We start from the raw sequence: 57,671 nt of genomic DNA, 5'->3' as shown, positions 1-57,671 counted from the left end.
CTCGTTTAATGTCGGCTTAAGCTATTAGCGGTACACTAACCGGGTAACTGTCAGATACGGTAACCGCCGCATCCTGGAGAACGTGACCCCGGGCGCAACCGGCATGCAACAGGACATAAAATGGATGTATTACGAGAGATTATTCATGCGCTTTGGCAGCAGGACTTCATCGCCCTCGCCGATCCCAGCGTGATTTGGGTGGTTTACGCCGTACTTTTCACCACCTTGTTTTTGGAAAACGGACTGCTGCCCGCCTCCTTCCTCCCCGGTGATAGCCTGCTGTTGCTGTCGGGCGCGCTGATCGCCAAAGGCGTGATGGGCTTTGCCCCCACCCTCTTGATTCTGACCGCCGCCGCCGGCCTCGGCTGCTGGCTGAGCTATATCCAGGGCCGCTGGCTGGGCCACACCAGACTGGTGAAAGGCTGGCTGCTGCAACTGCCGGCCCAATACCATCAGCGCGCGCATAACCTGTTCAACCGCCACGGGCTGACGGCGCTGCTGATCGGCCGCTTCCTCGGCTTCGTGCGCACGCTGCTGCCGACCATGGCCGGCATTTCCGGGCTCAACAGCTCCCGCTTCCAGGTTTTCAACTGGCTGAGCGCAGCGATCTGGGTCTGCGCGCTGGTCGGCCTCGGCTACGCTTTCAGCCAAATTCCGCTGGTGAAACGCCACGAAAGCCAGGTGATGACCGGCCTGATGCTGCTGCCGCTGCTGCTGCTGTTCGTCGGCCTGCTCGGCGCCATGCTGGTGGTCTGGCGTAAAAAACGCGCTTCCTCTTCCTGATCCCGGCGCGCTACAGCGCTTTCTCGACCAACGCCAGGCGAGGCGGCAACTTGCTCACCAGCGTATCCACCGCCAGCCGCACCTTCAGCGGCAGGTGAGGCGTGTTCGGCCACACCGCATGCGCTTCAAAGGCGGCGCCGGGCCGATCGCGCAGCAGGCGCACCAGCGCCCCGCTCAACAGCTGTTCACGCACCAGCCAACACGGCAGCCAGGCGATGCCGAACCCGGCCGTCGCCGCATCCGCAATCGCCTGCAAATCGTCCATCTGCAATCGGTTATTCGGCATCACTTCCTGCGGCTCGCCGTTCTCGTCCAGCACCCGCCAGCTGCGCCGCGCGCCGGTGCGCATATAGGTCACCGCCTCGTGCTGGGCCAGTTGCTCAATGCTGTGCGGTTCGCCGCACCGCTGCAGATAGGCCGGCGAGGCGCACAACGTCATGCGGTGATCGCCGATCCGCCGCGCCACCAGCCCATTGCTGTTGGCCAGCGTGCCGTTGCGGATCGCCATATCGAAGCCGTCCTCAATCAGATCCACCACCCGATCGCTGAACGACAGCTCCAGCTCCAGGCCGGGATGCTCACGCGTCAGCTCGGTCAGCAGCGGCGCGATGCACATGCGGCCAAACAACACCGGCATCGATACCCGCAGCCGGCCACTGACCTGCCGCTTGCCCGACTCCAGCAGCGTTTCCGCGCCGCGGATCTCCTCCAGCGCCCGCAGGCAACGCTCATAGAACAACGCGCCATCGTCGGTCAGGCTCTGGCTGCGGGTGGTGCGATGAAACAGCCGCACGCCCAGCCGCTGTTCCAGCCGGGCGATCGTTTTCCCCACCGCCGAGCGCGACAGGTGCAGCCGACTGGCCGCCAACGCAAAACTGCCCGCCTCCACGGCGGTGACGAATACCGAAATGCCGCTCAATCGATCGCTCATGGTTTGTCGCTCTAAAAGAAACAATCTGCGGAAATCTTATCGCCACTGGCGAACCTTCATCAACGATATTATCGACAGGTCGTTAATCGCAGACTTTGGAGAACATCATGACCGACACGATGCAACGCTGGACGATGGACGCCCTGGGGCGTGAACACCTGCAGCTGACCACCGACGCGATCCCGCAGCCGGGGCCGCGCGAGATCAGAGTGAAAGTGAAGGCGGTAGCGCTCAACTACCGCGACAAAATGATGATTGAAAGCGGCATGGGGCTGACGCTGCCGCAGTCGTTCACCCCCGCCTCGGACATGGCCGGCGAGGTCGACGCCGTCGGACCCGGCGTCAGCCGTTTCCAACCCGGCGCCCGGGTCATCTCTACCTTTAGCCCCGGCTGGATCGACGGCCGGAAAAAACCGTACGGCAATGCGCGCCAGGCGCCTTACCACACCCTTGGCGGCTTCTATCAGGGCGTGCTGGCGGAATACGTGATTTTGCATGAAGACTGGTTGGTGGCGGCGCCGGCGTCGCTGGACGACGTGCAGGCCAGCACCCTGCCTTGCGCCGGGCTGACCGCCTGGTTCGCGCTGGTGGAACAGGGCAAACTGCATGCCGGCGAGACGGTGCTGGTGCAAGGCACCGGCGGCGTGGCGCTGTTCGCGCTGCAGATCGCCAAAGCCCACGGCGCGGAGGTCTATGTCACCTCCGGCAGCGATGAAAAGCTGGCGCGAGCCCTGGCATTGGGCGCCAATCATGGCATCAACCGGCTGGACGGCGATTGGGTGGAGGCGATTTATGCGCTGACGCAGGATCGCGGCATCGACCATGTGATCGATACCGTCGGCGGCCCGAATTTGGGCAACTCGGTGCGCGCCGTGGCGGTGGGCGGCCGCATCTCAGTGATCGGCGTCCTGGCGGGCGCCGAGATCTCCGCCCCCGCCGGCCTGCTGCTGCTGAAATCGGCGGAGATCCAGGGCATCGGCGTCGGCCACCGCCGCGCGCTGGAAGATCTGGTGCGCGCCGTGGACGCCGTCAACCTGCAGCCGGTGATCGACCAGGTATACCGGCTCGATCAACTGCCGCAGGCGTTGGATCACCTCGATCGCGGCCCGTTCGGCAAGATCGTGCTAACCCCATAGCCCACTGCCCGGCGGCGGCTCACCCCTCCAGCATCAGCGGATTGGCGTCGCGCAGCCGGGCGACTTCATCCCCCGGCGTGACGCCAAACAGGCGTTTGAATTCACGGCTGAACTGCGACGCGCTCTCGTAGCCGACGCGGATCGCCGCGGTGCTGGCCTTCAGGCCGTCATGCACCATCAGCAAACGCGCCTTGTGCAGCCGGTACGACTTCACGTACTGCAGCGGCGAGGTGTTGGTCACCGCCTTGAAGTTATGGTGAAACGCCGACACGCTCATGTTGACCTCGCCGGCCAACTGCTCGACGTTGAGGCTCTCGGCATACTGATTTTCTATGCGCCGCAGCGCCTTGGCGATCTGACTGAAATGGGTATGACGGTTGACCAGCTCCTGCAGCGACGCGCCGCAGGCGCCGCGCAGCACGTAGTAGAGGATCTCGCGCACGATCTGCGGCCCCAACACCCGAGCGTCGAGCGGCTTGGCCATCACGTCCAGCAGACGTTCGGTGGCGCACAACAGCTCTTCCGTCAGCTCGGCCAGGTTTACGCCGTTGCTCTCCGCGCGCGGCTGCATCAGGTAGTCGTCGTCGCCGATGTCGATCAGCAAGTCCTGCAGCATTTGGGTATCGATATTGACCGCCAACCCAACCAGCGGCAGCTCCGGGCTGGCGAAGGTTTCGCACTCGAACGGCAGCGGCACCGTCATCAGCAGGTAGTTGCGCGGATCATACTGGAACACCTTGTTGCCGCAATAGCCGACCTTGTGCCCCTGAAAGATGATGACGATCCCCGGTTCGTACATCACCGGCTGGCGCGGGCAGTGGCGATCGACATACAGGATCTTCACCCGCGGCACCGGTGACGGCGTATAGCCGTTGCCGGTGGCGATAGCCATAGCCTGGCGCGCCATGCGGCTGCGCAGCGCATCGATTTCAGTCACGGAAACACCCTCTTACAGTCAGAACGATTCGGCATAAATCATAATTTAAAACTCTCTATTTCTACAATCACCTGTAGAAATAGGCAAGAACCAAACAGGAATGTGCATTGTGCGTTACCGCCAGGTTGCTGACAATACGGGCCAGAAACCTTTGCGCCGCTTTGGCGCCCGCCTGACAGAAAGAGAGAAATCAACCATGCAAAACTTCATTCTGCATACCCCAACCAAAATCCTGTTCGGCAAGCAGCAAATCGCCGAAGTGGCCGGCCAGATCCCGGCGGACGCGCGCATTCTGATCACCTACGGTGGCGGCAGCGTGAAGAAAAACGGCGTGCTCGACCAGGTGTATAGCGCACTGGCCGGCCGCGACGTACGGGAATTCTCCGGCATCGAACCTAACCCGACCTACGAAACCCTGATGAAAGCGGTCGAGGTGGTGAAAGCGGAAAACATCGATTTCCTGCTGGCGGTCGGCGGCGGTTCGGTGGTTGACGGCACCAAGTTCATCGCCGCCGCGGCCCGTTATACGGCCGACAGCGATGCCTGGCATATTCTGCAGACCGTCGGCAGCCACATCACTGACGCGGTGCCGATGGGCTGCGTGCTGACGCTGCCGGCCACCGGTTCAGAATCCAACAGCGGCGCGGTGATCACCCGGAAGAGCAGCGGCGACAAGCAGCACTTCTTCTCGCCGCTGGTGCAGCCGCGTTTCGCCGTGCTGGATCCGGTGGTGACCTACTCGCTGCCGCCGCGCCAGGTAGCCAACGGCGTGGTCGACGCCTTCGTACACACCCTGGAACAGTATCTGACCTACCCGGTCGACGCCAAGGTACAGGATCGCTTCGCCGAAGGCCTGCTGTTGACCCTGCTGGAAGACGGCCCGCGCGCGCTGGCCGAGCCGGAGAACTATGCGGTGCGCGCCAACGTGATGTGGAGCGCCACCATGGCGCTGAACGGCCTGATCGGCGCCGGCGTGCCGCAGGACTGGGCGACCCACATGCTGGGTCATGAGCTGACCGCCATGCACGACCTCGACCACGCGCAAACGCTGGCCATCGTGCTGCCGGCGCTGCTGCACGAGAAGAAAGCGCAGAAACGCGAAAAGCTGCTGCAGTACGCTGAACGCGTCTGGGGCCTGCGCGAAGGCAGCGAAGACAGCCGCATCGACGACGCGATCGCCGCCACCCGCGCCTTCTTCGAGCAGATGGGCGTGCCGACCCGCATGGCGGATTATCAGCTCGACGGCAGCAGCATTCCCGCGCTGCTCGACAAGCTGCAGCAGCACGGCATGACCGCCCTGGGCGAGCATCAGGATATCACCCTGGACGTCAGCCGCCGCATTTATGAAGCGGCGCGTTAATCGCAAAACGGCGATTTTTTGCTAGGCTTTAGTCTTCGCCAGCCATTTTTCGCCGCATTCTGCGCTCGGCCGATCGCCGGGCGCAGTCGGGCGCCTCAGCGCGCCGCCGCTCGTTTCGCACCCTTCGTCTTACCGCTCATTCGCAGGGAGAGCGGGGAGAAAATCGCCCTCCCGCCACCGCTGAAATTAGGCTGGCAAACCCGGCAACCGCCCATTTTGCCAACTAGAATTTATCTATAGCCGTTTCGGTGCCGCAGGCGCCGCAATCCGTACACAAGGAGATGCGCATGACAACGCAACAACCCATCATCAAACTCCACGATGGTAATCTGATGCCGCAGTTGGGTCTCGGCGTTTGGCAGGCGAGTATTGAAGAGACCACCCGCGCGGTCAGCAAAGCGCTGGAGATCAGTTACCGCTCCATCGACACCGCCGCGATCTACAAGAACGAGGAAGGCGTCGGCGCCGCGCTGCAGTCCAGCGCGCTGCCGCGCAGCGACCTGTTCATCACCACCAAGCTGTGGAACGACGATCAGGGCGATCCGCTGGCGGCGCTGGAAACCAGTCTGGAAAAGCTCAAGCTGGACTACGTGGATCTGTATCTGATCCACTGGCCGCGCCCGCAGCAGGATCAATACGTCTCCGCCTGGCGCGAGCTGATCAAACTACGCGAACAAGGCCTGGTGAAAAGCATCGGCGTGTGCAACTTCCATACGCCGCACCTGCAGCGTCTGTTGGATGAAACCAACGTGGCGCCGGTCGTCAACCAGATCGAGCTGCACCCGTTGCTGCAACAGCGCCAGCTGCGCGCCTGGAACGCCACGCACCATATCGCCACCGAATCCTGGAGCCCGCTGGCGCAGGGTGGTGAAGGGGTATTCGACCAGCCGCTGATCAAGGCGCTGGCCGAGAAATACGAGAAGACTCCGGCGCAGATCGTGGTGCGCTGGCACCTGGACAGCGGCCTTATCGTGATCCCGAAATCGGTCACGCCGTCGCGCATCCGCGAAAACTTCGAGGTGTTTGATTTCAAACTCGATAAGGACGAACTGGGCGAGATCGCCAAGCTGGACGTCGGCAACCGCCTGGGGCCGGATCCGGATACCCTGTAACCCCCCTCAAGCCCTCTCCCGCCGGAGGGGGCTTTTCCTTCCCGCACATTGCTCCTTTGCGCCGCCTGACGTTATGATGACGACGCCGGAGGCTCCGGCCACCGGTTAACGCCGTTAAAAAAAACAGACAAGCACGGAGCACCATGAAATTCTCTTTCTCACACGGGTCACGGCTGGGCATGCTTTGCATCATGCTGGTGCTGGCGGGTTGCGCCGGCAAGAAACAGCGCGTCAGCTACGATCGCCACGCCTTCGATAGCGCCATTCAAGACGCCGCCAGCGAATACGGCGTGGACGCCAAGCTGATCACCGCCATGATCCAGGTGGAGTCCGGCTTCAACCCTTCCGCAGTGAGCAGATCCAATGCGATCGGCCTGATGCAGCTGAAAGCCGATACCGCCGGCTGCGATGCCTATCGCTACAAAGGCAAACGCGGCTGCCCGGACGACGATGACCTGCGGGATCCCGACACCAATATCGATCTTGGCGCCGCCTATCTGGCCACCTTGCAAAAACAACAGCTTAAAGGGATCGCCAATCCCGTCACGCTGCGCTACGCCACCATCATCGCCTACGTCAACGGCACCGGGGCGCTGCTGCGCACCTTCTCCAGCAACCGCCAGCAGGCGATCGCGATGATTAACAACCTGTCGCCGGAAGCCTTTAACTGGCACGTGCGCAAATACCATCCCGCCCCGCAGGCGCCGCGCCATTTGATGAAAGTGGAAGCCGCTTACGAACGGTTGTAATTAGCCAAAGTAAAAAGGAGAACCCGAGGGTTCTCCTTTTTGTTTGCGCGCGGGCCTCGTCGTTACGGCTTGGCCTTGCGAATCGGTTTGCGCGGTGGCCGGTTGGACGGCGTGCGCTGCCGATTGATGTCGGTATGCTTGGTCAACGCCGGTCGGGTGTGGCGCTGCAGCCGTTTCGCTTCGCGCTGCTCGTCGATGCTCGGCGCCGGCACCAGACACTCGCGGCGGCTGCCGATCAGGTGCTTCAGCCCCATCTCTTCCAGCGCGGCGCGGATCAGCGCCCAGTTGGCCGGATCGTGGTAACGCAGCAGCGCCTTATGCAGGCGACGCTGGCGCTCGCCGCGCGGCACCACCACGTCTTCACTCTTGTACCCCACCTTGCTCAGCGGGTTTTTGCCGCTGTAATACATGGTGGTGGAGTTGGCCATCGGCGAAGGATAGAAGTTCTGCACCTGATCGAGGCGGAAACGGTTCTTCTTCAGCCACAGCGCCAGGTTCACCATGTCTTCATCGCGGGTGCCCGGGTGCGAAGAGATGAAGTACGGGATCAGGTACTGCTCTTTGCCCGCCTGCTTCGAATAGTGATCAAACAGCTGTTTGAAGCGATCGTAGCTGCCCATGCCCGGTTTCATCATTTTCGACAGCGGGCCTTCTTCGGTGTGCTCCGGCGCGATCTTCAGGTAGCCGCCGACGTGGTGGGTCGCCAGTTCCTTGATATAGCGCGGATCTTCCACCGCCAGATCGTAACGTACCCCGGAGGCGATCAGGATCTTCTTGATGCCCTCCAGCGAACGCGCGCGGCGGTAAAGCTTGATGGTCGGCTCGTGGTTGGTATCCATATAAGTGCAGATCTCCGGATACACGCACGAGGCGCGGCGGCAGGTCTGCTCGGCGCGCGGGTTGGTGCAGCGCAGCATATACATGTTGGCGGTCGGGCCGCCCAGATCGGAGATCACGCCGGTAAAGCCCGGCACTTTGTCGCGGATCTCTTCGATTTCGCGAACGATCGAATCTTCCGAACGGCTCTGGATGATGCGCCCTTCGTGCTCGGTGATCGAACAGAACGAACAGCCGCCGTAGCAACCGCGCATGATGTTCACCGAGAAGCGGATCATGTCGTAGGCAGGAATGCGCTCCTGACCGTAGGACGGGTGCGGCACGCGCTGGTAAGGCAGGGCGAAGACGCTGTCCATCTCCGGCGTGGTCAGCGGGATCGCCGGCGGGTTGATCCACACGTAGCGATCGCCGTGTTTTTGCATCAGCGCGCGGGCGCAGCCGGGGTTGGTTTCATGGTGCAAAATGCGCGAGGTGTGCGCATACAGCACCTTGTCGCCCTTCACTTTCTCGAAGGACGGCAGCAGCACGTAGGTCTTCTCCCACGGCTTCGGCTTGGCGGCGCGCACCGTGACAGGCTTGGCTTCCGGCTCCTTCGGTTTGGCGCCGTCGGCGCACGGCAGATCCTCGCCGTACGGGTTCGGGATAGGTTCGATGCGGCCCGGCTTGTCGAGGCGGGTGGAATCCACGCCGCTCCAGCCCGGCAGCGCTTCTTTACGCATCACCGCGGTATTGCGAATATCGTGGATATCACCGATCTTCTCGCCGGCGGCCAGACGGTGCGCCACTTCCACCAGCGGGCGTTCGCCGTTGCCGTAGATCAGCATGTCGGCTTTGGAGTCCACCAGCACCGAGCGGCGCACGGTATCCGACCAATAGTCGTAGTGGGCGATGCGACGCAGGCTGGCTTCGATGCCGCCCAGCACGATCGGCACGTCTTTATAGGCTTCTTTGCAGCGCTGGCTGTAGACCAGGGTGGCGCGATCCGGGCGCTTGCCACCGACGTTGCCGGCGGTGTAGGCGTCATCGTGGCGCAGTTTGCGATCGGCGGTATAGCGGTTGATCATCGAATCCATGTTGCCGGCGGTGATGCCGAAGAACAGATTCGGTTTCCCCAACCGCATGAAGTCTTCTTTGTTGCTCCAGTCCGGCTGCGCGATGATGCCGACGCGGAAGCCCTGCGCTTCCAGCATGCGGCCGATGATCGCCATGCCGAAGCTCGGGTGATCGACATAGGCGTCGCCGCTGATAATGATCACGTCGCAGCTGTCCCAGCCCAGTTGATCCATCTCTGCTCGCGACATCGGTAAAAACGGCGCGGTGCCATAACATTCCGCCCAATAAGGCTTATAAGAAAACAGTTCACGATCGGGTTGGATCAGGCTGGTGGTGCTCATTCTGCTGCTCTTTTTACAGGTTAATTAATCGCCGGGCGGCGATTATACGCACTAGTGGCAAAAAGAGCATGGTTATTTCGCTAACCATTCACCTCGAATTCATAAACGTCGCTGCGGCACAAGATATCGCTGAACTCCAGCGCCTCGCCCCGGGCGTTGCGGCTGGTTTGGAGGATGTGCAACAACGGCGCGCCGCACGGTACGTTGAGCAGCTCGGCGACCTCGCCGCTGCAGGACACCGCCTTCAACAAAAAGTGTTTATCTTCAGGCACGATGCCGCGCGATTGCCATAACGCATACAGCGAATGCTCCAGCTGCGCCGGTTCAGGCAGGAAGCGCAGCGGAATATAGGTGGTTTCCAGCGAGACCGGGCTGCCGTTCAGCAAGCGTAAACGCCGCAGTTTGACCACCTCATCCCCTTCCGCGATCCCCAGCGCGGCCGCGGCCTTGGCCGGCGCGCCGACCCTCGCGCGCAGCAGCCATCGGTTGCTGACGCTGCTGCCGTGACGCAGCGCCTGAGCGGTAAAACCGCTGTCCTTATCGAGGGAATAGCCGATACGCATCGCCACGCGGGTGCCAACGCCCTGCTGCCGCGAAATCAGCCCCTTCTCCTCCAGCAGTTTCATCGCCTTGCTGACGGTGACGCGCGACAGCGCCAAACCTTCCGCCATGTGCCGTTCCGGCGGCAGAAATGCCTCCGCCGCCAGCACCTGCTGCCTGATCGCGGTTTCTATCGCCGTCGCCAGCTGAATATAGCGCGGCGCCGCCGCCCCCTGCGCCAGATGTTCACGCAGCCAGGCCATAAAATCCGTCATTCGCCCGCCCTCTTGTTCCGCCCTATGCCCAAACTTCACTTTCTCCTATCGCCGATCTGGCGATAAAGCCTCTCACCATAACTAAAATATTGCTAATGTTTTCAGAGGGACATCACAATTTTTATTCAATGGACTTTCATTGGATCTAGATCGCGCGTAATCTGTGCTTATTGATGTTGAAACATCAATGGCACCAACACCAGGGATCCACCTTTAAAACAACTAAAAATCCGCTGCCGACCAGACAGGACGCACCTGATGGTCAGGCAGCGGGCATACGCTGTCCGCATCCCGTTCGCTGAAGCGGATGGACGACCCTTTGGGATGAATTGCCCGCTTCTCGCCGTACCCGATGGGTCACGTTGCCCAAGACGCCACTACAAATGACAAATAATAAGCAACGGTGCTAATGGATAGCTTGCTCACGGCTCATCATCCCCTCGCGCGATCCCCCTTGCGCCGGGTGAAACGGACTGATGCCTGCAAATAAAAACGTTCTCTCTCTTCCAAACTCCGCTGCAGACCCACTCTTTGTCTACACTCATTGGCGCCGTGCGGTCGGCAAGCCTCATCCGAGGCGGCGGCCGCAGCGCCAACAAAATCGCTTTTCAGTTAACTGCGGCGGCCCTCAAGGCCCTGCGCAACAGGGATCAATTGCTATGACCGATATCAATCGCAATGAAGCATGGAAGGTAGAGAGCACCGGTATCGACCGGGTGCCGGATGCGGAACAGACCGGGCGGCCCATCGAGCTGTTTTGGATCTGGTCTGCAGCCAATATCGGCATTCTCGGCGTGGTGTATGGCGCCATCATCGTCGGCTTCGGCTTATCCTTCCTGCAATCGGTGCTCGCCGCCTTGTTCGGCGTCGCCAGCTTCGTGCTGGTTGGCCTCACCAGCTTCGCCGGCAAGCGCGGGCGCACCTCTACGCTGACGCTGTCGCGAGTGATTTTCGGGCTGAAGGGCAACGTGGCGCCTACCCTGTTCAGTTGGATCAATCTGATGGGCTGGGAAGCGGTCAACGTGATCACCGGCACCCTGACGCTGGCGGCGCTGTTCGAGGCCTTCGGGCTGGGAGCCAGCCATCTGCTGACTGCGCTCAGCCTGTTGCTGTTCGCCGGGCTCACTATCGTCGTCAGCCTGCTGGGGCAGAATACCGTAGTCTGGATGCAAAGCTGGTTCAGCCGCATCTTCGGCACCATGACGCTGATCGTGGTGCTCTATATCCTGTTCAACACCGAGTGGAGCCAGGTACTGGCGCTGCCTTCCGGCAGCTGGCTGACCGGCTTCCTGCCGGCGGTCTCGGTGATCGCCGCCGGTACCGGCATCAGTTGGGCGATCGCCGGCGCCGATTACAGCCGCTATCAAAGCCCGAATTCGTCGAGCAAAAGCATTTTCGCCGCGGTGATGGGCGGCGCCTGTTTGCCGCTGATGCTGCTGATGCTGGCCGGCATTCTGCTTTCCGTGCAGCTGCCCGATCTGGCCAACGCCGCCAATCCCATCGCGCTGATAGGCTCAGTGCTGCCCGCCTGGATGGCGATCCCTTATCTGCTGGCCGCCACCGCCGGCATCGTCACCATCGCGGTGCTCAGCCTGTATTCCGCCAGCCTTAACCTGCTGACCATCGGCGTGCAGGTCAAACAGTGGTTGGCGGTATCGATCGACGCCGTGGTGGTGCTGGGTATCGCCCTGTATGTGCTGTTCATCTCCGGCGATTTTATGGGGCCGTTCATCTCCTTCCTGGTGTTCTGCGGGGTGTTCCTGGCAGCCTGGGAGGCGATTTTCCTGCTCGATTACCTGTGCCTGCGCCGCCGCCACGGGTATGATGGCAACGCTTTGTACGGCCTGCATGGCCAGAACCGCGGCGTGCGCAAAGCCCCGCTGTTCTGCTGGTTCCTCGGCGCCCTGTGCGGCCTGCTGGTCACCAAAACCGGTTTTATCGACGGCCCGCTGGCTAAAGGCTTGTTTGCCGACTCCAGCCTGGGGCTGTTTGTGTCGTTTGCGGTTAGTCTGATCGCTTACGGTCTGTACCTGACCCAACGCAGAGAACATCAATGAATGAGTGGGAAGCTGTAACGCCTGTCCTGGTGATAGGGGGCGCGGTCGGCGATCTGGTGATGGCGCTGCCGCGCCTGCCGACCAGCGGCGAAGATATCGAAGCCCAGCCGCAGGCGCGGCAAATCGGCGGTTGCGCGTTCAACGTGGCGCGCGCGCTGACGCGCCTTGAAGTGCCGGTGATCAACGGTATGCCGGTCGGCAACGGCGAATGGGGCGCGGCGATCGAAGCCGCCATGGGCGAACTGGGGCTGGAGGTGCTGTTGCGCCACGGCCAGATGGACAATGGCTGGTGCCTGGCGCTGGTGGAGCCGAACGGCGAACGCACCTTCATCACGGTTTCCGGTTGCGAAAGCCAATGGAATAAAGCGCAGCTGGCCACGCTGCCGTTGACGGAACACACCCTGATCTACGCCAGCGGCTACGAGCTGGCGGGCGAAAACGGCGAAGCGCTGCGCGAGTGGCTGACGCGCATGCCGTTCGACCAACCGCGTCTGATCGATCCCGGCCCGCGCATCGCCCAGCTCAGCGAAGATTTCCTCGCCATGCTCAGCGACAGCCACACCCTGCTGACGCTCAACCGCGACGAAGTGGCCGCGCTGTGCGGCGCCGGCGACGCCGTGGATGCCGCGCAGCGCTATGCCGCCGCCCGTAACCTGACGCTGATCTGCCGCCTGGATCGCGACGGCGCCTGGATCTGCGACGGCCGCACGCCGCCGCTGCACGTTCCCGCCTATCCGGTGGACGTCATCGATACCATCGGCGCGGGCGATGCCCACTGCGCCGGTTTGCTGGCGGGGCTGTCCGCCGGCTGGCCGCTGCCGCGGGCGGTCGATCTGGCCAACCGGGTCGCCGCCTGCGTGGTGGCCAGCCTCGGCGCCGCCAATCCGCCGGACCGGCATCAACTGCAACAATGCTTCCCGCAGGCCTGACGTTTCAGGGCGCCACCATCCAGCGCCCTCAGCCTTACTGCGCCGCCGCCGCACTCTCCTGCGGCGAGTGGCGATAGTTGAAGCTCAACGCGAACACAATCCCCAGCACCAGCGTATACAGCGCAAACACCAGCCAGATGCTCTGCCAGTCTTTCACGCCGTCATGGCTGAAGAAATCCACCACTTCGCCGCTGGCGAGCGCCCCCACATAGGCGCCCAGACCGTTGACCATGGTCATGAACAGCCCCTGCGCGCTGGCGCGGATGCGGTGATCGGCCTCCTTCTCGACGAAAATGGCGCCGGAGATATTAAAGAAGTCGAACGCGCAACCGTAAACGATCATCGACAACAGCAGCAGCACGAAACCAAAACCGACCGGCGTGCCGTACGCCAGGAACAGGAAACGCAGCGTCCAGGCCGCCATGCTGATCAGCATCACCTGCTTGATGCCGTAACGGCGCAGGAAAAAGGGAATGGTGAGGATAAAGAACACTTCAGAGATCTGCGACAGCGACAGCAGCACCGCCGGATACCGGACGCTGAGGCTGTCCTGATACAGCGGATTGAGCGACAGATCGTGCAGGAACGGGTTGCCGAAGGTGTTGGTTATCTGCAGCGCCGCGCCGAGCAACATGGCGAACAGGAAAAACAGCGCCATGCGCCGCTGGCGAAACAGCACCAGCGCATCCAGCCCCAGCACGCTCACCCAGCGCTTCGACTCGGCCGCGCGGTTGGTCGGGCAGCGCGGCAGCGTCAGCGAATAGGCGGACAGCAGCAGCGACGCCGCAGAAGCCAGGTACAGCTGCAGATTACTGAGCTCGATTTGGCTGAAACCGACCAGCCACATTGCCAGGATGAATCCCACGGTGCCGTACACCCGCACCGGCGGAAAGTCCTTTACCGTGTCAAAGCCGTGCTTCTCCAGGCAAAAATAGGAAATGGCGTTGGAGAGTGCAATGGTCGGCATATAGACCATCGCGTTGAACAGCATCACCCAGAACATCAGCATCGGTTGCTCAACCTGCGCCGCACAGTACAGCGCCAACGCCCCGAGCAGGTGGCAAAGCGCATACAGGTAGTTGGCCCTCATCCAACGGTCGGCGATGATGCCCGCCAGGCCCGGCATGATCAGCGCCGCGATCCCCTTGGCGCTGTAAACCATTCCCACCTGCATGCCGCTGAAATGCAGCGTGTTGATCATATAGGAGCCCAGCGTCACCAGCCAGGCACCCCAGATAAAGAACTGCAGTAAAATCATCACCTTCAATCGTGTTTTTATCGCCATCGCCATCACCTTGTTATTATGCTTTCAACGATGTTTGGTGCGGCGGGCCCCCTGCAGCCCGCCGCCGGTTTGCTTACGGTGTCACAGCGTTTTGAACAGCTCACGGATCAGGCGCATGAAATCGTCCGCCGCCAGCGCCGCGCAGCTGAGCGTTTGTTCGTGAGAAAGAGGCGTATCCGACAGCCCTTCGGCGTAGTTGGTCATCGCGGACACCACCAGCACCTTGAGGCCGCAGTGGCGCGCCGTCAGGACTTCCGGCACGATCGACATGCCCACGACGTCGCAGCCGAGGGTCTGCATCATGCGGATCTCCGCCGGCGTTTCGAAGTTCGGCCCGGTGTAAGCGGCGAACACCCCTTCCGCCAGCGGGATGCCCGCGCTTTCGGCCACCGCCGCCAGCTGGGCGCGCAGATCGCGATCGTAGGCGTTCGCCAGGCTGAAGAAGCGCGGCCCGAAGCGCTCGTCGTTGGCGCCGACCAGCGGCGATTCCGGCATGAAATTGATATGATCGGTAATGGCCACCAGGCTGCCCGGCGCCACCGAGCGGCGCAGCGAACCGGCGGCGTTGGTCGCCAACAGGAATTCGCAGCCCAGCAGTTTGAAGGTGCGTACCGCGGTGGTCATCACCTGCATACCGCGCCCTTCATAGAAATGACCGCGCCCTTTCATGCACAATACCGGTACGCCCTCCAGCTTGCCGGCGACCAGTTGCCCGGCGTGGCCGGCGACGCCGCTCACCGGGAAGCCCGGCAGCGCCGCGTAATCGAGGGTGACGGTTTCGGTCATCACCTCCGCCAGAGCGCCGAGCCCGGAGCCGAGAATCAAGGCCGCTTTCGGCTGAAAACCGGGCAGACGTGCGCGGACAACATCGGCGCAGATAAAAGCATCTTCTTGATTAAACATCGTATTCTCTCTTTAAGCGGGGGACAATAAGCCCCATAGTAGAGAGCGAGGCGCGGCCGAGACCAATACATTCTTGGCGGCCGATTTATTCCATTTATCTATAAGTTGCGCTGCGTCACAGGAGGCGATACCCCGGATGAACCCGCCCCATGCCCTGCCCGATCCCGGTCGGATTAACTTCCGCCTGCTGCACTATTTCCGCGTGGTGGCGGAAGAGATGAATTTCACTCAGGCGGCGCGGCGGTTGAATATGTCACAGCCGCCGCTCAGCAAGCACATCAAAGAGCTGGAGAGCCAGCTCGGCGTGGTGCTGTTCAAACGCACCACCCGCTCCATGACGCTGACGCCGGCCGGCCGCACACTGCTGCGCAACGTCGAGCGGCTGCTGGATCAGGCCGACAGCGCGCTGCATCAGGTGCAACAAATGGGGCGCGGCGAAGGCGGCCACATGGTGGTCGGCATGGTCGGCACCTCGGCCTGGGGCGGCTTGATTGCGGCGCTGCGGCGGTTCAGCGAGCAGAGCGTCGGCGCTACCTGGTCGTTGAATGAGCTGACGCCCAGCCAGCAAATCGCCGCGCTGCAAAAGCGGCATATCGATATCGGGGTATGGCGAGAGGCGCAGCAGCAGACGCTGCCGGGATTGAGCTGCCAACGGCTGGCGCGCGAAAGCATCGCCGTGGTGCTGCCGCTCGATCATCCGCTGGCGCAGCAGGAGAATATCCCACTGGCGGCGCTGCAAAACGACAGCTTCATCGTGCTGCCGCCGCATGAGGCCAGCCTGGGGCTGTATCTGCACAATCTGTGTCTGCAGCAGGGATTTTTGCCGGACGTCGCTTATCAGGTCAATGAACCGCAAACCCTGCTGGCGCTGGTGGCGGAAGGCTGCGGCATTACGCTGCTGCCGGACAGCTACGGCCGCATTCCGTGGCCCGGCGTGCGGTTTTGCTCGCTGCAGCAGGCGCCCCCGGCGGATCTGTATGCGGTATACCGTACCGACAGCGTCACGCCGGTGGTGCAGGCTTTTTTGGCGATGCTGCGGGCGCCCTAAGCGGCCCGCAGAGCGGGTTACATCGTCGGCTGCACCATCAGCTGGCCGGCGGTGCCGCGATCGGCCATCTCCAGCGTCTGGCTGTAATACAGGAACGGGAAGTGTTCGGAGGTGGATTGGTTGAAATACACCAGCAGCTCGACGTCGCCATCGACCCAGACGGTGTCCTTCCAGCCGCGATCTTCCGCCATCGGCTGCGCGCCGTTGACGCGTTTGATCAGGAACTGCACGCCCTGAATATGGAATGACTGCGGCGTATCCGCATGAATGTTCCAGCGTTCCCAGGTACCTTGCTGCGCCTGTACGTCGATGCGGTTCATGTCCCAAATTGCGCCGTTGATGCCGACGCCGCCGTCGCCCAGGCGGAAATCGCGGGTGCGGCTGGCGCTGCCGTCCAACAGCTGATCCGCCAGCAGGCGCATCGGCAGGTTGTCGGTCACCAGCGGCAGCAGGCCGGTCGGGCGCAGCGTCAGCACCTGTGTGGACACCAGAATGCTCGACGGCTCGAACAGGCCGCGCAGGCGATCCATGATGCCCGCCGCTTCACCGGCGGTGATGGTCACCTCGTCGCCCTTCGACATGTCGATCAGCACTTCCCGGCGTTCGCCCGGCGCCAGCGACAACTGCTGCACCGCGACCGGCGCGGGCAGGAAGCCCTGATCGCTGGCGATCACGTTGAATGGGCGCCCGTCGCTGAGCTGCAGGGTATAGCGGCGCGCGTTGGAGGCGTTGAGCAGGCGCAAACGCACCCAGCCGCGCGACACCTCGACATACGGGTTTTGCACGCCGTTGACCAACAGCGTATCGCCGACGAAGCCGCCCTGCGACGGCGCATCGTATTGCGGCGTGCCGAAGTTATCGAAGCGCTTGTCCTGAATGATCAGCGGGAAATCGTCGACGCCGTAGTGGTTGGGCAGCGGCAGCGCTTTGCTGACGGCATCCTCCACCAGCCACAGCCCGGCCAGCCCGTTGTACACGTGTGGCGCCATGCGGTTTGGCGTGTTGGCGTGGTACCAGCAGGTAGCCGCCGCCTGACGAATGGGCAGCACCGGCGACCAGTCGACGTTGGGCGACATCATGCGCGGCGCGCCGCCCATCAGCGTGCCCGGCACCTGCAGACCGCTGATGGTCATCGCCACCGGCTCCTGCAGGCGGTTGCTGTAGATCAGTTTGACGTCGTCGCCGCTGTAAACCCGCACCGTCGGCCCCAGGTACATGCCGTTGATGCCCCACACCGCCGCTTTGCGGTTATCCATAAACGCCCAGTGGGCGCGCTGCAAGGTCAGGAACAGCGGCTGACCGCGGCGAGACTCCAGCAGCGGGGGAATGGGTAATGGGGTCTGCGTTCCGCTCGCCTCAGCCCTCAGCGGCACGGCGCCCGCGCACAGCGCCAGGCCCGATGCCTGTAAAAACTGACGTCGACTGAGTGACATATTTTCTCCATGAAAAGCAATAACTAAACCGTGTGCAAAACCCAAACGCCCGCCAATCAAGATTAGCAGGCGCTCAGGCGTTAACGGCGCTGAACGCCAATTAAAAAACTCTTCTTTGAAGCCGGTAGACTCTTATTTTTTGGCGGCGTTGCGCTGGGCGACTTCGGCGTCCAATTCGGCGATTTTCGCCTCCATCAGCTCGCGGCAATGGGCCGCCAGCTCGCGCACGTTTTCTTTGCCGTATTTGCTGGTATCCACCGGCGCCAACATCTCGACGATCACATGGCCGTTATTCCAACGATTAAGATTTATATTACCGCTGGTGGTGGATACGCAGATAGGCACAATCGGCACGCCGGCGGCGATGGCCGCGTGGAACGCGCCGGTTTTAAACGGCATCAGCCCACGGCCGCGGCTGCGGGTTCCTTCCGGGAACATCCAGATCGAAATGTCTTTCTTCTTGAACTGCTCCGCCACCTGGGCGATGGTGCCGTGCGCCTTGGCGCGATTATCACGATCTATCAGCAGATTACCGGTCAGCCAATACAGCGGGCCGAAAAACGGGATCCACACCAGACTTTTTTTACCGACCGTCACGGTGCGCGGCTGCACGATATTAGAGGCCGTCACCATGTCGTAGTTATTTTGGTGGTTGGCGATATAGATGCAGTTGCCGTTGTTGGCCGCATCGGCCGGCACGCGGGTTTCAACCTTGATGCCGAACAGCGTCGACAGACGGCCGAAAAGATGGCCGAAGGTCGCCACATGGCGAGGATTACGCGGACTGAACAAGCAATAAACCGAACCGAAAATACACACCAGAATACAGAAAAGAGTGGCAAGAACGGCACGCAAAATCAATAACATAACAACCTCATTAGCACACTGCCAACGCAGTTTACTTCGCTGCGCAGATTCCTTTACTCATTATTTGCCGACCAGGCGGAAAGCACGCCTATGTCGCCTGCATTTCTCGCTATTTTCCCGCCAGGCGGCAGTACGCACAATAATTTTATGCGCAGAAATGTTAACTATTTGGAAAATAAACGCCAGCAAAAATAAATAAGGCGGCCACAGCATGCTGCGACCGCCCGTTAACGCTGGTGCCAACGCTTACTCTTCGCTGTCGCCACCCGACGCCCGCACCGGCGCATCCACTTCGACGCGATCGATGCGCTGCAGGCCGCGCGGCAGTTGGGTGCCCTTGCGGCCGCGTTCCGCACGGAACTTCTGCAGATCTTCCGGACGCAGCGTCAGCTTGCGTTTGCCGACGTGCAGCGTGACGGACGCCTGCGGCGGCAGCACGAACAGCCAGGCCAGCTTGTCTTCACCGGCGGCGGCCTGCGCCGCCGGAATGGAGACGATCTTGTTGCCCTTGCCCTTCGACAGCTGCGGCAGATCGGCGACCGGGAACATCAGCATGCGCCCGGCGGCGGTGATCGACAGCAGCATATCGTCTGCGCCATGGATCTCCATCGGCGGCAGCGCTCTGGCGTTGTCCGGCAGCGTGATCATCACCTTGCCGGCGCGGTTGCGCGCCACCAGGTCGTTAAAGGTGCAGACGAAACCGTAACCGGCGTCGGACGCCATCAGCAGCTTCTGATCGTCGGCCGCCATCAGCACCTGCTCGATGGTGGCGCCCGGCGGCGGCGTCAGCTTGCCGGTCAGCGGCTCGCCCTGCCCGCGCGCCGAAGGCAACGTCATCGGATCGAGCGCATAGCTGCGCCCGGTAGAGTCGATAAACACCACCGGCTGATTGCTCTTGCCGCGCGCCGCGCCGCGGAAGCTGTCGCCGGCCTTGTAGCTCAACCCGGTCGGATCGATGTCATGGCCCTTGGCGCTGCGCACCCAGCCCATTTCCGACAGCACGATGGTCACCGGCTCGGACGGCACGAAGTCGTGCTCGCTCATCGCCTTGGCTTCCGCGCGCTCGGTCAGCGGCGAACGGCGATCGTCGCCGTAGGTCTGCGCATCGGCCTGGATCTCTTTCTTAATCAGCGTATTCAGCTTGCGTTCGGACGCCAGCAGCGCCTGCAGCTGATCGCGCTCTTTCGCCAGTTCGTCCTGCTCGCCGCGGATCTTGACCTCTTCCAGCTTGGCCAGGTGACGCAGTTTCAGCTCGAGGATCGCTTCCGCCTGGGTATCGGAGATGCCGAAACGCTGCATCAGCACCGGCTTCGGCTCATCCTCGCTGCGGATGATGTGGATCACCTCGTCGATGTTGAGGAACGCCACCAGCAAACCTTCGAGGATATGCAGGCGCTTGAGCACCTTCTCGAGGCGGTAGTTCAGGCGGCGACGCACCGTATCGCGACGGTAGGCCAGCCATTCGGTGAGGATCTCCACCAGCCCTTTCACCTGCGGGCGGTTGTCCAGACCGATCATGTTCATGTTGATGCGGTAGCTGCGCTCCAGATCGGTGGTGGCGAACAGGTGATTCATCACCTGCTCCAGATCGATGCGGTTGGAACGTGGCACGATCACCAGACGCGTCGGGTTCTCGTGATCGGATTCGTCGCGCAGGTCTTCGACCATCGGCAGCTTCTTGGCGCGCATCTGGCTGGCTATCTGCTCCAGCACCTTGGCGCCGGAAACCTGATGCGGCAAGGCGGTGATCACCGCGCTGCCATCCTCTTTCTTCCACACGGCGCGCATGCGCACCGAGCCGCGGCCGCTCTGGTAAATTTTGCGAATTTCATCGCGCGGGGTGATGATCTCGGCTTCGGTCGGGAAGTCCGGCCCCTGCACGAACTCGAGCAGGTCATCGAGCGAAGCGCCCGGCTTGTCGAGCAGCGCCACCGCGGCGGCGGCGACTTCGCGCACGTTGTGCGGCGGAATGTCGGTCGCCATGCCGACCGCGATGCCGGTGGTGCCGTTCAGCAGGATGTTCGGCAGGCGCGCCGGCAACATCTTCGGCTCTTGCAGCGTGCCGTCAAAGTTCGGGATCCAGTCGACCGTGCCCTGGCCCAGCTCGGCCAGCAAGACCTCGGCGTATTTGGAGAGGCGCGATTCGGTATAACGCATCGCCGCGAACGACTTGGGATCGTCCGGCGCACCCCAGTTCCCCTGGCCGTCCACCAGCGGATAGCGATACGAGAACGGCTGCGCCATCAGCACCATGGCTTCATAACACGCGCTGTCGCCGTGCGGGTGATATTTACCCAGCACGTCGCCCACGGTGCGGGCGGACTTCTTGAATTTGGCGCTGTTGGTCAGCCCCAGTTCAGACATGGCGTAGATGATGCGGCGTTGTACCGGCTTCAAACCGTCGCCAATGTACGGCAACGCCCGATCCATGATGACGTACATGGAATAGTTCAGATAGGCGTTTTCAGTGAATGTGTGCAGCGGTAAACGCTCTACACCGTCATGAGTCAGATCACTCATTACTCAATTATCCTCAGACCGTGGCTTGGCAATCCCTTGGACGACAAAAGGCATCGCTTGTCGATTCTGCCCGCGATAGTAACCCATCTGCAGGGTGGCTGTCACAGTTGGCGCAAGGATCGCCGGCGGCGGCCGGTTGCGCGCTGCGGTTTATGCAAAATTTCGCTGTCTGGCGGCCCGTTTATTGACTGGCAGTCAACACTGTTGTGCGCTGGATCGCATTTTTACTTGCCTGCCTAACGATTACACTCGTCGCCAGCGAGCTGGTTTCCGCCTTTTCGGCGGGAAGCATGCCATATCTTAACTCTGACGGGAGCCGCGAAAGATGAGCAATATCCTGATTATCAACGCTAAAAAACAATTCGGCCATTCCAACGGCGAACTCAACCAAACCCTGAGCGACGTGGCGGAAAGCTTCCTGCGCGATCTGCAGCACGATGTGCAGGTCACCGTGGTCGACGACGGTTATGACATCGAAGCAGAGGTAAAGAAATACCTGTGGGCCGACGCGGTCATCTACCAGATGCCGGGCTGGTGGATGGGCGAACCCTGGATCCTGAAAAAATATATCGATGAAGTGTTCACCGCCGGTCACGGCAGCCTGTATGCCAGCGACGGCCGCTCTCGTTCTGACGAAAGCAAAAAATATGGCTCCGGCGGCCTGATCCAGGGCAAAAAATACCTGCTGAGCCTGACCTGGAACGCCCCGCTGGAGGCCTTCACCGATCCCGATCAGTTCTTCCACGGCGTCGGCGTCGACGGCGTTTACCTGCACTTCCACAAGGCCAACCAGTTCCTGGGAATGGAAGCGCTGCCGACCTTTATCTGCAATGACGTGATAAAACAACCGGATATCGAAGCGGACATCGCACGTTATCGCGAGCATCTGGCGAAAATTTTTGCTTAACTGACGCAGGACATACTCATCAACGAGGTCAGCATGATCACCGTAATCGCAGAAATCAAAGTGAAACCCGGCCACCGCGCCACCGTACTGCAAGCCATTGAAAAGCTGGTGCCGCTGGTGCTGGCGGAAGAAGGCTGCGGCGAATACACGCCGATGGTCGACAGCAATACCCAGGCGCCGTGGCAGAAGCGGTCGCCGGATTCGGTGTTCATGCTGGAGAAATGGGAAAGCATGGCGCATCTGGAAAAACATCTGGCCATTGAGCACATGCTCAAACACCGCGACACCCTCAAAGACAGCGTGCTGGACACCGAGATCTACATCCTGGAAAACGCCCTGTAAGCTCCGCCTTATAACGTCTGCGCGTCGATGTGCGCGCTGACGTAGTCAAGAAAACAGGTGATGCGCGCCGCCAATTGCGTATTGCGGTAATACACCGCATTAATCGGCTGGCGCACGTCCAGCGTCTCCTGCTCCAGCAACGTCACCAACTTGCCCGCTTCCCGATCGCGTCGGGTCATAAAGTCTGCCAGCTGTACGATCCCCTCGCCCCGCAGCGCCAATTGCCGCAGCGTTTCACCGCTGGACGCCGAGATCGTCGGCGTGATGGTGAAATGCGGCGCCTGGCGATAGCGCAACGGCCACTGGTTCAGCGATTCCGGCTGGGTAAAACCGAGCAGACAATGCCGGTGCAACGCCTCCACGCTCTGCGGCGTGCCGTGCTTCTGCAGATAAGCCGGGCTGGCGAGGATGCGCAACCGGCTGGCGCCCAGCGCGCGCGCATGAATGGTCGAATCGCGCAACGCGCCGATGCGAATGGCGATATCCGTGCGTTTTTCCAGCAGATCGATGATCAGATTGTCGGTGTTCAGCTCGAGCGAAATTTGCGGATAACGTTCCCTGAACCCCGCCACCAGCGGCACGATGACGTGCTCCATAAAAGGCGCAGCCGCATTGATCCGCAGTCGCCCGGCCGGCATCTGCCGGCGCACCGCCATTTGTTCTTCGGCATTTTCCACCGAGCTGATGATCGTACGCGCATGGCTCAGGAAGCTTTGCCCCTCTTCGGTTAGCTCCAGGCGACGCGTAGTGCGGCGCATCAGCGTGGTATCGAGCTTATTCTCCAGGCGGCTGAGCGCGCGGCTGATGCCGGAAGTCGTCTGGCCGAGCCGATCGGCGGCGGCGGTGATGGAACCGCTGTCGACCACCGAAGTGAACGCCAGCAATTCTTCGAGCGTGATCTTCATGCATTCCGGCCCAGGTTATCGGGCGCCGCATGAACGCCCTGCGGGAAAGCCGGCCCGGCGTTTCACCGGGCCAGGGTCAGGCTCAGACCGCCAATTCGGCCATGTCGCCCTTGTCTTGCAGCCAGTTGCGGCGATCTTCCGAACGCTTCTTGGCCAACAGCATGTCCATCACCGCCAGCGTCTGATCGACATCATCTTCCGCGACCGTCAATTGCACCAGACGGCGGGTGTTCGGATCGAGGGTGGTTTCGCGCAGCTGCAGCGGGTTCATCTCGCCCAGCCCTTTAAAGCGCTGGACGTTCGGCTTGCCTTTCTTGCGCTTCAGCTGTTCCAGCACGCCGGCTTTCTCTTCTTCATCCAGCGCGTAGAACACCTCTTTACCAAGATCGATGCGGTACAGCGGCGGCATGGCCACATAAACGTGCCCGCCTTTCACCAGCGAACGGAAGTGGCGCACGAACAGCGCGCACAGCAGCGTAGCGATGTGCAGGCCGTCGGAGTCCGCATCCGCCAGGATGCAGATTTTGCCGTAGCGCAACTGGCTGAGATCTTCGCTGTCCGGATCGATGCCGATCGCCACGGAAATGTCATGCACTTCCTGCGAGGCCAGCACTTCGTCCGAGGAGACTTCCCAGGTATTCAGGATCTTGCCCTTCAGCGGCATGATCGCCTGATATTCGCGATCGCGCGCCTGCTTGGCCGATCCGCCCGCCGAATCCCCTTCCACCAGGAACAGTTCGGTCATGGCCAGATCCTGCGAGGTGCAGTCCGCCAGCTTGCCCGGCAGCGCCGGCCCGCTGGTCAGCTTCTTGCGCACCACTTTCTTGGCGGCGCGCAGACGGCGTTGGGCGCTGGAAATCGCCAGCTCGGCCAGCTGTTCCGCCGCCTGAACGTTCTGGTTCAGCCACAGGCTGAAGGCGTCTTTCACCACGCCGGAAACGAAGGCCGCGCACTGACGCGAGGAGAGACGCTCTTTGGTCTGCCCGGCGAACTGCGGATCCTGCATCTTCACCGACAGCACGTAGGCGCAGCGATCCCAGATATCCTCCGCCGACAGCTTCACGCCACGCGGCAGAATATTGCGGAATTCGCAGAACTCGCGCATCGCGTCCAGCAACCCCTGACGCAGGCCGTTGACGTGGGTGCCGCCCTGCATGGTCGGGATCAGGTTGACGTAGCTTTCGGTCAGCAGCTCGCCGCCTTCCGGCAGCCACAGCAGCGCCCAGTCCACCGCTTCGGTGTCACCGGCGAAGTTGCCGACGAACGGCGCTTCCGGCAGGGTGATCAGGCCGTTAACCGCTTCCATCAGGTAGTCGGTCAGGCCGTCCTGGTAGCACCAGCGCTGCTCGGTGTTGTTCACCTTATCGATGAAATAGATCTCGACGCCGGGGCACAGCACCGCTTTGGCCTTCAGCAGGTGAGTCAGGCGCGATACCGAGAAACGCGGGCTGTCGAAGAACTGTTCGTCGGGCCAGAAGTGCACGCTGGTGCCGGTGTTGCGTTTGCCGCAGGTGCCGGTCACCGTCAGATCTTGCACTTTGTCGCCGTTTTCGAAGGCGATGCTGTAAACGTTGCCGTCGCGGCGCACGTTGACTTCCACCCGCTTCGACAGGGCGTTGACCACCGAGATACCCACGCCGTGCAGGCCGCCGGAGAACTGGTAGTTTTTATTCGAGAATTTACCGCCGGCGTGCAGCCGACACAGGATCAACTCAACCGCCGGCACGCCCTCTTCCGGGTGGATGTCCACCGGCATGCCGCGGCCGTCGTCGATCACTTCCAGCGACTGATCGGCGTGCAGGATCACGTCGATGCGCTTGGCGTGGCCGGCCAACGCTTCGTCGACGCTGTTATCGATCACCTCTTGGCCGAGGTGGTTTGGGCGCGTCGTGTCGGTATACATGCCGGGACGACGGCGCACTGGTTCTAGACCGCTGAGTACTTCAATGGCATCAGCGTTATAGCTGGATTGAGTCATCGTTGATTATTTTTTCGTGGTTAAAGGGAGGTGCCGGAACGGTCCGTCAGACCGCGTTTAGCCCTAAAAAATCCACAATCTGGGGGAAGTAGTGCTCGAAACCGACGAAGGCGTGGTTTCCACCCGACTCCACCGTTTGCCGACACGCGGTGTAATACGCCACTGCCTGGCCGTAATCGAGAATTTCATCGCCCGTTTGCTGCAGCAGCCAGATTAAATCCGGCGACTCCAAAGGATCGATCTGCATCACTTTCAGATCGTAAACGTGACGAGACTCTAACACATATTGCTGGCCGGTGTAGGGGTTCTCGTTGGCGCCGAGATAGTCGACCAGCAGCTCAAACGGCTTGACCGCCGGGTTGACCACCACCGCCGGCAGCGAAAAACACTGCGACAGCCAGGTGGCGTAATAGCCGCCCAGCGAGGACCCCACCAATCCGAGCGTTTGTCCGGCGCGTTCCAGCACCAGATTTTCCAGCATTTCGGCGGCCTCCGCCGGAAAGGCCGGCAACTGCGGCACCAGCATCTCGATAGCGGGATGGTGTTCGGCCAGCCAGGCCTTGAAGGCCACCGCCTTGGCCGACTGCGGCGAGCTGTTGAAACCGTGCAGGTAGAGCAGTGTCGAAGGCATCAGTATCCATCCGAGTCCATATCGGGGCGGAAATCGTCGTTTTCCAGGCGGAACACCTGCGTCTCGACGCGGCCGTCCGGCAACAGATCGAGGTAACGCCAGCCGGGGGAGACGTCGTCGATGGTAAAGTTAGTGCAGTGCGGCTTGAATTGCACGCAGGTGGACGGCGTCGCCAACAGACGCCGGCCCTGCCATTCCAGATCCAGATCCTGGTGAATATGACCGCACACCACGGTATTCACCTTCGGGTAGCGCAACAGGATCGCGCCCAGCATATGCGGGTTGCGCAGGCTGTGCTGATCGAGCCAGGTGCAGCCGGAAGGCAGCGGATGGTGGTGCAGCAGCAACAGCGTGTAACGCTCGGGGTGCGCCTGCAGGCAGCGCTCCATCCACTCGAGCTGGTATTCGCTCAGCTCGCCGTGCGGTACGCCGAACACCTGGCTGTCCAACATCAGCACCTGCCAGTTATCGCCCAGCAGCACCTGCTTGGAAGGGGCGATGCCGGCGGCGGCCAACGCGTCGACCATCGCCGGTTGGAAATCGTGGTTGCCCGGCAGCCACACGCACGGGGCCGGCAGTTGCGCGATGCCGGCGGCGAAGTGGCGGTACGCCTCCTGCGAATGATCCTGCGCCAAATCTCCCGTGGCGACGATCAAATCGACATCGCGGCGCTGCGCCTGAATGGCGTCCAGCACCGCGTGATAGCTGCGATAGGTATTGATGCCGAGCAACGTCTCGTGTTCGCCGGCAAAAAGGTGGGTATCTGTTATTTGTAGAATCCTGACCGCGGCCCCACTCGCCACGGGCAGTTTAAACAGGCTTTCCAAATGGTGTCCTTTGTTATTTCAGTCTGTCTAACAAACCGGAACCGCCATCGCTCCATGCGCCAAACAGTAGCGCAGCCAATCAGCAAGAAACTGGTTAATTTGATGCTTTTCGTCGCGTTGATGCAACTTTTTATTAGGATAATCATAACGCGCTTTAAAGCGGTAGATCTGCTGACTGGAACACACTTCCGCAACCATGGCGTCATGGTATAACCGCACCGTCATCGCGGGCAGGCTCCAGTAGCTGACCGCCGGAAAGATCTGCTCGATCTCCACCAGCGACGTGTAACGCGTGGACTCAACGATGGTCAAACGATAGCTAGCGCCGTTCACCTGATAAGTCACCGTTTCGCCCGCTTCGTCGTTGCGCGGCAGCAAGCGGCGCAATTGCGCGAAGTTGGTTTCGCACAATCTCATCATTTCGGGGAAATCAGGGGTATAGCGCTGTTTCATTAGTTGGCCCACTCTTTTCTCAACGATTCATGGTGCAACGCCAGCCATTGCAATGCAATCACTGATGCGGCGTTATCGATCGCGCCCTCTTCCACCCAGCGGTAAGCCTGCTCGCGGCTGACCACGTGGACGCGAATATCTTCATGCTCTTCCGCCAGGCCGTGGATGCCTTCGGCAGTGCCGGCATCCACCTCGCCGACCATGATCGACAAGCGTTCGCTGGTGCCGCCTGGGCTGGCCAGATAGCTCAGCACCGGCTTGCAGCGCCCGACCACCACGCCGGCTTCTTCCTGCGCTTCGCGGCGGCACACGTCTTCGACGCTTTCGCCGGTTTCGATCATACCCGCCACCATTTCCAGCAGCCAGGGCGAATTACTGGTATCGACCGCGGCGATGCGCAGTTGTTCAATCAGCACCACTTCATCGCGCACCGGGTCGTAGGGCAGCAGCACCGCCGCATGGCCGCGCTCGAAAATTTCACGCGTGATTTCAGGACTCATTTCGCCATTGAACAAGCGATGGCGAAACCGGTATAAATTGAGTGAAAAAAAACCACGGTACAGCGTCTCGCGTGCAATAATTTCTACATCTTTTTTATCGAAGGTGACGGGTGACGGCTGCGAACGGTTCATGCGCGAATTCTCCTGCGTGAGTATGCCGATAAAATAAACGGTTTTGATGACAGAAACAGCGGGTCTCACCGCCGCCGCTTTATGTTAGGCTGTTTTTCGCCGCCGGACGCGGCGCGTTTGTGCGCTCGCGGGTAATAGCGGGAAACAATCCTGATTGTCAGCCATAATATCAGCTGCAGTCGGCCCGGGCAGTACGCCAAGGTAAATGGGCGGTCTGAAAGGTAAAAGTTACGTGAGATGGCACATTCAGCCACCTGATGCGTACCGCAGACTCTGCTAGAATCGGCAACTATTTCGTCTATCGTCAGCGCTAACATAGCAATATTGCTGCACAACAAGGAATGCAAATGAAGAAACTGCTCCCCCTTCTTATCGGACTGAGCCTGGGCGGCTTCAGTGCAATGAGCCAGGCAGAGAACCTGCTGCAGGTCTACAAACAGGCCAGGGAAAGTAACCCGGATCTGCGCAAAAGTGCTGCTGACCGCGACGCCGCATTCGAAAAGATCAATGAAGCGCGCAGCCCGCTGCTGCCGCAGCTCGGTTTAACCGCAGGTTACGATTACACCAACGGTTATCGTGACAGCAATGGCGTTAACAGCAACGTCACCAGCGGTTCGCTGGCATTGACGCAGACCCTCTTCGACATGTCGAAATGGCGCCAGCTGACGCTGCAGGAAAAGAGCGCCGGCATCTCCGACGTCACCTTCCAGACCGCAGAGCAGTCGCTGATTCTCAACACCGCCACCGCCTACTTCAACGTGCTGAAAGCGATCGACACGCTGTCGTACACCCAGGCGCAGAAAGACGCGGTGTACCGCACGCTGGATCAAACCACTCAGCGCTTCAACGTGGGCCTGGTGGCGATCACCGACGTGCAGAACGCCCGCTCGAACTATGACACCGTGCTGGCGGCGGAAGTCTCCGCCCGCAACGATCTGGACAACGCGCTGGAAACGCTGCGTCAGGTCACCGGCAGCTTCTACCCTGAGCTGGCCTCGCTGAACACCGATCGCTTCAGCACCCAGCGCCCGGAAGCGGTGAACAACCTGCTGAAAGAAGCGGAAGCGCGCAACCTGAGCCTGCTGTCCGCCCGCCTGAGCCAGGATCTGGCGCGCGAACAGATCCGTGCCGCACAGACCGGCTATATGCCGACGATTGACGTCAGCGCGTCAACCGGCATCAGCAATACCAAATACAACGGCTCAAACACCGGCGGCGCGAATGCCGCACGCTACAGCGACTCCGATGCGGGCCAAAATAAAGTGGGCATCAGCTTCAACCTGCCGCTGTACAGCGGCGGCGCGACCAACTCGCAGGTTAAACAAGCGCAGTACGGCTTCGTCGGCGCCAGCGAGCAGCTGGAAAGCGCTCACCGCAGCGTGGTGCAGACCGTGCGTTCATCGTTCAACAACGTTAACGCTTCGATCAGCAGCATCAACGCCTACAAACAGGCGGTGATCTCCGCACAGAGCTCCCTGGACGCGATGGAAGCCGGTTATCAGGTCGGTACCCGCACCATCGTCGATGTGCTGGACGCCACCACCACGCTGTATAACGCCAAACGTCAGCTGTCCGATGCGCGTTATACCTATTTGATCAACCAGCTGAACATCAAGTCGGCGCTCGGCACGCTGAACCAGAACGATCTGCTGCTGCTGAACGGCGCGTTGGGCAAGCCGGTATCGACCGCGCCTGACGCCGTCGCACCGCAAAACCGCGCGCAGGACGCCTATGCGGACGGTTATCAGGACAATGCGCCGATGCAACAGACTGCGGCGCCGGCACCGGCGGCCACTCGCGCATCCGCGCCGGCCGTTACCACCAGCCAACCGGCTCGCCACAGCGGCAACCCATTCCGCAACTGATGTCCGCACGCTGACAAACACGGGGTCCGGCCTGCGCCGCGCCCCGTTTTTTTTGTCCCGATTTTCCCCGCTTCTGCCCGCCGCCTCACAGCCGCCGCTGCGCCAGGTGATATCATCGTCACTCTCGTTTTCGCAGTTGGATGAGGTTCGATGGACAACGATTCACGTTGGCAGCAACTGATTAACGACGGCGAACTGCCGCCGCCGCTGCGCCCGACGCCGGCGGTGTACGCCTCCTGGCTGCGTTGCCGCAGCCTGATGCAGCCTGATGTCTGGCAAGCGCCGCACCGGGCGCAGGGCGCGACCTTCGAATCGATTTGCCGCCGCAAGAACGATCTGCTGACGCTCGGCCAGGCGGCGCTGGAAGACGCCTGCGAATACATGGAGCCGCGGCGTTGCCTGCTGATGATCCTCGACGAGAGCGGCTGCATGCTGTGGCGCTGCGGCGACGCCCAAACCTGGGAGACTCTGCAGCAACTGGGATTCGCCCCCGGCGCTTACTGGGCCGAAGGGCTGATAGGCACCAATGCCCCGGCGCTGGCGGCGGCGGAAGGCCACCCGGTGCGGGTGAGCGGTGAAGAACACGTGCGCCGGGCGCTGCACGGCTGGTCGTTCTGCGCCACGCCGGTCTACGACAACAGCGGCCGCCAGCGCGGCTCGATCGCCCTGGGTTGCCTGCTGGCCGACAGCGCCGCCGGCGATCTGTCGCTGACGCTGGCCATCGCCCGAGAAATCGGCAACTCGCTGAACGCCGACGGCCTGCTGGCGGAATCCAACCGCCATCTGAATCAGCTTTACGGCCTGCTGGACGGCGTGGACGACGGCGTCATGGCCTGGGATCACCGCGGCTACCTGCAATACATCAACCAGCGCGCCGCCGGCCTGCTGAAGCTGGACGAACAGCAGAGCCAGGGCAAGCCGCTGACGCAGTTGTTGACGCTGCCCGCGCTGCTCAAGCGCGCCATCGCCGATCGCCAACCGCTGCAACACGTCGAAGTCACCTTCGAAAGCCAGCGGCAGTTTATCGCCGCCTTGCTGACGCTCAAGCCGATTTTCGACGGCGATCGCTGCAGTTTCATCGCCCTGCTGCATCCGCTCGAACGGCTGCGCCAGTATGTCAGCAGCCAGCTGGGGCGCGTCAGCCACAGCTTCGAACAGATGCCTTCCGCCTCGCTGGAAATGCGGCGACTGATCCGTTACGGGCAGCAGGCGGCCAAAGGCCAGCATCCGATCCTGTTGCGCGGAGAAGAAGGCGTTGGCAAAGAGCTGCTCAGCCAGGCTATCCACAACGCCGGCGAGCGCGCCGCCGGGCCGTATATCGCCCTCAACTGCCAACTGCTGCCGCAGGCGCAGGGGCTGCGTGAGCTGCTGGGCAGCGACGCCAGCGAAGAAGAGGCGGGCCAGCTCAGTAAATTCGAATTGGCTAACGGCGGCACGCTGTACCTGGAACAGATCGAATACCTGCCGGCGGAGATGCAGTCGGCGCTGCTGCAGGTGCTGAAAACCGGCGTGGTGATCCGCCTCAATTCCAGCCGGGTGATCCCGGTCGATGTGCGGGTGATCGCCGGCAGCGCCGCCGATCTGCCGCTGCTGGTGCAGCAAAACCGCTTCCGCCGCCAGCTGTTTTACAGCCTGCAGGCGTTCGAGATCCAAATCCCGCCGCTGCGTCAGCGGCTGAGCGATATTCCGCTGCTGGTCAAACACCATCTGCGCACGCTGGAGCAACATTTTCAGTGTCGCTTCCGGGTGGATGACGAGGTGATGGCTCAGCTGGCGCTCTATCTGTGGCCGGGCAACGATTTGGAACTGAAAGGGGTGGTGGAGCGCGCGGCGATGATATGCCACGGCCACCACATCCAGCTTGCGGACCTGCCGGCGCACCTGCTTGGCCAACCGTCGCTGCTGGAAAGCGATCCGCAGCCCGGCGCGCCGCTGTTGACGCTGACGGACATGGAGCGCCAGGCGATCCTGCGGGCGGCGACCGTCAGCCGCGGCCAACTGACGGAAATGGCGCAGTTGCTGGGCATCGGCCGCACCACGCTGTGGCGGAAGATCAAACAGCACGGGATCGACATCCGCCAGTTCAAGCTGCGCGCCTAGTGACTGAGCTGCAACACCCCGCGCGCGGCGTCCAGCATCGCCTTCTGGCCGCTGCGGGTTTTGCTCAGGCAATCCTGCATGCCGACCACCATCGGAATGCCCATCGCCTTCGCCAGAATGGCGCTGTGCGAGAGGGCATTGCCGCCGCTCAGGCAGATGCCGAGCACCAGTCGGCGATCCAGCATCACTACCTCTGAGGGCATCAGCTCATCCATCACCAGTATTGACGGCTCTGCGAGCGCAATGGTCGGCAGCGGCTGCCCCTGCAGGTGGCACAGCGTGCGGCGCAGCATGTCGCGCACGTCCAGTTCGCGCGCCCGCATGTAGTCGTCATCCAACTCGCGGTACTCTTCGGCGATCGCCTCCAGCACCTGCCGCCAGGCCTGCTCGGCGCTGCACAACTGCTGCGCAATGCGGGTGTAAGCCGCCTGCTGCAGATCCGGATCGTCCAGCAGCATGCTGTGGGCGCCGAAGATAGCCGCCTGCGGCTTGCCGATCAGCGTGCCGGTGCGCTCCGCCAGCCGGTTGAGATCGCTCAACGTGTGCTGCAGCGCCTCCCGCAGGCGTTGCTGTTCGCCCAACACCTCGTCCGCGCGGATCCGGCGCTCGGCGGCTGACGGCCAGACACTGCGGGCCTGGAACACCGGCCCGCTGGTGACGCTTTCCGCCACCGGAATGCCGTGCAGCGAAGGCTGCTGCCGCTCGGAGACCGTCTCGCCAAAATGCTGCTCCGCCAGCGTTTTGAACGCCGCCAGCGCCTCGTCCGCCTGCGCGCCGTCGGCGATCAAACGGATGGTATCGCCGTGGCGCACCTGCAGCAGCGCCAGCTGATTGAGGCTGCGCGGATCGACGCACTGCCCCTGTTTTTCCAGCACCAGCTCGGCCTTGAACGGCGCCAGCGCTTCGACCAGCCGCGCCGCCGGGCGCGCATGCAGTCCGTGCGGGTTCTGCACCGTCCAGGTTGTGCTTTTGCCCTGCGCCAGCGGCAAGGCCGCGCGCTTCGCGGCCGGTGAAGCCTCGCCCAGCTGCGCCTGTTTAGCCTGCAGCGCACCCTGCGCCTCCGCCACCACCTGCTCCAGCGAGGCGCCGGAGTTGGCGGCCACCACCGCCGCCAGCGTGCCTTCGATCAGCGGCGCGGCGCACAGCCGCACCTTGGCGGCCAACTCCGGATCCAGCAGATCGAGCGCGGTTTCGGCACTGAGCAGCGCGCTGCCCAGATCCATCAGCACCAGAATGCCATCGCCGTCGGCGACCGCTTCGATCGCCTCCATGACGTTGACCGCGTCGGTACCGATCGGGTGCTCCTCGTCATCCACGCCCGCCGCCAGCGCCAGCTTGCAGCCGTCGCCGCGCATCATCTGCCGCGCCAGTTGCTCAACGCCGCGCGCCAGCAACGCGCTGTGCGACACCACCACGATATTAATCATCTCGCCTCCTGCTAACTGCCGGCGACCTCGGCCAGCGTTTTCATCATCAGCATCACCGAAGTGGCGCCGGGATCCTGGTGGCCGATGCTGCGCTCGCCCAGGTAACTGGCCCGCCCCTTGCGCGCCTGCATGGTGATGGTGCTCTCCACCGCCCGCTCGGCGCTGTCGGCGGCGCGCTGCAGCGCCTCCGCCACGCTCAGGTTCTGCTGCGCGGACTGGCCGAGGCTTTCCACCACCGGCCACCAGGCATCGCACATGGTCTTGTCGCCCGGCTCCGCCTTGCCGCGCATCACCACGCCTTCCACCCCTTCCTGCATCATTTGATGCAGCTCCGCCAGATCCAGGCTTTGCTTGGCGTTCGCCGCCTGCGCCGCGCGGATGAAGAAGGTGCCGAACAGCGGACCGCTGGCGCCGCCTACGCTCGACAGCAGCGTCATGCCGGTGTTTTTCAGGATAAAGCCGATATCCTTGTCCGCCACCGACGGCAGCTTTTCCACCACCTTATTGAAACCGCGATTCATGTTCAGGCCGTGGTCGGCATCGCCGATCTCGGTGTCCAGTTGGGTAAGAAAATCGCGCTCCCGGCTGAACACTTCGCCGCAACGCATCAGCCAATCGACGACCTGTGGTTTGGTCAACGCCATAATTCCTCCTCAGCAACCCCAACGCAGCGCAGGCGTTTTCACCGGCGCATCCCACAAGGACAACAGTTCGTCGTCCACGTTCAACAACGTGATGGACACGCCCTGCATATCGAGCGAAGTGCAATACGCGCCCACCAGGTTGCGTTCGATGATGATGCCCGCCTCGGCGCAGCGCTCCGCCAGCCGATGGTACACGCCGTACAGCTCGGACAGCGGCGTGGCGCCCAGGTTGTTGACCAACGCGATCACCCGATCGCCGCGCGTCAGCGGCTGCTTGGTCTGCATCTCGTCGCGCCACTCGCCCTGTTGGCGATCCCAGACGCGGATCGTGCGCTGATAGTGGCCGTGGTCGATCAGCGTATGGAACATGTCATCCACCGCCGCGTTGAGCGTGGTGAACAGACGGCGCGCAATGCCCGGCTCGCCGTGAATGCCGACGCCGAACTCCATCTCGTTCTCCGCCAGGGTGAACGACGGTTTGCCGGCGGCGGGGACGGTACAGGCGCCCAGCGCGATACCGATCGAATGCCCGTGGTTGTTGATGCGATGCCCCAGCGTCACCACGCTGTCCAGATCGTCGCCGCGCGCCGCGGCGGCGCCCAGCAATTTCTCCATCAGCACGGTGTTGGCCACCCCGCGCCGCCCGGCGGTGAACAGGCTGTCCTTGACCGCCACGTCGTCATCCACCAGCACCGTCGCCACCGCGACGCCGCTGTCGTGCAGCAGCTCGGTGGCGGTTTCGAAGTTGAGCACGTCGCCGGTGTAGTTCTTGATCAGCAGCAGTACCCCGGCGCCGCCGTCGATCGCCTGACCGCACTCGTACATTTTATCCGGCGTCGGCGAGGTGAAAATCTCGCCTGGACAGGCGCCGTCGAGCATCCCTTCACCGACGAAACCGCAGTGCATCGGCTCGTGGCCGCTGCCGCCGCCGGACAGAATTGCCACTTTGCCCGCTACCGGCGCGTCGGCGCGGGTGACGAACGCCGGATCCGCATGCACCAGCAACTCGGGATGAGCCTCTGCCAGCCCCTGCAACTGCTCTTCCAACACCGACTCGACCTGATTAATCAGTTTTTTCACGATGGTTTCCTCTGTAAGCCAGGGGCGCGGCGCACCGCGCCCCAACGGTATCAATGACGCAGCAGCCAGGCGGCGCCGAGCCGATCCGCCGTCAGGATCGCCGCCTGCACGCCGGCAGGGGTGACCTTGAACGGCATATTGTGAATGGTTTCGCCGGCGGCGCAGCTGGCCTCGGCCACCGCCATCGTCTTCGTCGCCACGTCGCCGATAACGCCCATCTGCGCCAGCGTGATCGGCAAGCCGATGCCATGACAAAACGCCAGCACGGTTTCAATCTGCGCCATCGGGCTGTTCTGCAGCACCAGCTGCGCCAGGGTGCCGAACGCCACTTTTTCGCCGTGATAGAGGTGGTGACACTCCTCCAGCACGGTGAAACCGTTGTGAATGGCGTGCGCCGCCGCCAGCCCGCTGCTCTCGAAGCCGATGCCGCTCAGATACGTATTGGCCTCAATGATGCGTTCCACCGCTTCCGTCACCACGCCGGCCTCGACCGCCAGCTTGGCCTTCACCCCTTCGGCCAGCAGCGTGTCGTAACACAGCCGCGCCAGACTGAGCGCCGCCAGCGTCGATTTGCCGCCGGCCATGCTGGTGGCCTGAGCGTCGAAGCAGGCCTGCGCTTCGAAATAGGTGGAGAGCGCGTCGCCCATGCCGGCTACCAGCAGGCGCACCGGCGCTTTGGCGATGATGGCGCTGTCCATCACTACCATGTCCGGGTTGCGCGGGTAGATCAGGTATTCGGCGAATTCGCCCTGTTCGGTGTAGATAACCGACAGCGCGCTGGTCGGCGCATCGGTGGAGGCGATGGTGGGAATGAGCACCACCGGCAGCCGTTGGTAGTGGGCGACGGCCTTGGCGGTGTCGAGCGTCTTGCCGCCGCCGACGCCGATCACCCCGCGGCAACCGTGGGTCTGCAGCTCGCGGCCTAGCCGGTCTATCTCTTTACGGCAGCACTCGCCGTTGAAGCGGGCCGCATGATGTTTCACGCCGTGCTGCTGCAGACTGCCCATCAGGGTGTCTCCCGCCAACTGCATCACGAAGTCGTCGGCGATCACGAAATAATGGTCGGCGAGGGATTTGGCGTATTCGCCGACGGCGGCCAGCGCATTGGCGCCCTGAATGTATTTGCCTGGTGACTGGATGATTCTCAACATAACCGGATCCTTGTAGGGAGTTGGCGATGGTAACGTTCAGATATCAGGTGATGACGCGCCGACTTCGCCGCCGGCTTGTTGTTGTGCTTCGACTATGAGCGTCTGCCGCCCGCCTGGCGAGCCACGCGATTTTTGTTCCATTATGGAACATCATCATAGCGATAACGTTTCATGATGAAACGCCAACGCGCGTTTTTTCGCCGCGAAAGCGAACTGGCGCACACCCCAACGTATAACTGCGTAAAGAGTGGATTCTGCGGGCGTTTCAGCTTTAATTTTGACCATGTTTCCCCTATCCTTAGCGCCACTACTGGGAAAGGGCGAAAACAGCCCGCATGATGGGATTGATAACGATGAAACGGACAAAAAACATCAACCAAGAGACGTTCCGCAAATCCTGGCGCAGCTACCGTGTCGCGCCCGTGGCCTTGGCGATCAGCGCCGTCTTTATGCTGGCCGGCTGCGAGAAGAGCGATGAGACGGTCTCCCTGTATCAGAATGCCGATGACTGTTCGCGCGCCAACCCTTCGATGAGCGAGCAGTGCACTACCGCCTACAACAACGCCCTGAAAGAAGCGGCGAAAACCGCGCCGAAATACGCCACCCGCGAAGACTGCGTCGCCGAGTTCGGCGAAGCGCAGTGCACCCAGGCGCCGGCTCCGGCGCAGGCCGGCATGGCGGCGGAATCGCAAAGCAGCGGCAGCTTCTGGATGCCGCTGATGGCGGGCTACATGATGGGCCGCCTGATGGGCGGTTCCGGCTTCGCGCAGCAGCCGCTGTTCACCTCCAAGAACGCCGCCAGCCCGGCGAACGGCAAGTTTGTCGACGCCAGCGGCAAGAGCTACGGCCCGGCCACCGCCGGCGGCCGCACCATGACGGTGCCGAAAACCGCCATGGCGCCGAAGCCTGCGGTCACCAACACCGTGACCCGCGGCGGTTTCGGCGAGACCGTGGCCAAGCAGACCAGCATGCAGCGCAGCAGCGCCACCTCCAACTCCGGCTCTCGCAGCATGGGCGGTTGATGCATGAAACGTATTGCCATTACCGAGCGCCCGGACTGGCGCGAAAAAGCGACCGAGTTCGGCTTCCGTTTCCACACCATGTACGGCGAGCCGTACTGGTGTGAAGACGCCTATTACCAGTTCACGCTGGCGCAGATTGAAGAGATCGAAAACGCCACCGCCGAGCTGCATCAGATGTGCCTGCAGGTGGTGGAGAAAGTGGTCGCCAGCGATGAGCTGATGGCCAAGTTCTGCATCCCGAAACACACCTGGGAATTCGTGCGCAGCTCCTGGCGCACCAACCAGCCGTCGCTGTATTCGCGTCTCGATCTGGCCTACGACGGCGTCAATCCGCCGAAGCTGCTGGAGAACAACGCCGATACGCCCACCTCACTGTATGAAGCGGCCTTCTTCCAATGGCTGTGGCTGGAAGACCAGATCAACGCCGGCAAGCTGGATCCGGAATCGGATCAGTACAACAGCCTGCAGGAGAAACTGATCGAGCGTTTCGCCGAGCTGAAAGCGCATCACGGCTTCGGCCTGTTGCACCTGGCCTGCTGCCAGGACAGCGAAGAAGATCGCGGCACGGTGCAATATCTGCAGGACTGCGCGCAGGAAGCCGGTCTGCCGACCGAGTTCCTGTTCATGGAAGAGATCGGCCTCGGCGAGAAAGGCCAGTTCACCGATCTGCAGGATCAGGTGATCGGCAACCTGTTCAAGCTCTATCCGTGGGAATTCATGCTGCGCGAGATGTTCTCCACCAAGCTGGAAGACGCCGGCGTGCGCTGGCTGGAGCCGGCCTGGAAAAGCATCATCTCCAACAAGGCGCTGCTGCCGCTGCTGTGGGAAATGTTCCCGAATCACCCTAACCTGCTGCCGGCTTATTTCGCGCAAGACGATCATCCGCCGATGGATCATTACGTCACCAAACCGCTGTTCTCACGCGAAGGCGCCAATATCCAGATCGTCGAAAACGGTCAGGAAGTGGCGCGCGTCGATGGGCCGTACGGTGAAGAAGGCATGGTCGTGCAGCAGTTCCATCCGCTGCCGAAGTTCGAAGACAGCTACACGCTGATCGGCAGCTGGCTGGTGAACGATCAACCCTGCGGCATCGGCCTGCGCGAAGATCGCGAACTGATCACGCAGGATCTGTCGCGCTTCTATCCGCACACCATCCTCGGCTGATCGCCCCGCTGAAGGCAAAAACGCCAGTCTCTGACTGGCGTTTTTCTTTAGCCCACCTGCACCGACAGCATACTCAGCGCTCCCATTTCGATACCGTCGATCGGCACGCTGATGGCCTCTTTTCCATCCCAGCCGCCGAGCACATACAGCAATGGTAGATAGTGTTCCGGCGTCGGGTTCGACAGCGCTGCGCCCTCATGGCGCATGAAATCCACCAGCGGGTGGTTATCGCCCCGATAACGCAGGTTATCCCGGACAAAGTTATTGAAAGACTCCGCCCACGGATAGGCGCTGGTATCGCCCTGCCATTTCACCATGCGCAGGTTGTGCACCACGTTGCCGCTGGCGACGATCATCACGCCCTCATCCCGCAGCGCCGCGAGTTTGCGGCCCAGCTCATAGTGGTAAGCCGCCGGCTGAGTGCCGTCGACGCTGAGCTGCACCACCGGGATATCGGCATTGGGATACATCTTGATCAATACGCCCCAGGTGCCGTGATCCAACCCCCACTCGCCGAGATCCGCCGTTACCGGCACCGGCGCCAGAATGTGCTGCAGCTGCGCGGCCAGCGCGGGGGAACCCGGCGCAGGATAGCGGGTATCAAACAGCGCCTGCGGGAACCCGCCGAAGTCGTGAATGGTTTTGGGTTTTTCCATCGCGGTGACCGCAGTGCCGCGGGTATACCAATGCGCAGAAACCGCCACGATCGCCTTCGGACGCGGCAATGACTCACCCAACGCACGCCATGCCTGGGTGTAGCGGTTGTCTTCCAGCACGTTCATCGGGCTACCGTGGCCAAGAAACAGTGCCGGCATACGAGAGGTGTTCATAGAGGGATCCTTAGTTCAAATTGTGCTATGGCGTTACATTACGCGCTTTGCCGCAGCAACACAGCCGGATAACCGTGATGAAGATATTCAATAAATTTGAATTAAAAATCGCAAAAATGCACCGGCAAGCAAAAAGTTAAAAAATGAATGATTTTCAAATAATTAATAAAAATCATGAATACCATGACATTACTGCCACACAGATCCAATTTGTGAACAATTTATGTATTTTTTGTTAACACAATCGATACACTCCTCCTGCCGTCGACAGGGTGTTGGCAGCCCGTCGGCGCTACGGGAATCACGTCTCACCAAGGAGGAATTCATGTTCAGACTCACACTGGCAACCCGCCTGGCGCTTTCCATGTCCTTGTTCGCCACCGGGGCGGCAACTACCGGCGCGGCGGACAACGCGCCGCTGACGCAGCGCGAAGATCCTTACTTCCTTCAGGCGCAAGCTCAGCTGCAACAGCGACTGAAACAGACCCCAAACACCAACCGCGCCAAAAACGTCATTCTGGTGGTCGGTGACGGCATGGGGTTTTCCACCGTGACCGCCGCCCGCATTTTTGAAGGGCAGCAGCGCGGCGTGGACGGCGAATCCAACGTGCTGGCCTGGGAAGCCTTCCCCTATCTGGCGGCGGCCAAAACCTACTCCGCCGACGCCCAAATCACCGACTCTGCGCCCAGCGCGGTGGCGATGACCACCGGCGTCAAAACCATCAACGATCTGATGGGCCTCAACCATACGGCCGCCCTCAACAACTGCGAGGATCAGCAAACCAAGGCCGTCACCACGCTGTGGGAGATGGCCGCAACGCTCGGCATGGCTACCGGCGCCGTGACGACCGCGACCATCACCCACGCCACGCCGGGCGCCACCTATGCCCATATCGCCAACCGCGACTGGGAGTCTGACGCCAAAATGCCGGCGGATGCCCTGGCCGCAGGCTGCCGCGACATCGCGCGCCAGCTGGTGGAAATGAAGTACGGCAACGGCCTGAACGTGGCGATGGGCGGCGGGCGCGCCAACTTCCTGCCCGACAGCGTGAGCGATCCTGAATATCCCGGCAAGAAAGGCGCCAGAAAGGACGGCCGTGACCTGACGCAGGCCTGGCTGCAACGCTACGGCGAGCGCGGACAATACGTCTGGAATCAGGCCCAGTTCGACAAAATCGAACCGGGTAAGGTCGACCACCTGTTGGCCCTGTTTGAGCCGTCGCACATGAACTTCGAGCACGATCGGCGGCAAGACGCGGCGGGAGAGCCTTCGCTGGCGGAAATGACCAGCAAGGCCATCGATATTCTGGCCAGGAATCCCGAAGGCTATCTGCTGCTGGTGGAAGGCGGGCGCGTCGATCACGGCAGCCATAACGGCAACGCCTACCGCACGCTGAGCGACGCGGTCGCCCTGAACGAGGCGGTGAAAACCATCGTCGGCAAGGTCAACCTGGACGAAACGCTGGTGATCGTGACCGGCGATCACAGCCACACGCTGACCATCGCCGGCTATGCCAAGCGCGGCAATCCTATCCTCGGCATTTCCGTCGGCGTCGACGGTAAACCTCGGCTGGGCAGCGACGGCAAGCCCTACACCACCCTCGGTTTCGCCAACGGCCCCGGCGGCGCGATCCCGCTGACCGAGCGCCCGGCATTGACCATGGAGCAAACCACCGCGCCCGACTTTATTCAGCCGGCGCTGGTGCCGCTGAAAAGCGAGACGCACGGCGGGGAAGATCTCGGCATCTACGCCATCGGTCCCTGGGCACATCTGTTCCAGGGTACGGTTGAGGAGAACTACACCTTCCACGTGATGAATTACGCCAGCCGCATCGGCGAACGCCTGTCAGAACGGTAGATACAAAAAAGCCGCATTACGCGGCTTTTTTATCGTTGAAAGCGGCCGGCTATCAGCTGGCTTTTTTCTCGTGCGCCTGGCGGTAGGCCACCAGATCTTCGATGGTCAGCACCACCATGTCGTGCTGTTTGGCGAAGGCGATCACTTCCGGCGCATGCGCCATGCTGCCATCGTCGTTGGTCAGTTCACACAGCACGCCGGCAGGTTTGAAACCGGCCATGGAGACCAGATCGATGGTCGCTTCGGTGTGGCCGCGACGGCTCAGCACGCCGCCCGGCTGCGCGCGCAGCGGGAATACGTGGCCCGGACGGTTCAGGTCGCTCGGCTTGGCGCTGTCTGCCACCGCCGCACGGATGGTGGTCAGGCGATCGGAAGCGGAAACCCCGGTGGTCACGCCCTGCGCCGCTTCGATGGTCACGGTGAAGGCGGTCTGGAACTGGCTGGAGTTGTTGGTCACCATCATCGGCAGCTCAAGCTGCTGACGGCGTTCTTCGGTGATGCATAGGCACACGATGCCGCTGCCGTGGCGAATGGTCAGCGCCATCTGCTCAACGGTCATGGTTTCCGCGGCGAAGATCATGTCACCTTCGTTTTCACGGTTTTCATCATCGAGCACCATCACGCCGCGCCCGTTGCGCAGTGCGTCGATCGCGCGTTCAACGCGTTCTGTCGGCGTGCCGAAGTCTGAAAGTAGCGTCTGATTCATGGTAAAAAACCTCATTAAAAATTATGGATTACCAGAACCAGGGCGATCTTGAGGAGTAGCTAGCAATAGCTAAAAAAATAACGCAAGCGGGCGCATGCCCGGCAGATACCGTTACTCTCTCCCATCCGGACTATAACCGTCGGCCCCGGAATTACACCGGATCTGCTGACCTCTAACCGGCCTTTACAGGCTGGCTGAGCGCTCGCGGGCTTTCACCGTAGAAGGTGATTTACCGCCGGTGGGGACTTTCACCCCGCCCTGAGAATAAGCAAGATGACTATAACGCTAATGGATAGACAGGGCAATTGGCAAAAGCACAATTCGGCCACGCGCGGCGAATGCGCTTAATGGTGTTTATCCGGCGGGCAACTCGCATTACACTAAGCGGCAGCTATTAAACTCTGAAAGGGATACGCCATGATTGACCCGAAAAAAATCGAACAAATCGCACGCCAGGTTCATGAGTCCATGCCTAAAGGCGTTCGTGAATTCGGGGAAGACGTTGAGAAAAAAATCCGTCAGGTGCTGCAGTCGCAGTTGACCCGCCTGGATTTGGTTAACCGCGAAGAGTTCGACGTGCAGACTCAGGTGCTGTTGCGCACCCGCGAAAAGCTGGCGCTGTTGGAACAGCGCATGGCCGAGCTGGAAAGCAAGCTGAGCGCGGCGCCGGCCGCCAAACAGGAAGACGAATAATTCCCGCCAAGGGCGCGCACCGCGCGCCCTTGTTCTTTACGTCGCCCGGCGTTAGCCGCGCCCGTCTTTGATCGCTTTGATGATGTTGGTGGTCGACAGCCCGTCTTCAAAGTTCAGCACTTTGACATCGCCGCCGTTGGCCCACACTTCCGCACTGCCGGCAATCTCTTCCGGTTTGTAATCACCGCCTTTCACCAGCAGATCCGGCAGGATGTCGGCGATCAAGCGCTGCGGCGTATCCTCTTCGAACGGCACCACCCAATCCACCGCTTCCAGCGCGCCCAGCACGATCATCCGATTCTCCAGCGCGTTGACCGGGCGTGTTTCCCCTTTCAGGCGTTTGGTCGACGCATCGCTGTTCACCGCCACGATCAGGCGGTCGCCCAGCTTGCGGGCGTTGGCCAGATAAGAGACGTGGCCGGCATGCAAAATGTCGAAGATGCCGTTGGTCATCACCACTTTTTCGCCGCGCTGACGCGCCTGCGCCACGGCATGCTTCAACTGCGCTTCGGTCATCACGCCAAAGCCGGTTTCGGCACGGCCGCGCACCGCGTTTTCCAGCTCGATGGGCGACACGGTAGAGGTGCCAAGCTTGCCCACCACCACGCCGGCGGCGGCGTTGGCCAGGAAACAGGACTCTTCCAGCGAATTACCGGCGGCCAGCGAGGCGGCCAGCACGCCGATCACGGTGTCGCCCGCGCCGGTCACATCGAACACTTCCTGCGCCTGGGTCGGCAAATGCAGCGGTTCAACGCCCGGCTGCAGCAGCGTCATGCCGTGTTCGGAACGGGTGACCAACAGCGCCGACAGCTCAAAATCCGCCACCAGCTTCATGCCGCGTTCCACCAGTTCCGCCTCATCCTTGCAGTGGCCCACCACCGCTTCGAACTCGGACAGGTTCGGCGTCAGCAGCGTCGCGCCGCGATAGCGCTCGAAGTCAGAGCCTTTCGGATCGATCAGCACCGGCACCTTGGCGGCGCGCGCCAGTTGGATCATGCCCTGCACCTGGCTGAGCGCGCCCTTGGCGTAATCGGACAGCACCAGCGCGCCGATCTGCGGCAGCGCCTGCTGAATGCGCTCCAGCATCGGCTGCGGATCGACGTTGGAGAAGCCTTCTTCGAAGTCGAGACGGATCAGCTGCTGGTTGCGCGACAGCACGCGCAGCTTGGTGATGGTCGGATGGGTCGGCACCGAGACGAAGTCGCAGCGCACGTTGACTTCATTCAGCTTGGCGCTCAGCGCCCGCGCCGCATCGTCGATGCCGGTCAGGCCCACCAGGCGGGAAGTGGCCCCCAGCGAAGCGATGTTCATCGCCACGTTAGCCGCGCCGCCGGGACGCTCTTCGATGGTATCGACCTTGACCACCGGCACCGGGGCTTCCGGTGAAATGCGGCTGGTCGGCCCATACCAATAGCGATCCAACATGACGTCACCGACCACCAGCACACCGGCGCGGCGAAAATCAGGCAGCGTAACTTTCATCCGATAACTCCAAAAAAGTACAAAATTTTAGTGGCGCAGATATTACCACAGACCGCCGGAATACCCGCAAAAAGGTATTAATCCAGCCATTTGGCCCAGCTGGCGCGCACCTGCTCGCGCTCGGCGGCGAACAGTTCGCTGCCGACCTTGCCGGAATGCTCCTGCAGCGCCAGATGGTGGATCTCGTCGCGCATGGTGACATAGGCCTGGGTCAACGCGCGCGCCTCCTCCTCCGGCATGATGTCGTAATTGGCCATCAGCTCGAAGATGCGCACGTTGTCCGACCAACGCGTCAGCCGCGGTTCACCCGGCGCATAGCGTAAGACCAGATATTGGGCGATAAATTCGATGTCGGTAATGCCGCCCTCATCGGTTTTGATATCAAACAGATCGCGCTGCTTGTTGCCAAGATGGTTGCGCATCTTTTCGCGCATCTCGCGCACTTCGCGCTTCAGGATCTCCGCATCGCGCGTTTTGCACAGGATCTCGCGCCGGATCGCGTCGAACTGCTGATGCAGCGCCGGATCGCCGTGCACGATGCGCGCGCGCACCAGGGCCTGATGCTCCCAGGTCCAGGCCTCGTTTTGCTGGTAGTCGGCGAACGCCTCGACGGTGCTGACCAGCATCCCCGCGGCGCCGGAAGGCCGCAGGCGCGCGTCCACCTCATACAGAATGCCCGAGGACGTGCGGGTGCTGAACAGATGCATCACCCGCTGCGCCAGGCGCAGGTAGAACTGGCGGCCGTCGATGCAGCGATCGCCGTCGGTCATCACCTCCGGCGGGCAATCCAACAGGAACACCAGATCGAGATCGGAACTGTACCCCAGCTCCCAGCCGCCCAGTTTGCCATAGCCGATTACCGCAAAGCCGCGCCCCTCCCGCTCCTGCAAATGGGTGGGCTGGCCGTAGCGCGCCACCATGTCGCTCCAGGCCTGTTGCACCACCGCGTCGATGATCGCCTCAGCCAGATAAGTCAGGTGATCGCTCACTTTCATCACCGGCAGCGCGCCGGCGATATCCGCAGCGGCGATGCGCAGCTGCTGCGCCTGTTTGAACTGACGCAGCGCCTCCAGCTTTTGCTCTTCGTCGTCTTCCGGCACCCGCAGCAGATACTGCCGCAGCTCGCTGCGGTAGGCGTCCAGCGCCACCGGCTGATACAGCGTGGCCGGATCCAGCAGCTCGTCCAGCAGCAGCGGGTAACGCGACAGCTGGTTGGCGACCATCGGCGACGCGGCGCACAGGCGGATCAGATGGCTGAGCGCCGCGTGGTACTCCACCAGCAGCTCGAGGTAGGTCGTACGGGTGACGATGCTGAGCAGCAGCTGCGCCAGCCGCACCAGCGCGGTCGGCGCGTCCTGGCGCGGGCACACTTCCGCCAACAGGCGCGGCATCAGCTGATCGAGCACGTCGCGGCCGCGCGGGCCGATCGTGCGCTTGTCGACGTCATGGCGGAAATCGGCGATGGTGCGCAGCATCTGTCGGCGCCCCTCTTCGTCCAGGTGCGGTGTCAACGGCGCCAGCTCATTTTCCTCCAGCGCGTCCTGCCACAGGCTGTGGTAGTGTTGGTAGTCGGGATCTTCGCCGACATCCGGGCTATCGTCGCCGATCAGGTCGTCGAACACCGCGCGCACCGCCTGCATGTGCACGTCCAGCGCCGCTATCAGCGCCGGCCAATCCGCCAACCCCATGCCGTAGGCCAAGCGGGCCTGATCGAGCGCCTCCTGCGGCAGCGTCTGGGTTTGCTGATCGCCGATCGCCTGCAGCAGGTTCTCCAGCCGCCGCAGGAACAGGTAGGCGGCGCTCAGCGCCCGCACCTGCTCGCTTTCCAGCAGCCCCAGCTCGCCCACCGCCTGCAGCGTCGGCAGCAGCGAACGCCCCTGCAGCGCCGGTTCACGGCCGCCGCGGATCAGCTGGAATACCTGGGTGATGAATTCGATTTCGCGAATGCCGCCGGCGCCCAGCTTGATGTTGTCCTTCAGGCCGCGCCGCCGCACTTCGCGGGCGATCATGCCCTTCATGTTGCGCAGAGACTGAATGACGCTGAAATCAATGTAACGACGGAACACGAACGGCCGCAGCGTTTTACGCAGCTCCTGGCTGTAGGCGTCTTCCGCCCCGCCCATCAGGCGCGCCTTCACCATCGCATAGCGTTCCCAGTCGCGCCCCTGTTCCTGGTAGTAATCCTCCAGCGCCGCAAAGCTCATCACCAACGGGCCGCTGTCGCCGAACGGCCGCAGCCGCATGTCCACGCGATAGACGAAGCCATCGATGGTCTGTTGATCCAGCGCCTTGATCAGCCGCTGGCCGAGACGGGTGAAGAACTGGGCGTTATCCAGCTCGCGCCGCCCGCCCTGGGTTTGACCATTTTCCGGGTAAGCGAAGATCAGATCGATGTCCGACGAGAAGTTCAGTTCGCCGCCGCCCAGCTTGCCCATGCCGAGGACCAGCAGCGGCTGCGGTTCGCCGTCGGCATTGCACGGCGTGCCCCACTCGCGGCAACAGGTTTGGTACAGCCAGTCGCGCGCGCTGACGATCAGCGTCTCCGCCAGCCCGCTCAGCTGCAGCAACGTTTCTTCGGTCGAACACAGCCCCTGCGCCTGCGCCCAGGCGATGCGCACCAGCGTTTCGCGGCGAAACAGACGCAGCGTGCGCATCAGTTGCGCTTCGTCGCGCACCTCTTCCAGCTCGTCCTGCAACCAGGCGGCGTAGTGTTGCCACTCGCCGGGCGCCGGCGGCTGTTCGCGCAGCGTCGCCAGCCAGGCCGGCTGGGCGAGCAGCGCGTCGCTGACGAAGTCGCTCGACGCCAGCACCCACTGCTCTTGCTCGCTAAAGGCGCAGTCCGCGCCGTGAACTTCCTGAAAACGCTGCACAACCTGCTGTGCCTGAGCCTGTAACGCGGCTGAAAGTGGCGACATAGTGTATGACCCGTTCTGCGGCCCACGGCTGGCGGGCCGGCTGGATTAACGAAGCGCGCCGTTTAACCAGAATGGCGCATGCGATAAGGCCTGTTTGCGGCTGGCTTCATACCAGCCCTGGCGGCGCTCGCTCAGCGCCGCCTGCAGCTCGCGCCAGGCGTCGATATAAGGCCCGGTCTGCTCGTCGGGGTAAGCGCCCGACAGCAGGACCAGCGCCGAAATCTGACGCGTCAGGCGCGGCAATTGTTCCTGATATTCATCTTCGTTCAGCGTACGGCTGAAGGCTTCTTTCAGCTCCGCGCCGCTGCGCCCCAGCATGATGTCGCTGAAGCGTTTGAAAGAACCGTCCAGTTTGGCCTGCCCTTTGGCGTCGATAAACGGCCGCCAGGCGCCGCGCACCAGCCATGATGTGAGCGCCAACTTACATTGCAGATAGGCCGCGCTGTAGCACAGGCTCTCCGGTTGCGCGGCTTTGTCCGCCAACAGCGGTTCGAGCTCGGTCAGGCGGGCGCGCAGATCGGCGCTGGCCTTGCGCGGCACCAGGCCGCCGAAGATCACCAGCGCCTGGCGGATGGTGCCGACCGCTTCGAGGACCGCCCCGCGCGCCTGCGCATCGCCGCGCAGCCACAGCTCCTCATGGTACTGCCAATGGTTGAGCGCCAGCTCGAAGGCGGCGATCATCCCCTGCTCCACGGTCGCCTTCGCCGCCGGCTTCAGCACCCGCAGCGGGCGCACCTCGCGCGGCGGATTGCCCTGCGCCAGGTGGTAGCCGCGCGCCGCCTTGCTCAGGCTGCCCTGACGCAGCCCGCCATGGGCCGCCAGCTCGCCGGCCAATGCCAGCAGATCGGCGGTGTTGCCTTTCAGCAGCTCCAGTTCGATCTCGCTCAGGGCTTCGCTGAGGTCACCGGCGCGCACCTCTCCCTGATCCAAGCCAATCTCGATCTCGCTTTGGCCGTAAGTAACCACCCACTTTTCACGCGCAAAGTCGGTACGGAACAGCGGCTGCAACGCCTGCTGCAGCGCCGCGATATCACAATCCTGCGGCCAGATGTCGGCAGGAAACTGCGCCAGCGCCAGCTGCGGCTCGGCGATAGCGACGTTGTATTCCGGACGTTGGTGCAGGCCGGCCACCACTTTACCGGCGGTTTTGATGGTCATCTCATAGCGATCGTCGAAACCGCGAATGCGCAGCCCCATGTCGTGATTGCGCAGGAAGTTATCGGCCGTTTCGAAGTAAATGTTGGTCAGTTTTTGCGGCGCGGAATGCTGATGCGGCCAGGCGGCAAGCCATTGCGGCAGAGCGGCCACCGCTTGCGGCGCGGCGATGAATTTCAGTTCAATTTCAACGGTCATAATTCTTTAACACCAATAAGTTATGCATTCACGTCTGTTTCAGCGCGGCGCGTTCGGCCGCCGCATACTGCCCAATGACGCACAGTTGCCGTTATCTTACCGCGATTCCTGGCGCCTTAACCCTGCTAACTGTAGAAAAAACCTGTTACGTTATAAAACGCCGCGCAACTCACAGAATCAGCCACAGTAAGATAGTTCTCATTCCGGTTTTGGCGTTGCGTCGTCAGACTGAACGCTCTACTATCGTTCCATAAATTCACCAAGAAACGATGAACTAATGCAGAAATTACGCCTGATTTGCCTTGCCGCGCTGAGCTTCAGCATCACTTGGGGCGCACATGCCGAAGATAAACGCTATATCTCCGATGAGTTAAGCACTTACGTCCATAGCGGCCCAGGTAATCAGTACCGTATTGTCGGCACTCTGAACGCCGGTGAAGAAGTCACCCTGCTGAGCGTCAACGACAGCACCAACTACGGCCAGATCCGCGATCCGAAAGGCCGCACCACCTGGATCCCACTCGATCAGCTCAGCCAGACGCCGAGCCTGCGCACCCGCGTGCCCGAGCTGGAACAGCAGGTGAAAACCCTGACCGACAAGCTGGCCAACATCGATAACACCTGGAACCAGCGCACGGCGGAAATGCAGGAAAAAGTCGCGGGCAGCGACAGCACCATCAGCAGCCTGCAGAAGGAAAACCAGGATCTGAAAAACCAGCTGGTGGTCGCGCAGAAGAAGGTTAACGCCGTTAACCTGCAGCTCGACGACAAACAGCGCACCATTATTCTGCAGTGGTTCATGTACGGCGGCGGCGTCGCCGGCGTCGGCTTGCTGCTGGGCCTGCTGTTGCCGCACCTGATCCCGCGCCGCAAGAACAACAATCGCTGGATGAACTGATCTCAGTATCGTTCAGTTTGAGTATGGGCGCCTGCGGGCGCCCTTTTCATTGGCGCCGACATCCCGCGGCCAATTCATGTAATCTGATAGACAGAGCCTTACACGATATTCAGGAGTCAACAGTGCAGATTTATCTGGTCGGCGGCGCCGTTCGCGACAGCCTGCTCGACATTCCGGTGGTCGATCATGATTGGGTGGTGGTGGGCGCCACGCCGGCCGAGCTGCTGGCATTGGGCTACCAGCAGGTCGGCAAAGACTTTCCGGTATTCCTCAATCCCGACACCCACGAGGAGTACGCGCTGGCGCGCACCGAGCGCAAATCCGGCCAGGGATACACCGGTTTTACCTGCTATGCCGCGCCGGACGTCACGCTGGAGGAGGATCTGCTGCGGCGCGATCTGACCATCAACGCCATCGCCCGTTCCGCCGAGGGGGAGCTGATTGATCCTTACGGCGGCGTGGCCGATCTGCAGGCGCGCGTGCTGCGCCACGTTTCCGACGCCTTCGGCGAAGATCCGCTGCGCGTACTGCGCGTGGCGCGCTTCACCGCCCGCTTCGCCCACCTGGGTTTTCGCATCGCCGACGAAACGCTCGCCCTGATGCGCCGGATGGCGCATAGCGGTGAACTGGCCGCGCTGACCGCCGAACGCGTCTGGAAAGAAACGGAAAAGGCGCTGCAAAGCCAGAGCCCGCAGGTCTATTTTCAGGTGCTGCGCGACTGCGATGCGCTCGCGGTGCTGTTCCCGGAAATCGACGCGCTGTTCGGCGTGCCGGCTCCCGCCAAGTGGCACCCGGAAATCGACACCGGCGTGCACACGCTGATGGCGTTGGCGATCGCCGCCCGCCTCACGCCGGAGGTGGACGTGCGCTTCGCCACCCTGTGCCATGACCTCGGCAAGGGATTGACGCCAAAAGAGTTCTGGCCGCATCACCACGGCCACGGCCCGGCCGGCGTGCGGTTGGTCGAGGCGCTGTGCCAGCGGCTGCGGGTGCCTAACCCGGTGCGCGATCTGAGCAAGCTGGTGGCCGAGTACCATGATCTGATCCACACCGTGAACAAGCTGCGGCCGGAGACCCTATTGAAGCTGTTCGACGCCATCGACGTCTGGCGCAAGCCGCACCGGCTGGAGCAGATGATCCTGACCAGCGAGGCGGACGCGCGCGGCCGTACCGGCTTTGAGGAGAATCCCTATCCACAGGGCGACTATCTGCGCCAGGCGTATCAGGTGGCGAACGCGGTATCTATTAAAGAGGTGGTGGCCAGCGGGCTGCAGGGCACCGCGATCCGCGACGAGCTCAAACGCCGCCGCCAGCAGGCGCTGGCCGAGTGGAAGCTTACCCAAACCATCATCAACGATCAGGCATAAAAAAACCCCGCGGAGCGGGGTTTTTTCTTGGCGTGAAGGCTTACAGGAACACCATGTAAACCACGGCCGCCACGATAAAGCGGTAGATAGCGAACGGTACGAACGAGATGCGTTTGATCAGCGACAGGAAGGTCTTGATCGCAACCAGCGCCACCACGAAGGCGGTGACGAAACCGACGGCGAACATCGGCAGGTCGCCCCAGGTCAGGAAGTGCAGGCTCTTGTACAGATCCAGGCCGCTGGCGCCAATCATCATCGGCACAGCCAGAATGAAGGAGAACTCGGACGCCGCATAGCGGTTCACGCCCACCAGCATGCCGCCGGCGATAGTGGAACCCGAACGGGAGAAGCCCGGCCACAGCGCCAGACACTGGAAGCAGCCGATCATGAACGCCTGACGGTAAGTGATGTCATCCAGCCCTTCCGCGCTCGGCTTCTTCGGCTTCAGCCATTCCGCCGCCAGCAGCAGCAGGCCGCCGACCACCAACGCGTACATCACGTTTTTCGGCGCAAACAGCGACTTGATGAAATCATGGAAGGCCAGCCCCAGCACCACCGCCGGGATCATCGCCAGCAGGATGTGCCCCAGCTTCAGCTGGCCGCTGGTTTTGCCTTCGTGCTCCACCGGCTTGCCGCCGAAATGGATGCCGATCAGACCGAACAACCGGCGCCAGAACATCACGACGACGGCCAGGATCGACCCCAGCTGGATAATGACTTCAAAGGTTTTGGCTTTGTCGCCGGTAAAGCCCAGCCACTCGCCGACGATGATCATATGCCCGGTGGAAGAAACCGGCAAAAATTCGGTTAATCCCTCGACAACCCCAAGAACAAACGCAATAAACAGTGAATGCATGTCTGCCATGTGCTTCGCTCACCCCATAAAATAACGGCTATCACATAAAAAAGCGGCAATGCTTAAAGACAATGCCGCTAAAACAATTCTCAGGATTAAGACCAGGTTAACGGTCTTTCGTTGCAAGCAGATGACATAAAATCATGCGGGACGGGTGCCGCGCTCAATGATCACGCCGACCCGATTGGCATGTGCTACAGCGCCCGGTTTGCTGACCTTAATACGGACCCAGGGGGAATTGAAGCGCTGGAGCAAAATTTCAGATATTTCCTCCGCCACGCGCTCAACCAGCGCGAACCGGTTCGACTCCACGTGTTGGATCACGGCATCGCTGACGTCGGCATAGCTCAGACAGTCATTTACGTCGTCGCTGGCGGCGGCCGGCCGGTTATCCCAGCCCATTTCGATATCGAACACCAGCTTCTGACGAATGCCCTGTTCCCACTCATAAACGCCAATGGTGGTAATTACGGTAAGCTCTTCAATAAATACGATATCCATCACGTCATTCTCTGTTTTTGGCCTTGCCGGATACCACTTCCAGCGGAATGTGCGTATTATCCATAGATGTTGCGAGTAAAACGACCATTATTAAACGGAACCGCGTTATGAGTGCTACCGCGCTTGGCATGATTATCTTCGCGTATCTGTGCGGCTCGATTTCGAGCGCGATCCTGGTTTGCCGGATCGCCAGGCTGCCGGACCCGCGTGAGCATGGCTCAGGAAATCCCGGGGCGACCAACGTCCTGCGCATCGGCGGCCGGCTGGCGGCGGCGGCGGTGCTGGTGTTCGATATTCTGAAAGGGATGTTGCCGGTCTGGCTGGCCTACAAACTCAATGTACCGCCGCTGTATCTGGGCCTGACGGCGATCGCCGCCTGTCTTGGGCACATCTATCCAGTGTTCTTCCACTTCCGCGGCGGTAAAGGCGTGGCGACGGCATTTGGCGCCATCGCGCCTATCGGCTGGGATCTGACCGGCCTGATGACCGGCACCTGGCTGCTGACGGTGTTGCTCAGCGGCTACTCTTCGCTCGGCGCCATCGTCAGCGCGCTGATCGCCCCGTTCTACGTCTGGTGGTTCAAACCGCAGTTCACCTTCCCGGTGGCGATGCTCTCCTGCCTGATCCTGATGCGGCATCACGACAATATTCAGCGCCTGTGGCGCGGCCAGGAAGGCAAGATTTGGGGCAAGTTCCGCAAGAAGAAAAACGACGCGGATGAGGATAACGGCGACCAGCCGAAAGACGAATAACGTAAGGGCCGGATAATCCGGCCCTTTGTTTTATACCGCAGGCAGTTCCGCCAGCGGCCAGCGCGGCCGCACCGACACGCTCAGCTCCGGGTTGGCGCCGCTCTTCAGCCGCACCATGCCGGCATAGGCGATCATCGCGCCGTTGTCGGTGCAAAATTCCGGGCGAGCATAGAACACTTCCCCGCCGCGTTTCTGCATCATCTCCGCCAGTTTGGCGCGCAGCGTGCGGTTAGCGCTCACGCCGCCGGCCATCACCAGGCGTTTGAAGCCGGTTTGCTCCAACGCGCGTTTGCATTTGATCGCCAGCGTATCCACCACCGCATCCTCGAAGGCGCGGGCGATGTCGGCACGCGTCTGATCGTCGTTGCCGTTGGAGCGGATGGTGTTGGCGGCGAAGGTTTTCAGGCCGGAGAAGCTGAAGTCCAGCCCCGGACGATCGGTCATCGGCCGCGGGAAGGTGAAACGCCCCGCCGTGCCCTGCTGCGCCATCTTCGACAGCATCGGCCCGCCGGGATAATCCAGGCCGAGCAGCTTGGCGGTTTTGTCGAACGCTTCGCCGGCGGCATCGTCGATCGACTCGCCCAGCAGTTCATATTCACCGATGCCGGTGACGCTGATCAGCTGAGTGTGGCCGCCGGAGACCAGCAGCGCGACGAACGGGAACGCCGGCGGGTTATCTTCCAGCATCGGCGCCAGCAGGTGGCCTTCCATGTGGTGCACCGGCACCGCCGGCACGTTCCAGGCGAACGCCAGCGCACGCCCGACGGTAGCGCCGACCAGCAGCGCGCCTACCAGGCCCGGCCCGGCGGTATAAGCCACGCCGTCGATATCGGCCGGGGTCAGGTTGGCCTCTTTCAGCGCCGCCTGAATCAGCGGCACGGTTTTGCGCACGTGATCGCGGGAGGCCAGTTCCGGCACCACGCCGCCGTAGTCGGCGTGCAGCTTCACCTGGCTGTATAATTGGTTGGCCAACAAACCGGTTTGATCGTCATACACTGCAATTCCGGTTTCATCGCAGGACGTTTCTATACCCAGTACTCGCATTACATTTCCCATCATTCACGTGCGGCCGCCAGTCTACCACATTCCGTCGCATTTACCGCCGATGCGGCGCATCTTGTCACCGGCTTGCGCCTATGTCGATGATTCATCCAGAAAATGCCCGAGCGATTAAACACGAGCATTTTTTTCTGATTAGTCTATAATCAGCGCCCGGTGCAAAATTGCGCACGTTGCGGCAGAGCGACGCGGGTTTCAATTTGCGGTGATGCTTTACAAAGCAGCATCCATTGGAGTAAAATTCCGCACCATTTTGAAAAGGCTGGCGCTTGGCCAGCAGCAAACCGAATTTTATTGAGGTGAGAGGCACATGCCGGTAATTAAAGTACGTGAAAACGAGCCATTTGACGTTGCTCTGCGTCGTTTCAAACGCTCTTGCGAAAAAGCGGGTGTTTTAGCTGAAGTTCGTCGTCGTGAGTTTTATGAAAAACCAACTACCGAACGTAAACGCGCTAAAGCTTCTGCTGTGAAACGTCACGCGAAGAAACTGGCTCGCGAAAACGCACGCCGCACTCGTCTGTATTAATTCTTCGGGGGCAACCCCACCGCGTGAATTTCTGATTTTCAAAATCGCGCAGACCGAGTAGTTGCATACGAAGGCCGTGCTTTCCGAAAGGAATGCGCGGCTTGTTCTCGTTTATAGGCTAATGAAGTAAGGGCTTATGGCTGGACGAATTCCGCGCGTATTTATCAATGACTTGCTGGCTCGCACCGACATCGTCGATTTGATCGACGCCCGCGTGAAGCTCAAGAAGCAAGGCAAGAACTACCACGCGTGCTGTCCGTTCCACCACGAAAAGACGCCTTCATTTACCGTTAATGGCGAAAAGCAGTTTTATCACTGTTTTGGGTGTGGTGCGCACGGCAACGCCGTCGACTTTTTGATGAATTACGACCGACTCGAGTTTGTCGAAACCATCGAAGAGCTGGCGACCATGCACGGGTTGGAAGTGCCTTACGAAGCGGGCACCGGGCCGACCCAGATCGAACGCCATCAGCGCCAGAGCCTATACCAACTGATGGAACAGCTCAGCGCGTTCTATCAACAGTCACTGCAGCAGTCCTCCGGGGCACCGGCGCGCAGCTATTTGCAGCAGCGCGGATTAAGTGACGACGTTATTCGCCATTTCGCCATCGGCTTCGCGCCGGCGGGATGGGACAACGCCCTGAAGCGTTTCGGCCGCGACGCCGACTCGCGCCGCGCATTGAACGATGCCGGCATGCTGGTGACTAACGATCAGGGGCGTTCGTACGACCGTTTCCGCGAACGGGTGATGTTCCCCATCCGCGACAAGCGCGGGCGCGTCATCGCCTTCGGCGGCCGCGTGCTGGGCGACGGCATGCCCAAGTACCTGAACTCGCCGGAAACCGAAGTTTTCCATAAGGGCCGCCAGCTGTATGGCCTGTATGAAGCACAGCAGAATCACCCTACCCTGCAGCGGCTGCTGGTAGTGGAAGGGTATATGGACGTGGTGGCGTTGGCGCAATTCGGCATCGATTATGCCGTCGCCTCGCTCGGAACCTCGACGACGGCTGAACACATTCAGCTGCTGTTCCGCGCCACCGACAACGTCGTCTGCTGTTACGACGGCGACCGCGCCGGCCGCGAAGCGGCCTGGCGGGCGCTGGAAACAGCGCTGCCGTACCTGAACGACGGGCGCCAGCTGCGGTTCATGTTTTTGCCCGATGGCGAAGACCCGGACACCCTGGTGCGCAAGGAAGGCAAAGAAGCCTTCGAACAGCGAATGGAGCAGGCGCAGCCGCTGTCCACTTTCCTGTTCGAAAGCCTGCTGCCGCAGGTGGATTTGAGCAGCCCGGACGGGCGCGCCAAGCTGAGCACGCTGGCGCTGCCGCTGATTACTCAGGTGCCGGGCGAAACGTTGCGCTTGTACCTGCGTCAGGAGCTCGGCAACAAGCTGGGGCTGCTGGACGACAGCCAGCTCGACAAGCTGATGCCCAAGCAGGCTGAAAATGCGAATCCTTATCAGGCGCCCCAGCTAAAACGCACAACCATGCGTATACTGATAGGGTTACTGGTGCAAAATCCGCAGTTGGCTACACTTATCCCTTCGCTGGAAGGGTTGGAGCAGACCAAACAGGCGGGATTGCCGCTGTTCGTCGAACTGGTGCAGACCTGTTTGGCGCAGCCGGGCCTGACAACCGGGCAATTGCTGGAGCTGTATCGCGACAACAAATTCAGCCAGCAGCTTGAAACCTTGGCGACCTGGAACCATATGATCGTTGAGGACATGGTCGAACAGACCTTTTTGGATACGTTGGCCAGCCTGTACGACTCGGTGCTCGAGCAACGGCTGGAAACGCTGATCGCGCAGGCCAGAACGCGCGGCCTGAGCCCGGAGGAACGTGAAGAAGTCCGTTCCCTCAACCAGGTTTTAGCGAAGAAAAACTGAATACCAAACGGCTTAAGTGCCGATAATTGCGAGGGCAGAGCCCTGCACAGTGCCGCCATAGTGGGCCGCGGCGATAACGAAAACGCCCCAAATGCTATTGTTGGCGGTTTCGCCGACCGACACCAACCTAAATACTCTGAAGTGTGGATACCGTCTTATGGAGCAAAACCCGCAGTCACAGCTGAAGCTACTTGTCACCCGTGGTAAGGAGCAAGGCTATCTGACCTATGCTGAGGTCAATGACCATCTGCCGGAAGATATCGTCGACTCCGATCAGATCGAAGACATCATCCAGATGATTAACGACATGGGCATCCAGGTGATGGAAGAAGCACCGGACGCCGATGACCTGCTGCTCGCCGAAAACTCGAACAGCACGGACGAAGATGCGGAAGAAGCCGCCGCACAGGTTCTGTCCAGCGTGGAATCCGAAATCGGCCGCACCACCGACCCGGTGCGCATGTACATGCGCGAAATGGGTACCGTCGAACTGCTGACGCGCGAAGGCGAAATCGACATCGCCAAGCGCATCGAAGACGGCATCAACCAGGTGCAGTGCTCGGTTGCCGAATACCCGGAAGCCATCACCTACCTGCTTGAGCAGTACGATCGCGTCGAAGCGGGCGAAGCGCGCCTGTCCGATCTGATCACCGGCTTCGTCGATCCTAACGCGGAAGAGGACATCGCCCCAACCGCGACCCACATCGGTTCCGAACTGTCGAGCGAAGAGCAAGACGACGACGAAGAAGATGAGGATGCCGAAGACGACGACACCGAAGACGACAACAGCATCGATCCTGAGCTGGCGCGTCAGAAGTTCGCCGAACTGCGCGATCAGTATGAAGCGACGCGTCTGGTGATCAAAAAGAACGGCCGCAGCCACGCCAGCGCCGCGGACGAGATCCTGAAGCTGTCTGAAGTGTTCAAGCAGTTCCGCCTGGTGCCGAAACAGTTCGACTTCCTGGTCAACAGCATGCGCACCATGATGGATCGCGTTCGCACCCAGGAACGCATCATCATGAAGCTGTGCGTTGAACAGTGCAAAATGCCGAAGAAAAACTTCGTCACCCTGTTCGCCGGCAACGAAACCAGCGACTCCTGGTTCGAAGCCGCACTGGCGATGGCCAAGCCATGGTCGGAAAAGCTGAAAGACGTTGCTGAAGACGTGCAGCGCAGCCTGCAGAAACTGCGTCAGATCGAAGAAGAAACCGGCCTGACCATCGAGCAGGTCAAAGACATCAACCGTCGCATGTCGATCGGTGAAGCGAAAGCTCGCCGCGCGAAGAAAGAGATGGTTGAGGCCAACCTGCGTCTGGTTATTTCCATCGCCAAGAAATACACCAACCGCGGCCTGCAGTTCCTGGATCTGATCCAGGAAGGCAACATCGGCCTGATGAAAGCGGTAGACAAGTTCGAATACCGCCGCGGCTACAAGTTCTCGACGTACGCCACCTGGTGGATCCGTCAGGCTATCACCCGCTCCATCGCCGACCAGGCGCGCACCATCCGTATCCCGGTGCATATGATTGAGACCATCAACAAGCTCAACCGTATTTCGCGCCAGATGCTGCAAGAGATGGGCCGCGAGCCGACGCCGGAAGAGCTGGCCGAGCGCATGCTGATGCCGGAAGACAAGATCCGCAAGGTGCTGAAGATCGCCAAAGAGCCAATCTCGATGGAAACGCCGATCGGCGACGACGAAGATTCGCATCTGGGCGACTTCATCGAGGATACCACCCTCGAGCTGCCGCTGGATTCCGCGACTT

General features: G+C 61.4%; 49 protein-coding genes and 1 riboswitch (1 of these 50 only partly in view). Of the genes, 22 read left to right on the top strand and 27 right to left on the bottom strand.

Annotated features, from left to right (window positions below; all coding sequences use genetic code 11):
- Positions 1–120 precede the first annotated feature (120 nt).
- Complete coding sequence (locus tag ACJ8PE_RS10775; RefSeq protein WP_197759929.1) at positions 121–783, top strand: DedA family protein; 663 nt, start codon at positions 121–123, stop codon at positions 781–783.
- A 10-nt stretch (positions 784–793) separates the two neighbouring features.
- Here the strand turns inward: ACJ8PE_RS10775 and ACJ8PE_RS10770 are convergent, their stop codons facing one another.
- Entirely contained in the window at positions 794–1,714 is a 921-nt protein-coding gene (locus ACJ8PE_RS10770; RefSeq protein WP_197792698.1) for a LysR family transcriptional regulator, read from the bottom strand.
- Positions 1,715–1,821: 107 nt separating this feature from the next.
- On the opposite strand from ACJ8PE_RS10770, the gene ACJ8PE_RS10765 reads away from it, so the two are divergent.
- A complete protein-coding gene (locus ACJ8PE_RS10765) occupies positions 1,822–2,850 on the top strand; it encodes a zinc-dependent alcohol dehydrogenase family protein (RefSeq protein WP_197792699.1) in 1,029 nt (342 codons plus the stop codon).
- 19 nt (positions 2,851–2,869) lie between these two features.
- On the opposite strand, the gene ACJ8PE_RS10760 is transcribed toward ACJ8PE_RS10765, so the two are convergent.
- On the bottom strand, positions 2,870–3,757 hold the full coding sequence (locus ACJ8PE_RS10760) for an AraC family transcriptional regulator (protein WP_202396379.1): 888 nt from the start codon (positions 3,755–3,757) through the stop codon (positions 2,870–2,872).
- 226 nt (positions 3,758–3,983) lie between these two features.
- Between ACJ8PE_RS10760 and yqhD the strand changes: the two genes are divergently transcribed.
- From yqhD to ACJ8PE_RS10745, 3 genes are all read left to right on the top strand, one after another.
- Positions 3,984–5,147 carry an alcohol dehydrogenase gene (gene yqhD, locus ACJ8PE_RS10755; RefSeq protein ID WP_197759927.1) on the top strand — a complete coding sequence of 388 codons (1,164 nt, stop codon included), beginning with the start codon at positions 3,984–3,986 and terminating at the stop codon, positions 5,145–5,147.
- A gap of 287 nt (positions 5,148–5,434) precedes the next feature.
- Positions 5,435–6,259: a 2,5-didehydrogluconate reductase DkgA gene (gene dkgA, locus ACJ8PE_RS10750; protein ID WP_442536759.1), complete on the top strand. Its 825-nt coding sequence runs from the start codon at positions 5,435–5,437 to the stop codon at positions 6,257–6,259.
- Between the two features lie 143 nt (positions 6,260–6,402).
- Positions 6,403–7,008 (top strand): transglycosylase SLT domain-containing protein, encoded by a 606-nt coding sequence (locus ACJ8PE_RS10745; RefSeq protein ID WP_033644624.1) that lies wholly within the window; start codon positions 6,403–6,405, stop codon positions 7,006–7,008.
- A 62-nt stretch (positions 7,009–7,070) separates the two neighbouring features.
- On the opposite strand, the gene ACJ8PE_RS10740 is transcribed toward ACJ8PE_RS10745, so the two are convergent.
- Entirely contained in the window at positions 7,071–9,239 is a 2,169-nt protein-coding gene (locus tag ACJ8PE_RS10740; RefSeq protein ID WP_072626973.1) for a YgiQ family radical SAM protein, read from the bottom strand.
- 80 nt (positions 9,240–9,319) lie between these two features.
- Positions 9,320–10,054: a GntR family transcriptional regulator gene (locus ACJ8PE_RS10735; protein ID WP_149542313.1), complete on the bottom strand. Its 735-nt coding sequence runs from the start codon at positions 10,052–10,054 to the stop codon at positions 9,320–9,322.
- A 659-nt stretch (positions 10,055–10,713) separates the two neighbouring features.
- Here ACJ8PE_RS10735 and ACJ8PE_RS10730 point away from each other — a divergent pair.
- The gene (locus ACJ8PE_RS10730) at positions 10,714–12,111 is read left to right on the top strand and encodes a purine-cytosine permease family protein (protein WP_042785387.1); all 1,398 of its coding nucleotides are present in this window, start codon (positions 10,714–10,716) and stop codon (positions 12,109–12,111) included.
- The gene (locus tag ACJ8PE_RS10725; RefSeq protein ID WP_197792702.1) at positions 12,108–13,040 is read left to right on the top strand and encodes a PfkB family carbohydrate kinase; all 933 of its coding nucleotides are present in this window, start codon (positions 12,108–12,110) and stop codon (positions 13,038–13,040) included. Before ACJ8PE_RS10730 ends, ACJ8PE_RS10725 begins: the two co-directional genes overlap by 4 nt.
- Before the next feature lie 34 nt (positions 13,041–13,074).
- On the opposite strand, the gene ACJ8PE_RS10720 is transcribed toward ACJ8PE_RS10725, so the two are convergent.
- Positions 13,075–14,325, bottom strand: a complete 1,251-nt coding sequence (locus ACJ8PE_RS10720) for a nucleoside permease (protein ID WP_197792703.1) — start codon at positions 14,323–14,325, stop codon at positions 13,075–13,077.
- An 81-nt stretch (positions 14,326–14,406) separates the two neighbouring features.
- Entirely contained in the window at positions 14,407–15,228 is an 822-nt protein-coding gene (xapA, locus tag ACJ8PE_RS10715) for a xanthosine phosphorylase (protein WP_033651299.1), read from the bottom strand.
- 136 nt (positions 15,229–15,364) lie between these two features.
- Here xapA and ACJ8PE_RS10710 point away from each other — a divergent pair, with 136 nt between their 5' ends.
- Positions 15,365–16,276, top strand: coding sequence for a LysR family transcriptional regulator (locus ACJ8PE_RS10710; RefSeq protein ID WP_042785390.1), 912 nt, complete (start codon positions 15,365–15,367; stop codon positions 16,274–16,276).
- 17 nt (positions 16,277–16,293) lie between these two features.
- Here the strand turns inward: ACJ8PE_RS10710 and ftsP are convergent, their stop codons facing one another.
- The 3 genes from ftsP to parC form a co-directional block, all read right to left on the bottom strand.
- Complete coding sequence (gene ftsP / locus ACJ8PE_RS10705) at positions 16,294–17,709, bottom strand: cell division protein FtsP (RefSeq protein WP_197792704.1); 1,416 nt, start codon at positions 17,707–17,709, stop codon at positions 16,294–16,296.
- 132 nt (positions 17,710–17,841) lie between these two features.
- Entirely contained in the window at positions 17,842–18,576 is a 735-nt protein-coding gene (locus ACJ8PE_RS10700; protein ID WP_004937266.1) for a 1-acylglycerol-3-phosphate O-acyltransferase, read from the bottom strand.
- Positions 18,577–18,822: 246 nt separating this feature from the next.
- On the bottom strand, positions 18,823–21,096 hold the full coding sequence (parC, locus tag ACJ8PE_RS10695) for a DNA topoisomerase IV subunit A (RefSeq protein ID WP_004937261.1): 2,274 nt from the start codon (positions 21,094–21,096) through the stop codon (positions 18,823–18,825).
- A gap of 325 nt (positions 21,097–21,421) precedes the next feature.
- Between parC and ACJ8PE_RS10690 the strand changes: the two genes are divergently transcribed.
- Positions 21,422–22,003, top strand: coding sequence for an NAD(P)H-dependent oxidoreductase (locus tag ACJ8PE_RS10690; protein WP_042785391.1), 582 nt, complete (start codon positions 21,422–21,424; stop codon positions 22,001–22,003).
- Positions 22,004–22,036: 33 nt separating this feature from the next.
- A complete protein-coding gene (locus ACJ8PE_RS10685) occupies positions 22,037–22,345 on the top strand; it encodes a putative quinol monooxygenase (protein WP_033644613.1) in 309 nt (102 codons plus the stop codon).
- An 8-nt stretch (positions 22,346–22,353) separates the two neighbouring features.
- On the opposite strand, the gene ACJ8PE_RS10680 is transcribed toward ACJ8PE_RS10685, so the two are convergent.
- The 6 genes from ACJ8PE_RS10680 to nudF form a co-directional block, all read right to left on the bottom strand.
- Positions 22,354–23,250, bottom strand: a complete 897-nt coding sequence (locus ACJ8PE_RS10680; protein WP_197792706.1) for a LysR substrate-binding domain-containing protein — start codon at positions 23,248–23,250, stop codon at positions 22,354–22,356.
- 82 nt (positions 23,251–23,332) lie between these two features.
- Positions 23,333–25,228, bottom strand: coding sequence for a DNA topoisomerase IV subunit B (parE, locus tag ACJ8PE_RS10675; protein ID WP_004937254.1), 1,896 nt, complete (start codon positions 25,226–25,228; stop codon positions 23,333–23,335).
- Positions 25,229–25,274: 46 nt separating this feature from the next.
- The gene (gene yqiA / locus ACJ8PE_RS10670; protein WP_004937252.1) at positions 25,275–25,859 is read right to left on the bottom strand and encodes an esterase YqiA; all 585 of its coding nucleotides are present in this window, start codon (positions 25,857–25,859) and stop codon (positions 25,275–25,277) included.
- Entirely contained in the window at positions 25,859–26,686 is an 828-nt protein-coding gene (gene cpdA, locus ACJ8PE_RS10665) for a 3',5'-cyclic-AMP phosphodiesterase (RefSeq protein ID WP_004937250.1), read from the bottom strand. Before cpdA ends, yqiA begins: the two co-directional genes overlap by 1 nt.
- A 27-nt stretch (positions 26,687–26,713) precedes the next feature.
- Positions 26,714–27,139, bottom strand: coding sequence for a DUF1249 family protein (locus ACJ8PE_RS10660; RefSeq protein WP_033651295.1), 426 nt, complete (start codon positions 27,137–27,139; stop codon positions 26,714–26,716).
- Positions 27,139–27,771, bottom strand: a complete 633-nt coding sequence (nudF, locus tag ACJ8PE_RS10655) for an ADP-ribose diphosphatase (RefSeq protein ID WP_004937242.1) — start codon at positions 27,769–27,771, stop codon at positions 27,139–27,141. Before nudF ends, ACJ8PE_RS10660 begins: the two co-directional genes overlap by 1 nt.
- Positions 27,772–28,118: 347 nt before the next feature.
- Between nudF and hasF the strand changes: the two genes are divergently transcribed.
- Positions 28,119–29,636 (top strand): multidrug efflux transporter outer membrane subunit HasF, encoded by a 1,518-nt coding sequence (gene hasF / locus ACJ8PE_RS10650; RefSeq protein WP_033644608.1) that lies wholly within the window; start codon positions 28,119–28,121, stop codon positions 29,634–29,636.
- A gap of 150 nt (positions 29,637–29,786) precedes the next feature.
- Positions 29,787–31,736: a dihydroxyacetone kinase operon transcriptional regulator DhaR gene (gene dhaR, locus ACJ8PE_RS10645; protein ID WP_197792707.1), complete on the top strand. Its 1,950-nt coding sequence runs from the start codon at positions 29,787–29,789 to the stop codon at positions 31,734–31,736.
- Here the strand turns inward: dhaR and dhaM are convergent.
- Genes dhaM through ACJ8PE_RS10625 form a run of 4 tightly spaced genes read right to left on the bottom strand, consistent with a single transcriptional unit; the run spans position 31,733 to position 36,038 of the window.
- Entirely contained in the window at positions 31,733–33,163 is a 1,431-nt protein-coding gene (dhaM, locus tag ACJ8PE_RS10640) for a dihydroxyacetone kinase phosphoryl donor subunit DhaM (protein WP_197759922.1), read from the bottom strand. The two genes, dhaR and dhaM, sit on opposite strands and share 4 nt — an antisense overlap.
- Before the next feature lie 11 nt (positions 33,164–33,174).
- Positions 33,175–33,807 carry a dihydroxyacetone kinase subunit DhaL gene (gene dhaL / locus ACJ8PE_RS10635; RefSeq protein WP_033644604.1) on the bottom strand — a complete coding sequence of 211 codons (633 nt, stop codon included), beginning with the start codon at positions 33,805–33,807 and terminating at the stop codon, positions 33,175–33,177.
- A gap of 9 nt (positions 33,808–33,816) precedes the next feature.
- The gene (dhaK, locus tag ACJ8PE_RS10630; protein WP_197792709.1) at positions 33,817–34,887 is read right to left on the bottom strand and encodes a dihydroxyacetone kinase subunit DhaK; all 1,071 of its coding nucleotides are present in this window, start codon (positions 34,885–34,887) and stop codon (positions 33,817–33,819) included.
- 50 nt (positions 34,888–34,937) lie between these two features.
- Positions 34,938–36,038: a glycerol dehydrogenase gene (locus ACJ8PE_RS10625; RefSeq protein WP_197759921.1), complete on the bottom strand. Its 1,101-nt coding sequence runs from the start codon at positions 36,036–36,038 to the stop codon at positions 34,938–34,940.
- Between the two features lie 353 nt (positions 36,039–36,391).
- Here ACJ8PE_RS10625 and ACJ8PE_RS10620 point away from each other — a divergent pair, with 353 nt between their 5' ends.
- Positions 36,392–37,060 (top strand): DUF1190 family protein, encoded by a 669-nt coding sequence (locus ACJ8PE_RS10620; RefSeq protein ID WP_033644601.1) that lies wholly within the window; start codon positions 36,392–36,394, stop codon positions 37,058–37,060.
- Positions 37,061–37,063: 3 nt separating this feature from the next.
- Positions 37,064–38,224, top strand: coding sequence for a glutathionylspermidine synthase family protein (locus ACJ8PE_RS10615; protein ID WP_197792710.1), 1,161 nt, complete (start codon positions 37,064–37,066; stop codon positions 38,222–38,224).
- A 47-nt stretch (positions 38,225–38,271) separates the two neighbouring features.
- On the opposite strand, the gene ygiD is transcribed toward ACJ8PE_RS10615, so the two are convergent.
- Entirely contained in the window at positions 38,272–39,054 is a 783-nt protein-coding gene (ygiD, locus tag ACJ8PE_RS10610) for a 4,5-DOPA dioxygenase extradiol (RefSeq protein ID WP_033644599.1), read from the bottom strand.
- A gap of 325 nt (positions 39,055–39,379) precedes the next feature.
- Here ygiD and ACJ8PE_RS10605 point away from each other — a divergent pair, with 325 nt between their 5' ends.
- Entirely contained in the window at positions 39,380–40,912 is a 1,533-nt protein-coding gene (locus ACJ8PE_RS10605; protein ID WP_404769026.1) for an alkaline phosphatase, read from the top strand.
- A 52-nt stretch (positions 40,913–40,964) separates the two neighbouring features.
- On the opposite strand, the gene ribB is transcribed toward ACJ8PE_RS10605, so the two are convergent.
- Positions 40,965–41,618, bottom strand: coding sequence for a 3,4-dihydroxy-2-butanone-4-phosphate synthase (gene ribB, locus ACJ8PE_RS10600; protein ID WP_033636071.1), 654 nt, complete (start codon positions 41,616–41,618; stop codon positions 40,965–40,967).
- 109 nt (positions 41,619–41,727) lie between these two features.
- Positions 41,728–41,888, bottom strand: a riboswitch (FMN riboswitch).
- Positions 41,889–42,035: 147 nt separating this feature from the next.
- Between ribB and ubiK the strand changes: the two genes are divergently transcribed.
- Complete coding sequence (gene ubiK, locus ACJ8PE_RS10595) at positions 42,036–42,311, top strand: ubiquinone biosynthesis accessory factor UbiK (RefSeq protein ID WP_004937216.1); 276 nt, start codon at positions 42,036–42,038, stop codon at positions 42,309–42,311.
- A gap of 51 nt (positions 42,312–42,362) precedes the next feature.
- Here the strand turns inward: ubiK and hldE are convergent, their stop codons facing one another.
- The 3 genes from hldE to ACJ8PE_RS10580 form a co-directional block, all read right to left on the bottom strand.
- Positions 42,363–43,793, bottom strand: a complete 1,431-nt coding sequence (hldE, locus tag ACJ8PE_RS10590; protein ID WP_019453075.1) for a bifunctional D-glycero-beta-D-manno-heptose-7-phosphate kinase/D-glycero-beta-D-manno-heptose 1-phosphate adenylyltransferase HldE — start codon at positions 43,791–43,793, stop codon at positions 42,363–42,365.
- Positions 43,794–43,870: 77 nt separating this feature from the next.
- Positions 43,871–46,708, bottom strand: coding sequence for a bifunctional [glutamate--ammonia ligase]-adenylyl-L-tyrosine phosphorylase/[glutamate--ammonia-ligase] adenylyltransferase (gene glnE, locus ACJ8PE_RS10585; protein WP_404769025.1), 2,838 nt, complete (start codon positions 46,706–46,708; stop codon positions 43,871–43,873).
- Positions 46,709–46,753: 45 nt separating this feature from the next.
- Positions 46,754–48,061: a CYTH domain-containing protein gene (locus ACJ8PE_RS10580; protein WP_047573618.1), complete on the bottom strand. Its 1,308-nt coding sequence runs from the start codon at positions 48,059–48,061 to the stop codon at positions 46,754–46,756.
- Between the two features lie 277 nt (positions 48,062–48,338).
- On the opposite strand from ACJ8PE_RS10580, the gene ACJ8PE_RS10575 reads away from it, so the two are divergent.
- Positions 48,339–48,959 (top strand): TIGR04211 family SH3 domain-containing protein, encoded by a 621-nt coding sequence (locus ACJ8PE_RS10575; RefSeq protein ID WP_033644594.1) that lies wholly within the window; start codon positions 48,339–48,341, stop codon positions 48,957–48,959.
- Positions 48,960–49,081: 122 nt separating this feature from the next.
- Positions 49,082–50,326, top strand: a complete 1,245-nt coding sequence (locus ACJ8PE_RS10570) for a multifunctional CCA addition/repair protein (protein WP_033644593.1) — start codon at positions 49,082–49,084, stop codon at positions 50,324–50,326.
- A 40-nt stretch (positions 50,327–50,366) separates the two neighbouring features.
- Here ACJ8PE_RS10570 and bacA read toward each other — a convergent pair whose 3' ends face one another.
- Both bacA and folB read right to left on the bottom strand, forming a co-directional pair.
- Positions 50,367–51,191, bottom strand: a complete 825-nt coding sequence (bacA, locus tag ACJ8PE_RS10565) for an undecaprenyl-diphosphate phosphatase (RefSeq protein ID WP_033644592.1) — start codon at positions 51,189–51,191, stop codon at positions 50,367–50,369.
- A gap of 132 nt (positions 51,192–51,323) precedes the next feature.
- On the bottom strand, positions 51,324–51,683 hold the full coding sequence (folB, locus tag ACJ8PE_RS10560) for a bifunctional dihydroneopterin aldolase/7,8-dihydroneopterin epimerase (RefSeq protein ID WP_015379095.1): 360 nt from the start codon (positions 51,681–51,683) through the stop codon (positions 51,324–51,326).
- A gap of 107 nt (positions 51,684–51,790) precedes the next feature.
- Here folB and plsY point away from each other — a divergent pair, with 107 nt between their 5' ends.
- Entirely contained in the window at positions 51,791–52,435 is a 645-nt protein-coding gene (plsY, locus tag ACJ8PE_RS10555; protein ID WP_033644590.1) for a glycerol-3-phosphate 1-O-acyltransferase PlsY, read from the top strand.
- A 30-nt stretch (positions 52,436–52,465) separates the two neighbouring features.
- Here the strand turns inward: plsY and tsaD are convergent, their stop codons facing one another.
- A complete protein-coding gene (gene tsaD / locus ACJ8PE_RS10550; RefSeq protein ID WP_004937199.1) occupies positions 52,466–53,479 on the bottom strand; it encodes a tRNA (adenosine(37)-N6)-threonylcarbamoyltransferase complex transferase subunit TsaD in 1,014 nt (337 codons plus the stop codon).
- Between the two features lie 325 nt (positions 53,480–53,804).
- Between tsaD and rpsU the strand changes: the two genes are divergently transcribed.
- The 3 genes from rpsU to rpoD all read left to right on the top strand — a co-directional run.
- Complete coding sequence (gene rpsU / locus ACJ8PE_RS10545; protein WP_001144069.1) at positions 53,805–54,020, top strand: 30S ribosomal protein S21; 216 nt, start codon at positions 53,805–53,807, stop codon at positions 54,018–54,020.
- 136 nt (positions 54,021–54,156) lie between these two features.
- Positions 54,157–55,905: a DNA primase gene (dnaG, locus tag ACJ8PE_RS10540; RefSeq protein ID WP_025304325.1), complete on the top strand. Its 1,749-nt coding sequence runs from the start codon at positions 54,157–54,159 to the stop codon at positions 55,903–55,905.
- A 157-nt stretch (positions 55,906–56,062) separates the two neighbouring features.
- On the top strand, positions 56,063–57,671 hold the 5' portion of the coding sequence (gene rpoD / locus ACJ8PE_RS10535) for an RNA polymerase sigma factor RpoD (protein ID WP_025304326.1). Its footprint extends 233 nt past the window's final position; only the first 1,609 of its 1,842 coding nucleotides appear in the window; its start codon is at positions 56,063–56,065; its stop codon lies beyond the right edge, outside the window.

Source organism: Serratia sp. CY74737 (genome assembly GCF_052166775.1).
In the GTDB taxonomy this organism is placed as follows: Bacteria; Pseudomonadota; Gammaproteobacteria; order Enterobacterales; family Enterobacteriaceae; genus Serratia; species Serratia ureilytica.
The sequence above is the reverse complement of the archived record's forward strand: the minus strand, read 5'-3'. Positions and strand labels throughout refer to the sequence as shown.

Coding starts and splice junctions, on each gene's coding strand:
- ACJ8PE_RS10775 (WP_197759929.1), top strand. CDS start 121: ATGGATGTATTACGAGAGATTATTCATGCGCTTTGGCAGCAGGACTTC.
- ACJ8PE_RS10770 (WP_197792698.1), bottom strand. CDS start 1,714: ATGAGCGATCGATTGAGCGGCATTTCGGTATTCGTCACCGCCGTGGAG.
- ACJ8PE_RS10765 (WP_197792699.1), top strand. CDS start 1,822: ATGACCGACACGATGCAACGCTGGACGATGGACGCCCTGGGGCGTGAA.
- ACJ8PE_RS10760 (WP_202396379.1), bottom strand. CDS start 3,757: ATGGCGCGCCAGGCTATGGCTATCGCCACCGGCAACGGCTATACGCCG.
- yqhD (WP_197759927.1), top strand. CDS start 3,984: ATGCAAAACTTCATTCTGCATACCCCAACCAAAATCCTGTTCGGCAAG.
- dkgA (WP_442536759.1), top strand. CDS start 5,435: ATGACAACGCAACAACCCATCATCAAACTCCACGATGGTAATCTGATG.
- ACJ8PE_RS10745 (WP_033644624.1), top strand. CDS start 6,403: ATGAAATTCTCTTTCTCACACGGGTCACGGCTGGGCATGCTTTGCATC.
- ACJ8PE_RS10740 (WP_072626973.1), bottom strand. CDS start 9,239: ATGAGCACCACCAGCCTGATCCAACCCGATCGTGAACTGTTTTCTTAT.
- ACJ8PE_RS10735 (WP_149542313.1), bottom strand. CDS start 10,054: ATGACGGATTTTATGGCCTGGCTGCGTGAACATCTGGCGCAGGGGGCG.
- ACJ8PE_RS10730 (WP_042785387.1), top strand. CDS start 10,714: ATGACCGATATCAATCGCAATGAAGCATGGAAGGTAGAGAGCACCGGT.
- ACJ8PE_RS10725 (WP_197792702.1), top strand. CDS start 12,108: ATGAATGAGTGGGAAGCTGTAACGCCTGTCCTGGTGATAGGGGGCGCG.
- ACJ8PE_RS10720 (WP_197792703.1), bottom strand. CDS start 14,325: ATGGCGATAAAAACACGATTGAAGGTGATGATTTTACTGCAGTTCTTT.
- xapA (WP_033651299.1), bottom strand. CDS start 15,228: ATGTTTAATCAAGAAGATGCTTTTATCTGCGCCGATGTTGTCCGCGCA.
- ACJ8PE_RS10710 (WP_042785390.1), top strand. CDS start 15,365: ATGAACCCGCCCCATGCCCTGCCCGATCCCGGTCGGATTAACTTCCGC.
- ftsP (WP_197792704.1), bottom strand. CDS start 17,709: ATGTCACTCAGTCGACGTCAGTTTTTACAGGCATCGGGCCTGGCGCTG.
- ACJ8PE_RS10700 (WP_004937266.1), bottom strand. CDS start 18,576: ATGTTATTGATTTTGCGTGCCGTTCTTGCCACTCTTTTCTGTATTCTG.
- parC (WP_004937261.1), bottom strand. CDS start 21,096: ATGAGTGATCTGACTCATGACGGTGTAGAGCGTTTACCGCTGCACACA.
- ACJ8PE_RS10690 (WP_042785391.1), top strand. CDS start 21,422: ATGAGCAATATCCTGATTATCAACGCTAAAAAACAATTCGGCCATTCC.
- ACJ8PE_RS10685 (WP_033644613.1), top strand. CDS start 22,037: ATGATCACCGTAATCGCAGAAATCAAAGTGAAACCCGGCCACCGCGCC.
- ACJ8PE_RS10680 (WP_197792706.1), bottom strand. CDS start 23,250: ATGAAGATCACGCTCGAAGAATTGCTGGCGTTCACTTCGGTGGTCGAC.
- parE (WP_004937254.1), bottom strand. CDS start 25,228: ATGACTCAATCCAGCTATAACGCTGATGCCATTGAAGTACTCAGCGGT.
- yqiA (WP_004937252.1), bottom strand. CDS start 25,859: ATGCCTTCGACACTGCTCTACCTGCACGGTTTCAACAGCTCGCCGCAG.
- ACJ8PE_RS10660 (WP_033651295.1), bottom strand. CDS start 27,139: ATGAAACAGCGCTATACCCCTGATTTCCCCGAAATGATGAGATTGTGC.
- nudF (WP_004937242.1), bottom strand. CDS start 27,771: ATGAACCGTTCGCAGCCGTCACCCGTCACCTTCGATAAAAAAGATGTA.
- hasF (WP_033644608.1), top strand. CDS start 28,119: ATGAAGAAACTGCTCCCCCTTCTTATCGGACTGAGCCTGGGCGGCTTC.
- dhaR (WP_197792707.1), top strand. CDS start 29,787: ATGGACAACGATTCACGTTGGCAGCAACTGATTAACGACGGCGAACTG.
- dhaM (WP_197759922.1), bottom strand. CDS start 33,163: ATGATTAATATCGTGGTGGTGTCGCACAGCGCGTTGCTGGCGCGCGGC.
- dhaL (WP_033644604.1), bottom strand. CDS start 33,807: ATGGCGTTGACCAAACCACAGGTCGTCGATTGGCTGATGCGTTGCGGC.
- ACJ8PE_RS10625 (WP_197759921.1), bottom strand. CDS start 36,038: ATGTTGAGAATCATCCAGTCACCAGGCAAATACATTCAGGGCGCCAAT.
- ACJ8PE_RS10620 (WP_033644601.1), top strand. CDS start 36,392: ATGAAACGGACAAAAAACATCAACCAAGAGACGTTCCGCAAATCCTGG.
- ACJ8PE_RS10615 (WP_197792710.1), top strand. CDS start 37,064: ATGAAACGTATTGCCATTACCGAGCGCCCGGACTGGCGCGAAAAAGCG.
- ygiD (WP_033644599.1), bottom strand. CDS start 39,054: ATGAACACCTCTCGTATGCCGGCACTGTTTCTTGGCCACGGTAGCCCG.
- ACJ8PE_RS10605 (WP_404769026.1), top strand. CDS start 39,380: ATGTTCAGACTCACACTGGCAACCCGCCTGGCGCTTTCCATGTCCTTG.
- ribB (WP_033636071.1), bottom strand. CDS start 41,618: ATGAATCAGACGCTACTTTCAGACTTCGGCACGCCGACAGAACGCGTT.
- ubiK (WP_004937216.1), top strand. CDS start 42,036: ATGATTGACCCGAAAAAAATCGAACAAATCGCACGCCAGGTTCATGAG.
- hldE (WP_019453075.1), bottom strand. CDS start 43,793: ATGAAAGTTACGCTGCCTGATTTTCGCCGCGCCGGTGTGCTGGTGGTC.
- glnE (WP_404769025.1), bottom strand. CDS start 46,708: ATGTCGCCACTTTCAGCCGCGTTACAGGCTCAGGCACAGCAGGTTGTG.
- ACJ8PE_RS10580 (WP_047573618.1), bottom strand. CDS start 48,061: ATGACCGTTGAAATTGAACTGAAATTCATCGCCGCGCCGCAAGCGGTG.
- ACJ8PE_RS10575 (WP_033644594.1), top strand. CDS start 48,339: ATGCAGAAATTACGCCTGATTTGCCTTGCCGCGCTGAGCTTCAGCATC.
- bacA (WP_033644592.1), bottom strand. CDS start 51,191: ATGGCAGACATGCATTCACTGTTTATTGCGTTTGTTCTTGGGGTTGTC.
- folB (WP_015379095.1), bottom strand. CDS start 51,683: ATGGATATCGTATTTATTGAAGAGCTTACCGTAATTACCACCATTGGC.
- plsY (WP_033644590.1), top strand. CDS start 51,791: ATGAGTGCTACCGCGCTTGGCATGATTATCTTCGCGTATCTGTGCGGC.
- tsaD (WP_004937199.1), bottom strand. CDS start 53,479: ATGCGAGTACTGGGTATAGAAACGTCCTGCGATGAAACCGGAATTGCA.
- rpsU (WP_001144069.1), top strand. CDS start 53,805: ATGCCGGTAATTAAAGTACGTGAAAACGAGCCATTTGACGTTGCTCTG.
- dnaG (WP_025304325.1), top strand. CDS start 54,157: ATGGCTGGACGAATTCCGCGCGTATTTATCAATGACTTGCTGGCTCGC.